The sequence below is a fragment of the Microbacterium sp. NPDC055988 genome, from assembly GCF_042269505.1.
Classification (GTDB): domain Bacteria; phylum Actinomycetota; class Actinomycetes; order Actinomycetales; family Microbacteriaceae; genus Microbacterium.
On record NZ_JBHJXY010000001.1, the window covers coordinates 1,412,357 to 1,467,404 of the forward strand.

A 55,048-nucleotide genomic window follows, 5' to 3' on the forward strand; every position below is an offset into this window, starting at 1 on the left:
CATCAGCAGCATCCGCACCACGAACGCGTCGAGCAGCACACCGAACGCCAGGCCGAACCCGATCGAGCGGATGATGGTCGACTCCGAGAAGATGAACCCGCCGAACACCGACACCATGATGAGGGCGGCGGCGGTCACGACCGAGCGCCCGGCCCGGAAGCCCTGGGCCACGGCATCGCGCGCCGAAGCTCCGTGCACGTACGCCTCGCGCATGCCGGAGGCGAGGAAGAGTTGATAATCCATCGCGAGCCCGAACAGGATGCCGACGAGGATCACCGGCAGGAAGCTCAGGATCGGCCCGGTGCTGTGCAGCCCGATGATCTCGGCGCCCCAGCCGAACTGGAACACGGCGACGATCAGGCCGTACGTCGCGAACAGCGAGAGCACGAAGCCACCGGTGGCGATGAGCGGCACGAGCAGCGAGCGGAACACCACGATCATGATCAGCAGCGAGAGCCCGACCACGACCACGAGATACAGCGGCAGGACTCCGGCCAGGGCCTCGGAGATGTCGATGTTGATCGCGGCCTGACCGGCGACGCCGAGAGCGATCCCGTCGCCGACCGCCGGCATCGACCGCAGGTCCTGCACGAGCTTCTCGGTGGAGGCGCTGTTCGGCCCCTCCTCCGGCAAGACCTGGAACGCGAGGAGGGTGTTGTCGTCGGATGCCGCGATCGGCGCGACGGCCACCACGTCGTCCTGGTCGGCGATGGCCTGGGCGATCGTCACCTGAGTGGCGAGCAGGTCGTCGTCGCTGACCGCGTCGTCGAGGGTCGCGGTGACCAGCAGCGGGCCGTTGGCCCCTTCACCGAACTGCTCGTCGACGGTCTGGAACGCGCGGTAGCTGGTCGAGTCGCTCGGCTCGCTCGATCCGTCGGGCAGGCCGAGTCGCATCGACATGGCGGGGATCGCGATGATCAGCAGCGCGACCACGCTCACGAGCGTCGTGACGACCGCGCGCAGGGTCGACATGCGCTTCACGGGCTTGCCGGCCGCGTGCTCCTGACCGACCGTGGCGCGAGCGCGACGGCTGAGCAGACGGTCGCCGACGAGGCCGAGGATGGCAGGCGCGAGGGTGATCGCGACGAGCACGGCCACCGCGACGCACACAGCGCCGACCGTGCCCATGAGCCCGAGGAACGGCACGCCCGTCACGTTGAGCGCGAGCAGCGCGACGATCACGGTGGTTCCGGCGAACACCACGGCCGTGCCGGAGGTGCCCGTGGCGAGGCCGATCGATTCGCGCACCGGGACGCCGGCGAGCAGTTGCTTGCGGTGCCGGTTGACGATGAAGAGGGAGTAGTCGATGCCGACCGCGAGGCCGAGCATCACACCCAGCACCGGGGTCACCGAGGCCATGTCGACCACGCCCGAGAAGGCGAGGGATGCCGTCACGCCGACACCGACGCCGACGATGGCGGTGACGATGGGGAGGGCCGCGGCGATGAGCGAGCCGAGCATCACGATGAGGACGATCGCGGCGAACACGAGGCCGACCGCTTCGCCGACGCCGAAGATCTCGGGAACGCCCTGCGCGATATCGGTGCCGAAATCCACCTCGGTCCCGTCGACCGGAGCGGAGGCGAAGTGGTCGATCGTGCCCTGCTTGACCTCTTCCGAGAGTTCCAGGCGCGGGTCGACGAACGAGACGTTGACGATGGCGGTCGAGCCGTCTTCGGACACCACGCCGATGCCGTCGGCCAGGTCGAGCAGGGTCGAACCCAGCTCCGCCTGATCGGCGTTCTCCTGCAGGGTGATGCGGGACTGATCGAGCTTCGCGTTCTGGGCTTCGAGTTCGGCGGCCTGGGCGTTCAGTGCCGCGACCTGGGCGTCGAGGGCGGCGAGCTGCTCGGGGCCGGCGCCGGCCTGCTCCGCCTGGGTGCGGGCGGCCGCGAGCTGCGTGAGGCCGGCTTCGATCTGAGCCCTGCCCTCGTCGAGCTGCGTCTGGGCGGCATCCAGCTGTGTGCGGCCGTCGGCGATCTGCTTCTCGCCGTCGGCCAGCTCCTGGGCCCGATCTGCCTGCTGCTGCTGTGCGTCGAACGGATCGATCACGGACGCGACGCCGTCGAGGTCCTCCGCGCCGGCAGCGAGGTCCGAGATCTCCTGCTTCTGCTCGTCGGTGAACGCCGAACCGTCGGTGGTCCGGTAGACGACCGTTCCGGTGCCGCCGGCGGAATCCGGGAGCTTCTCGGCGAGCTCGTCGGTCACCTCGCCCGAGGCGGTGCCGGGGATGTCGAAGCTGTTGCTCAGCGTGCCCCCGAGGGTGAGGAAGGCGCCGACGCCGAGACCGAGGATCAGAATCCACGACACGATCACCGTCCACGCCTTGCGCGCAGCGAACGAACCCAGACGGTACAGCAGTGATGCCACAGTGGTCTCCTTCAGACTCGAAGATCATACGGTACGTCTCGTCTAGCGATCTGTGGCTATCCTGAACGCATGGTGAACGAGCATCGGAGCGGGCCTGTGCGCAGCACTGCGGCGCGCGAGGCGATCCTCGATGCGACCTCTCGGCTTTTCCACGCGCAGGGGTACGACCGGCTCACGATCGAGGGCATCGCCAAGGAAGCCGGCGTCGGAAAGCAGACCATCTACCGCTGGTGGCCCTCGCGCGGTGCACTGATCGCCGATTGCCTCGTGGATGGCCGTCTCATTCCTGTGGACTTCGTCGTGCCCGACACCGGCGACCTGCTCGCCGACGTCGAGAGCTGGCTGCGTTCGGTGCTGTCGATCCTGGAGGCGCCCCAGGGTGATGCGCTGCTGCGGTCGCTCGTCGCCGCAGCCGCCGATGACGCCGATGTCGGAGTGCATCTCAGCGAGAGTCTCGGAGTCGAGCAGCATCTGTCGGAGCGCCTGCGCGGCGGCATCCGAGACGGGCAGCTGCCGGCCGATGCGCCGGTCGCCCAGATCGGGAGGGCCATCCTCGGGGCGATCATCGTGGAGTCCCTCGGCCGTGAAGCACGGGACTCCGGGGCGGTCGTCGAGCTGGTCGGGTACCTCCTCCGCCGCTGAGCGCCGGCAGTGGATGTCGTGTCTACGCCAGCCACTCCGTGACGAATCGGTCGTTCGCATGGATGTGCGTCGCCTCGTACGTGCCGCCGTCGAGCACCTCGAAACGGTGGGAGACGAGTGCGGGGACGACGAGGATCTGACCGCCGACGCCGACGACCTGCTCGTCGCCGACCGTGAACAGCGCGCGGCCGTGATGGATGACGAACGTCTCGGCATAAGGATGCCGGTGCAGGCGCGGTCCTCGACCGGGAGTCGTGATGAACTCGCGCATGACGCTCACGGGTGAGCCGAGCAGGTATCCCTCGATGTCTTCATCCCGGGCCACGTCTCTGGGCTGGATGGTCATGGTGCCTCCGTTCCCGCCCGAGGGTACGCGCGCGGTGCGACGGCGTCGAGAGCCAGGACTGATCCCGCGGAGAAAAGCGCCTGCCGCGGCCTTCTCGGCGCGAAGAGGCCGCGGGAACTGCATTTTGCCGACGGAGGCGACGCGCCTCGCCCGTGCGACTCCAGCCGCGCCGTCCTCGGCCAACTACGCCCGCCGCGGCGCTCAGCCCAGGATGAGCGTGATCACGGTCGCGCCGCCACCGCCGAGGATGAGCGCGATGATCACGGTCCAGGCGACGATGCGGATGCGCCGGTTGCGCTTCTCGCCGAGGTCGCCGTAGTCCTCCTCGTTCGGGTTCTGCCGGCTCACGTCGCTCATGCGCTGACCTCCGTGACCGTCGGGCCGAAGTACGAGGGGAGCGTGGCCTGCGAGCGCTCGCGCAGTTCGGCGATCGAGACGGTGAAGACGTCCTGCACCTCGAGCTTCGCGCCCTCGGTGTCGGTCACGCCGATGCGCATCACCGGGTAGTCGCGTCCCTCGCACAGGCCGCGGAACTTCACGTCGTCCTCACGCGGCACAGTCACGATCACGCGGCCGGTCGACTCGGAGAACAGGGCGGATGCGGCATCCACTCCGTTGCTCTCGATGATCTCGTTCAGCCAGACGCGCGCGCCGACACCGAAGCGCATGACACCCTCGGCGAGAGCCTGCGCGAGGCCGCCTTCGGAGACGTCGTGCGCCGACGAGATGAGCCACTCGTCACGGGCGGCGGAGAGCAGACCCGCGAGGCGCTTCTCGCCGGCGAGATCGACCTTGGGCGGCAGTCCGCCGAGGTGGTGGTGCACGACGTCGGCCCAGGCCGAACCCGAGAGCTCGGTCGAGGTGGTGCCGAGCAGGTAGATGTTCTGACCCTCGTCCTGCCATCCGGAGGGGATGCGGCGCGAGACGTCGTCGATGATGCCGAGCACGCCGACCAGCGGGGTCGGGTGGATCGGTACGTCGCCGGTCTGGTTGTAGAACGAGACGTTGCCGCCGGTGACCGGGGTGCCGAGCTCGTAGCAGCCGTCGGCCAGGCCGTCGACCGTCTGACCGAACTGCCACATGACCTCGGGGTTCTCGGGAGAACCGAAGTTCAGGCAGTCGGTGATGGCCGTGGGCACGGCGCCGGTGACGGCGACGTTGCGGTATGCCTCGGCCAGGGCGAGCTGCGCACCCGCGTACGGGTCGAGCTGGCAGTACCGGCCGTTGGCGTCGGTCGAGATCGCGAAGCCGAGACCCGACTCCTCGTCGACGCGGATCATGCCGGCATCGTCGGGGAAGCTCAGGGCCGTGTTGCCGAGCACGTAGTAGTCGTACTGGTTGGTGATCCAGCTCGTGTCGGCCAGGTTCGGGGAGGCGACGAGGGCGAGGAACTGCTCGCGCAGCGTTTCCGGGTCGTTCGCGCGGGGCAGGTTCTCGGCGGCATCCGCCTGCAGCGCGTCGATCCAGGTCGGGTAGGCGACCGGACGGTCGTAGACGGGGCCGTCGACCGCGACGGTCGAGGGGTCGACGTCGACGATGCGCTCGCCCTGCCAGTCGATGATGAGGCGCCCGTCGCCGGTGACCTCGCCGAGCACGGAGGTCTCGACCTCCCACTTGTTCACGACCTCGAGGAAGGCGTCGAGCTTCTCGGGCGCGACGATCGCCATCATGCGCTCCTGCGACTCCGACATGAGGATCTCCTCGGCCGTGAGCGTGGGGTCGCGCAGCAGCACGTTGTCGAGCGAGACCTTCATGCCGCTGTTGCCGTTGGCCGCGAGTTCGCTGGTCGCGCACGATATGCCGGCGGCACCCAGGTCCTGGATCGCCTCGACGAGCTCGCCGCGGTACAGCTCGAGGCAGCACTCGATGAGCACCTTCTCGGCGAACGGGTCACCCACCTGCACGGCGGGGCGCTTGGTCGGGCCGGTCGAGTCGAAGGAGTCGGAGGCCAGGATGCTGGCGCCGCCGATGCCGTCGCCACCCGTGCGCGCACCGAAGAGGACGACCTTGTTGCCGACGCCGGTCGCGTTGGCGAGCTTGAGGTCTTCGTGGCGCAGCACGCCCACCGCGAGCGCGTTCACGAGCGGGTTGGCTTGGTAGACCGAGTCGAAGACCGTCTCGCCACCGATGTTCGGCAGGCCCAGGCAGTTGCCGTAGAAGCTGATGCCGCTGGTCACGCCGTGCACGACGCGGGCGGTGTCGGGGTGGTCGACCGCACCGAAGCGCAGGGCGTCCATGACCGCGACCGGGCGAGCGCCCATCGAGATGATGTCGCGGACGATGCCGCCGACGCCGGTCGCCGCGCCCTGGAAGGGCTCGATGAAGGACGGGTGGTTGTGCGACTCGGCCTTGAAGGTGACGGCCCAGCCCTCGCCGACGTCGACGACGCCCGCGTTCTGGCCCATGCCCACCATGAGGCGTTCCTTCATCTCGTCGGAGACCTTCTGGCCGAAGCGGCGCAGGTAGTTCTTCGACGACTTGTACGAGCAGTGCTCCGACCACATGACGGAGTACATCGCCAGCTCGCCCGACGTGGGGCGGCGGCCGAGGATCTCCTTGATGCGCTCGTACTCGTCGGGCTTGAGTCCGAGGGCCGCGTACGGCTGCTCCTTCTCGGGCGTCGCGATCGCGTTCTCGACGGAGTCGGGGACGTGCTGGTGGGAAGGTGCAGGGGCGGTGGTCACGCGCACTCCAAAGGAAGGGGCCGGCGGGGCATGCTCAGTCTACCGGCGCGGGTGAGGCGGCTCTCCCGCGAGGCCTTCCGTTCGGAGGGCGACCGCGCTGCGCTCACGAGAGGTCAGCGAGAGGCAGCCCATGCGCGCGTGCCGCCGCCGCGAGTTCGTTGTCATAGGTGAGAACTGACGTGACCACGTCGCTCAGTTCGATCGCCGTTGCCAGGTGCAGGGCATCGAGAGTGCGCAGGCCGCTGCGGAGGCGGATGGCGCGGGCCATCGTGTCATCGTCGAGGGAGACGAGCGCGACTCGATCGAGCAGGTCATCAGCGCTCCCGTGATCGAGGGAACGTCGATCTGCCACGGCGTGCAGCTCGACGGCGAGGAGGCGGGAGGCGACGAATTCCGCTCCGGCGCCGAAGGCAGCGACGATCGCCGAGGTCTCTGCTTCATGGACGAGTGCCTTCACCGCGCCGAGGCGTCGAGGTAGATCACACGCTGTCCGCGCGGAGGTCTCGGAGGACCTCCGCGGTCGGCATCGTGTCGAGAACCGGAGCGTTGGTGAGAGGCCCGCTCTTGGTCGGGAGTGTCTGGGTTCGAAGCCGATCGAAATACGCGTGATCCACCTCGGACCCGTGGCCCGAGGTGACTCCGTCCATCACCAGCCGTCGCATCTTCTCGTCGGCTGGTTCGTCTTCCGGCAAATCCTTCGTCATCGGGCCATTCAAGCGAACGGGAAGGTGATGTGGCCACCCGATCATGGACGTTGTTCCGGGATATGGGGATACCTCCTACGAATGGGCGGTTCAGGAGGACTAGTCGCCCGCTGCCGCGAACCGCCCCGCTAGCATCCCGGCGGCCGCGCGCAGCGCCGCCGGGCCCACCACCGTGAACGGCGCATCGAACCGGGCGACCGCGGCGAGCACCCCGACCCACGACCAGGAGCCGATCGTGATCCGGCACGAACCGTCGGCGACCTCCTCCACCTCGCCGACGCCGACCCAGGGAGCGACCTCACGCGCCGGGAGTTCGACCACGACCTCGCCGACGCACGGCCAACGGTCCTCGGCCGCCGCCCCCTTCGCCCGCGCGGCGAGATAGGTCTCGGCATCCGCCGCCGGCAGCGTGCGTGGGGTGAACGTCGGTCCGGTGGGGATGCGCGGCTGCATCCGATCCAGCCGGAAGGTGCGCCAGTCCGCGGCATCCAGGTCCCACGCGAGCAGGTACCAGCGGCCTTCGCGGGCGACCACCGCGTGCGGCTCGGTGCGTCGGGCCGGGCGATCGCGGTCGGAGCCGTAGTCGAAGCGCAGCACCTGTCGATCGCGCACGGCTGCGCTCGCCGCTTCGAGCACCGCCGGATCGACGCGCACATCGGCAGCGGCACCCGTGAAGCGGATGCCGTCGACACGGTGCCGTAGCCGGGAGGGCATGACCTGCCGCACGGTGGCGAGTGCCCGCGCCGCGCCCTCCTCGATGTCGATGCCGCTGGAGGGGACGGTCTGCAGCGCCACCGCGATCGCCACCGCCTGGTCGTCGTCGAACAGCAGCGGCGGCAGCTCGGATCCGGCCGCGAGACGGTAGCCGCCGTCGGGGCCCTTGATCGCGCCGATCCGGTAGCCGAGCTCGCGCAGCCGATCGACGTCGCGGCGCACGGTGCGCGGGCTGACCTCCAAGCGTTCGGCGAGCACGTGGCCCGGCCAGTCGCGCGGTGTCTGCAGCAGCGACAGCAGCGCGAGCATGCGCGACGAGCTTCCGGTCATGGGATTCAGTCTGCCCGAGGGAGAGGACAGAAACTGACCGCTACCCCTGTGATCGTTGCACTCAGGCGGTTCGAACGGCGGGCCGCACGAGAAGGAGACATCTCATGAGCATCACCACCACGACCCACCTGAACTTCCGCGGCACAGCTCGGCAGGCGCTCGAGTTCTACCGGTCCGTCTTCGGAGGCGAGGTCACCGCCGCGACCTACGGGCAGTTCGGCATGCCGGAAGGGGTGCCCGGCTTCGACAAGATCGTGTTCGGGCAGATCGAGTCGGACGGCCTCCGCCTGATGGCGTACGACATCCCGGGACTGGACGACCCGGACCCGTCGGCGACCGCCGGCACCACACGCCGGGAGAACGGCGCGACGATCACCGACCGGACGTTCTTCCAGTCGCTGCGGGCGGACTCGCTCGACGAGATCCGCGGCTACTGGGACGGTCTGGCCGACGGTGCGACGGTCATCGAGCCGCTCGCGGCCTCGGCGTGGTCGGCGGGGTTCGGGATGCTCACCGACCGTTTCGGTGTGACCTGGGTGCTCGACGTGCAGGCCGGCTGACCCCACTGCCGAACCACCCCCTTCCGATCGACCCGGCCCCTTGCGTGCGCACGCAAGGGGCCGGGTCGGACGCAGAGGGCCGGGACGGCATCACGCACGCGGCCGCGCGCCGACCGTCACGCGGGAGGCCACGGCGGATGCCGCGCGACCGCCACCCGGGCCGCGAGATCCGCGAGCACGGGCGAGCCGGAGTCGCCCCCGACCCCGACCACCTCGGCCCACTCGAGCGCGAGCAGGGCGTGCCCCGCCGCGCTCGGGTGGAACGCGTCGTCGAGCAGGCCCCACGGCATGCCGTCGTTGCCCGGCCCCGTCCCCGCCGAGAACTCCGCGAACGCGGCGAACTGGTCCACGACCACCGCGCCGTCCCGCGCGGCCACATCCCGGATGGCCTGGGCGAACTCCCCGATGCGGGCGCGGTCGGGCGCGTGCAGCAGGTCGACGGTCGGCGGTGTCTGCAGCACCGGCACCGCACCGCCCGCCCGCACCCGCCGCACGAACTCCGCGATCGAATCCGCGAACGCCGACACCTCGATCACGGGGTCGAGCCACTCCGTCGTACAGTCGTTCGTGCCGATCATGAGCGTCACCACGTCGGGCCGCCAGTGCGCCACGCGACGGTCGAAGTCCCCGAGGATCAGGTCGGCCCGCCACCCCGTGATCGCGGTGTTGATCACGGCATCCTGCACCCGCCCGGCATCGCCGCGGATCAGCTCGTGCAGGTGATCGACGTAGTTGCGGGCACCGCGGGTGTGGATGAGGCCGTGGGTGATCGAGTCGCCCGCGAATACCCAGGTGACCGGCGCTCCGGAGGCGAGCAGCCCCCGGAGCGCCGCGCGATCATCCGTCATCCGGTGACCTTCAGCTGCACGTCGATGAACCGCGGCCGGTAGATCGAGGCGTCGTCGTACACGTCACCCACGTTGTCGAACGTGTTCACGTTGTAGGAGACGAGGACGCGGTTGCCCTGACGCAGATTCGGATGCTCGTGCGCGTTGTAGGTGAACACGTCGGGGTCTCCGTAGCTGCCGAGCGCCCCGGTCTCGGGCGTGCGGTACAGCTCGACCGGGTCGGTGAACGGACCCGTCGGCGAGCACGAGGTGCGCGCGACGATGCGGGTGCTGAACAGCTCGGACGTGTCCTGCGTCACCAGCAGGTAGCCGTCGCGGAAGGGGGCGACGCTGAACTCGTTGGCCACGTAGGGCACCACGGGCACGGCATCCGCCTCGTCCGCCACCCAGCTCGTGCCGTTCCAGTACGTCCACGTGCCCTTGAGGCCGTCTTTGCCCTGCACCTTCGCGACGTACGCCGAGCGCACGCCACCGGGGTCGGCGATGCCGTAGATGTAGGTCGTGCCGCGCTCCTCCAGCGTCCACGAACCCCAATTGATGCCGGTGGCCGAGGGCAGATCCACGATGCCCTCCAGCTGCAGCGTCTGCCCGTCGAGCGTGGCGAGCCGGTTCGCGGTCCACGCGAAGTCCCACTGCCCGGTGCCGGTGCGCGCGAACTGCAGCAGCGGCACCTGCACGGTGCCGTGTCGGCCGGGCGTCGGGTCGCCGATCCAGTACCACTTGCCGTCGGGCTCGGGCGGGATGATGCCGGCCGGATCCTCGGGGGTGCCGCCCGTGATGGTCGTGAGGTCGCCGCGGCGCTCCTGCACCACGACGGAGTTGTTCACGAAGGGCGAGTCGGTCGGGCGCGACCCGTCGGGGTTCACGGTGCCGAGGAACGTGTCCGAGAAGAACCAGCCGGTCTTCCCCTTGCCGAGCGGCATCGAGTAGGTGCTGTCGCCGCCGGTCCACTCCCCGCCGGTGTTCCCGTAGGTCGTGAAGGTCTCGGTCAGGTTCTGGTTCACGCTCGATGTCGCCGTGAGCGTCTTGTCGACCAGCGAGCACTGGCCGTCGCCGTGTCCGCCGCCATGTCCGCCCCCGGCCGGAACCGTCGCGCTCGCCGGGGCGGCGAACAGGGCTCCGGCGCAGAGGGATGCGGCGGCGAGACCCGCCGCGATCATGCGTCTTCTCATCTCGATCACTCCTTCGTGTTCGTGTGGGTACAGCGTGGTCCTGCGGTTCGTGCAGTGCTCCGGCGGTCGTGCTCAGCGCCCGGCGGTCTCGGCGATCCCTCCCGAGGCGTCGATGTCGTAGGTCTTCTCGCCCACCCGCAGCCCGCGCAGCACCGCATGCGGGTCGAGTGCGGCGACACAGCCGGCCGCGCGCACCGAGCCGTCGGTCGTGACCGAGACGCCGAAGAGGGCCTCGATCACGAGCTCGACCCAGGCGCCCGACGACGAGCACGACCAGTCGATGATGTACGGCAACTGCGGCGGGGCCTTTCGTGCGCCGCCGTTGATCCCGGGCACGGCCTCCTCGACGAAGTGCGCCTGCCCCATCGGGCCCTGGTTCGCCGTGCGCGACAACCCTTCGACCCACGACGTGAGCACCTCGGGGGCACCGAGGGCGGCCAGCGCGCGGCCGGCATCCGCGGGCCAGGCGGGGTAGGCGCCGTTCCACTGGTGGTCGGGGCGGGGACTGTAGCTGGCGTCGGGATCCCACGGCGAGAGCGCGCGCATCCAGTTGTCGGTCTGCAGCTCGCGCTGGAAGAACGAGACCATCTCGTCGCGGATGCTCGGCGCGAGGTCGTCGGCCACGGTCGTGCCGACCACGCTGAAGTCGTAGCAGTGCCGCACCGGCAGCTGCGTGCCGTCGGGTTGTCCGGCGGCGAAGATGCCCTGACCCGGGATGTAGCGCTCGATCACAGCCGGGAGCAGGGCGTCGGCCTCGGCGCGCAGCTCCGCACCGCCCGACGCGTCGCCCTGCAGGTCGGCGAGGGAGGCGGCCGTCCGCATGCTCCACACGTTCGCGGCGTTCAGGCTCGCGACCTCGTGCGTGTACGAGCTCACGCACTCGAGCAGGTTGTCGATCTCCCCGTAATCGGCCAGGGCGGTGCCTCGGCGTAAGTCCTTCCATGCCATCGCCCACTGCCGCACCGACGCGGCGACGGTCTGATCGCCGACGATCTCGTCGAGGAACGCGGTGTCGCCGGTGAAGCGCACGTAGTCGTGCACGAGCCGGGTCATGGCGTAGTCGTTCACGGAGTACCAGCGGCCGACCGGCCCGCCGGTGAGCGAGGAGGTGCCGAAGTGCGAGTGGATGTCGAGCGAGATCCAGTGCCGCACCTGGTTGCGCATCTCGGCGGGGTCGAGCAGCGCGTGGCTGACGGAGCTCAGGCTGTAGTCCCAGATGAACGTGGTGGTGCCCCAGTAGTTCGGCATGAGGGTGTCGTACGAGCGGCCGAGCACGTTCCCGGCGAAGTCGCGGCGGAACCAGATCACGCCCAGCACCGCCCACCAGTACAGGCGGCGGAGCGGCGCGGATGCCGTCTCCAGCACCGGCAGCGCGCCGGAGAACTCTCCGTCGTCGGGGTCGAAGGCGGCGTGCAGCTGCCGGTTCCAGAACTCCTCGGCCGCAGCGACGGCACCGGGCACATCCGCGGCGATGGCGTCGTACGCGCGCGCCGCATCGTCCTCGGAGATCCCGACCGCCTGCACGTAGGCCGTGCGCGCGACGCCCCCGCCCGGAACGGCGAGCGCCACCGACAGCTCGCCGCCGCGGCCGTTCCCGCCTATGCCCGTATCGAACGCCTCGGGAAGGTCGGCCACTCCGCTCAGCGCCGATGATCCGCCGGCGATCCCCTGCACGCTCCAGGCCGCGGCATCCGCCGACGAGAACACCAGGCGCTCGCCGTCGACGGTCGCGGTGTCGCGCTCCGAGGGCGACTCCGCGTCGAGCCAGGCCTCCTGCGAGCGCGTGACCCGTGCCGCGGCCGAGAGCCCGATCCGTACCTCCCGATCCTGCGATCCGGTGTTCCGCACCGCGATGTCGATCGCCACCGCCGTCTTCCCCGGCACGCACACCGTCGTGGTCTCGATCTCGAGCTCGCCGACGGTGGCGCGCCGCACCACCCGATCCGCCCGCCACTCGTGTGTCACGGGCACGCCGTACGAGGCGAACAGCCGTCCGTCGACGAACAGCACCGCGGTCTGCGTGAGTCCCTGCGACACGGGCGGGAACTGCACCGCGCTGATCGCGGTCAGGTCGTGATCGACGCGCACGGTCCCGAACATGTTCGTCAGGCCGGTGGGCGCGATCATGTCGTCGTAATGGTGGGTGACGGCGTCGGCGGCGAGGTCCTCGACGGTGGGGATGAGCGGATGCATGATGCCTTTCGAGGGGCGGGAGAGAGGGTCAGTACTGGCCGAGCGCGAGGCCCTTGGCGAAGAACCGCTGGGTGCAGAGGAACAGCACCACGGTGGGGAGCGAGACGAGCACGGCCGCGGCGAGCACGACCGACATCTGCGCGCCGCCGTAGGTGCTCTGCATGCCGGACAGGGTCGTGATGATGGGGCGGATGTCGTCGGACTGGCTGAGCGTGAGGCCGAGCAGCAGGTCGTTCCACACGAACGTGGCCTGCAGGATGAAGATCGCGACCAGCGCGCTCGACGCCATCGGCAGGTACAGCCGCACGAAGATGCGCCAGGTGGTGGCGCCGTCGAGCACCGCGGCCTCGAACACGTTGTGCGCGACGCCGGTGAAGAAGTTGCGCATCACGAAGGCCGAGAACGGGATCGAGATCACCGTGTAGATGATCACCATGCCCACGCGGGTGTCGAAGAGTCCGATGCGCGAGTAGGCGTCGAACAGCGGCAGCAGCACCATCTGCAGCGGGAACACGGTGCCGCCGAAGATCACGACGAACCACAGGAAGCCGCGCTTGAGCCGCAGGGCCACGATCGCGTACCCGGCCGCGGCCCCCACGAGCACGGCGATGGTCGGCGAGACGATCGAGTAGATCAGGGTGCTGAGGATGCTGTCGCCGAGGCCCGACAGCTCGAACGCGTCGGCGAAGTTCTGGAACAGGTGGAAGTCGGTGGGGATCCACGACTCTTTCGAGGTGAAGGTCATCGGGTCCTTCATCGCGTTCACGACGAGGAGGTACGCGGGCAGCAGCCACACGAGTCCGAGGATGACGAGCACGGCGGTGCGGATGATCTTCGACATCACATCTCCTTCTTCGGGGAGAGCTGCTGACGCAGGTACAGCACCGACGCGACCAGGGTGATGACGGTGAGGAACACCGCGATCGCCGAGCCGAGTCCGTAGTCGCTGTTCACGAACGTCTCCTTGTACATCGTCAGCGCGAGGGTCTCCGAGACGGTGCCCGGTCCGCCCTTGGTCATGCCCCAGACGATGTCGAAGGTCTTCAGGCTCGCGACGATCGAGAGTCCGACGACCACGGCCGTGAGCGGGCGGAGCATCGGCCAGAGGATGCTGGTGAACAGGCGCACGCCGCCGGCGCCGTCGATGCGGGCGGCCTCGAGCGGCTCCTTCGGGATGGCCTGCAGGCCGATGGTGAACAGCAGCGCGTTCACGCCGACGCCCTGCCACGACGAGGCGATGATCATGACGATCGTGTTGAGCGGAGCATCCAGCAGCCACCGCGGCGGGTCGGTCACGCCGAACGCGGCGAGGGCCTGGTCGAGCGCTCCGCCCGAGGAGAGGATGAACGACCACACCACGCCGACGCCGATGCCGGAGAGGGCGTAGGGGATGAGGAAGGGGAGGCGAAGCCAGATGCCGCCGCCGAGGTTCCAGGTGAGCAGCGCGATCGCCAGGCCGATGCCGACCGGGATGATCAGGGTGCCGATCACCCAGAGCACGGTGTTCATCGCCGAGCCCACGAAGTCGCCGTCGGTGAACATCTCGACGTAGTTGTCGAGCCCGATCCAGTCGGGGCTGCCGAGGCCGTTGTACTGCGTGAAGCTGAGGAAGACCGTCCACAGCAGGGGGAGGTAGAGCAGGACCGCGACCAGGATCACGCCCGGGGCGATGAAGCCCCGGGCGGACCACTGGTACGGCGACTTCTGATGCGCCATCCGGTGCTTACTCCTGCTCTGCCCAGTACTTGTCAGCCGTGGCCTGGATCTTCTCCAGGAACGGCATCGGGTCGCCGGGGTTGGCGTTGAAGGCGCCGAACTGCTCGATCGCGGTGGTCACGATCTCGGTCGGCATGGCCTCGAAGAACCGGTCGTACAGCATGTAGTCGTCGCCGGCGATCTCGGTGCCGAGCTCGGCGAGCGCGGGGTCGGACACCTTCGCCTTCGGGTTGAACGCCACGTCGCCGTGGGCGTCGTTCCAGGCGGTCTGCGCGTCGGGCGACATCCACCATTCGGCGTAGGCGAGTCCGAGGTCGCGCTGCTTCGAGTTCTCGGCCGTGCAGATCGGGCCCGACTCGACGGCGACCGGGGTGGCGTCGAGGTCGTCGCTGACGGCCGGGATCGCGAACATCCCGTAGTCGTCGGTGGTCATGCCCGCGCCTTCGAGGTTGCCCGCGAAGAACGTGCCGAAGTTGATCATTGCGTAGTCGCCCTGCTTGAGGCCGACCGCGGGGTCGGTGGTGCTGCCCGCGTCGCTGAACCAGCCGGCCTCCTGCTCTTCGAGCCACACGTTCATGACGTCGACGATCTCGGGGTCGGTGTACTTGACGTCGCCCGTGGTGAGCCCGGCGTACAGGTCGGGGTCGGTCGAGGCGACCAGGTGCTGGAACCACTGGAAGGTGAAGAGCACGCTGGTCTGGTAGTACGGGGTGACCCCGGCATCCTTCAGCGTCTCGGCGGCGTCGTTCAGCTCGTCCCAGCTGGTGGGCACCTCGATGCCGTTGTCGGCGAAGGCGGCCTTGTTGTAGAACATGATCCAGTAGGCGATGTTCATCGGCACGCAGTACTGCTTGTCGTCGAACGTGTAGCTGTCGCGCAGGTCTTCGCTCACCCAGCCCTCGTCGACGGCCTTGGTCCAGATGTCGGTGGTCTCGGCCACCAGGCCCTCGTCGACCAGCTGCTTGAGCGAGTCGCCGGTGTGCCACGTGAACAGGCCCGGCGACTTGTCGGTGCGGAACGACTGCTTGATGAAGGCGTCGTACTGGTTCGCGTCCGAGTAGCCGGTGGTCTTGAGGGTGATGTCGACGGCCTCGCCGCTGACCTCGTTGAGCGACTCGAAGTCGGGCTTCCACGCCGCCTTGTCGGTGTAGAAGTTGAGCGTGCCGGTCACCTCGCCGGCGTCTCCGGATCCGGAGTCGCCGGAGCATCCGGCCAGAGCCAGAGTGCCGAGGAGGAGACCGGCCGCGGCAGCGGCGATCGTGCGTCGCGAAATCATTCAGAACTCCCTTGTTCGTTTGGTATCGTTACCAGAAATCTGGTTTCACGCTACCAAGGTGATGAGTGCGGTGCAAGGGATTCCCTTTCGGGATCCTCGCGGGTGCTGCGTCATTGCGGGTGCTGCATTCGGGTTGCTGTGTTCAGTTGTCGCTCGTGCGCGAGCCGCGCACGTACGCCTTGACGGTCGCGAAGCGGGCGCTGCGCGAGTTCTCCGTGCGCTCGATCCGGTACGCACCCACCGCGGCCGGGACGATGAACGTCTCGGCGTAGTGGATGACGAAGGGCTCGAAGGCGCCGGTCGGGCTGACGACCTGCACCTCATCCCCCTCGACCAGGTTGAGCACGTTGACCGTGCCGTCCGTGTCGTGGTCGGCACCCTCTGCGAACCAGTGCCGGCGCACCTCGATGAACTCGAGCTCGTGCAGGCCCGTGCTCTCCTCGATCACGTCGCCGTCGGTGCGGATGGTCTCGACCTGGTCGAGGAGGTTGTCGCCCACCCAGGTCGTGTCGCGGTCCCACTGGATGTTGCGGGCGCCGTGGTCGAGGTGCACGGGGCGGGGGATGCCGTCGAGTCCGACGCGGCCCCAGTCCCAGAGCTTGAAGGTGAAGATGAACGGCGTGGCCGAGATCTCCAGCACCATCGAGTTCGCGCCCGAGCAGTGCACGGTGCCGGCCGGGATGGCGAAGTGATCGTGCTTGCGGGCCGGGAAGGAGTTGACGTACTTGTCGGCCGGGAACGGATGCTCGCCGTCCTGCGCCGTCGCCAGATCCTGCAGCATCTCGGCGCGGTCGATGCCCTCCTTGGTGCCGAGGTAGACCACCGCGTCGTCGCCGACGTCGAGCATGTAGTAGCTCTCGTCCTGCGTGTAGTGCATGCCGAACGTGTTCTGGATGTAGTCGGTCAGCGGGTGCACCTGCAGGCTGAGGTTGCCGCCGTCCATCGTGTCGAGGAAGTCGAAGCGGATCGGGAACTCGGCGCCGAAGCGCGAGAACGTCTTCGCGCCGAGCAGGTCGACCGGGCGGCGGAAGACCAGGTCGAGGGCAGGGATCTCGATCACGCCGCCCTCTCCCTCCAGCAGCAGCGAGTTCTCCTCGGGCACGCAGTCGAAGCACCACGCGTAGTTGTCCTTCGAGGGGTCGAGGCCGATGAGGTTCTTCATCCACTGCCCGCCCCAGACTCCGGGGTCGAAGAACGGCACGACGCGGAACGGCCGGTGCGCGGCATCCTTCAGCGCCTGGCGGAAAGCGGTGCCGGTGATCATGCCGGCTTCGGGGGAGTCCGGATGCTGTTCGGCCGGGGCGATCGCGTTGCCGTCGAGCACGAAGTCGACCGTGTCGAACAGGCTGCGCTTGTGGCGGTCGGCGACGCGCCATTCGACGAAGAAGCCGCGCTTGTACTTGCGCAGATTGTCTTCCGCGGCGTTGTCGGCGCGCCAGTTCGTGGCGCCCTTGCGCTGGCGGAGCTGGATCTCCCAGCGGGCCATGTCGACGAGCACGGTCGCTGCGGCACCGTCGAGTCGGGGGCGGAGGAGCTCGGAGCCCCAGCCGATCACGACGGTCGGGTTCTGCGCGATGCTGCCTGCGAGGGCGTCGAGCTTCGCGGCGTCGTAGAAGTCGGTCAGGGTGAAGTGGCTCATCACGCCGAAGACGCGGTCGTCGGTGAGATTCGGGGCGATCAGCTGCTCGACCTCGGCGACCGGGCGTGCGGCGGTCTCGACGTCGACGACGGTCCAGTCCGGCAGGGCCGCGCGCACGGCGGTCGTGAGAGCGGGGACGTCGACTCCCGGGTAGGCGTCCACCAGCAGCACCGGGGCGGTGCCGGTCACGCGGGCGCAGGCCTCGGCGAGTTCGGCGGCGGCGGTCCAGCCCTCGGCGCCGCGGAGGATGCGCTCGCCCGCGGGGAGCGCCACGGTGGGCTGGGTGTCGTAGCGACCTCGGGTGGTGTGCCCTTCGTGCATGTCGCTGATCGGGGTGGTCACTGTTCCTCCTGCGGTGTGGCGGTGTCTGCCGGTTGACGTGTGTGGTGCCGGCTCGAGGGCGGTGAAGTCGCGGCGCGGGCGAGGATGCTGAGTCCGCGGGCGACGGAGAGTTCGGGCTCGGGCGGGACGACGAAGCGCGGCGGCGTCATCGAGGGCCAGAGGTGTGCGCGGACGTGGGCTTCGATCGGGGTGCGCACAGCGTCGCCCGCGCGCAGGATCCCGCCGGACAGGATCACCACCGCCGGGTCGTACGAGTGCACGAGTGAGGTGACCACGGCGCCCCACACGTGCAGGAAGCGGTCGCGGATGCCGGGGCGTGCGTCGGTCGTGAAGACCTCGGCCATGGTGATGCCGTCGGGGAGCGCCCACGTGCTCGCAAGGGCCTCGCCGCATCCGATGTTCCCGCACGGGCAGACCGGCCCGTCGAGGTCGACCGTGAGATGCCCGCCGAGGATGCCGGCGTGCCCGGAGCGTCCGCGCAGGGGCGTGCCGTCGATCAGGGCCGCGGTGCCGATTCCGGTGCCGAGGGTGACGAGCACCGCGTTGCGCTCGCCGGCCGCGCTGCCGGTCGAGGTCTCGCCGATCAGGGCCGCCCTGGCGTCGTTCTCGACCACGGCGGGGAGGCCGAACTCGGCGAGCGCCCAGGCGGTCAGGTCGAGGCCTTCGAGGAAGTCGTACTTGGCGTTGGCGTGCAGCATCCGCCCGGTGCCCGGGTCGACGACTCCGGGGACGGCGATGGCGACGGCATCCGCGGTTCGGCCGGTCTCGGCGAGGCCGGTCTCGGCGAGGTTGGTCTCGGCCAGGAGCCGGCGCGCTTCGGCGGCGGCGGCGGACAGGTCAGCCGGGCTGCCGACGACCGGGATGCTGCTCGACGCGACGACACGGCTGCCGTCGATCACGGCGAGCTTGATCTCGGTGCCCCCGAAATCGATGCACAGCTCCATCCGGCCTCCTCGTCGCCTCATCGACTGCCTCGTCGATGATTGGTAACGTTATCAACGAGGGGTGGGGGTGTCAACACCGGACGGATATCGGGAGTTCTGCCGAGTGCACGGCCTTCTTGCGGTGATTCTCCCGACAGGTGTCCGAACTCCCGACAGGTGGACGTGATCCTGACAGGTGTCCGAACTCCCGACCGATGTCCCGCGTCCCGGTCGACCCGACCACGCCGCGAGTCGTCACCCCACCCGCACCCGGGCGGCGGGTCAGCGCACGCTGCGGAGCGACACCGGCAGCTCGACCTCGCGCGGCGCGGTGTCCCGGTCCCCTCCGTCGAGGCGGTCGAGCAGCAGGCGCGTGGCGGTGCGGCCGAGCTCGCGGGGGTCGTGGTCGATCACGCTGATCGGCACTGGCGAGAGTTCGGCCAGCTCGAAGTCGTCGAAGCTCATGATCTCCGGGAAGCCGGCGGGCGTCCGCAGTCCGGCGTCGAGCTGCGTGCTGATCTCCTTGAGCGCGCCGATGGCGTTGCGGTTGTTGGCGCAGAAGATGGCGGTGGGCGGATGCTCGGCACCGAGCAGTGCGCGCGTGGCTTCGCGGGCCTGATCGACGGTCTGCTGGTTGGCAGCGACGATGTGCGGGTCGACGGCGAGCCCGCGTTCCTCGAGTGCACGCACGTAGCCGGCGAATCGGCGTTCACCGGTGAAGATCGACAGGGCGTTGCCGAGGTAGCCGATGCGGGTGTGGCCGTGGTCGATGAGCGCGATCGTGCCGCGGTAGGCGCCGTCGTCGTCGGCGAGCACGACGCTGTCGACCGCGAGTCCGTCGATGCGGCGCGAGGCGAGCACGACGGGCACGCCCTGGTTCTGCGAGTGTGCGAGGTGGGCCGAGGTGGGGCCGGCCGGGACCACGATGAGTCCGTCGACGCGGCGGCCGAGGAAGTCGCCGACCAGGTCGGCCTCGCGCACGGCATCCTCCGATGTGTTGCCGAGCAGGATGCGGCGGCCGGTGAGCGCGGCTTCCTCTTCAACGCCGAGCGCGAAGGTGCTGTAGTACGGGTTGGCGATGTTGGTGATCGCGACGCCGATGAGTCCGCTGCTGTGGCCGGGGCGGATGCTGCGGGCGTTCTCGTTGCGGTGGTAGCCGAGTTCGGCGACGGCTTCCATGACGCGCTGCTGCACGTCGGGTTTGACGTTGAGTCCGCCCGAGAGCGTGCGCGAGACGGTCATGGGGCTGACGCCTGCTCGGATCGCGACCTCTTTGACGGTCGGGCGGCGCGTGCGTTCGCTCATCCTGCCCTCCGGAGTGTCGTGCCTGCGATTCTAGGGAACGTTACCAGCGGGTCGTCCTTCCGGGGTGCTGCCCGGGGCGTCCGCCGCGGTGCGCGCACAACTCAGGAAGAACCTGCCGGCGAGGCCGCTTTGTTGAGGGTTCGGGCCGGAGTCGGCACGAACTTCCTGAGTTATGAACCGTGTCGGCGGCGCTCACCCCGGCGGCGCGTGCATAACTCCTCCGAATCTCGGCCGGAACGGGCTGCCGGCGCTGATTTCGGGCGCAACCCGACCGTTGCTGAGGAGTTGTGCACGCGGGCCGAGCAATGCCAACCCGTCACGCACGGAAACGCGAGGTGCGACCGCGCCGGACCGTCCGTAGATTGGATGGACCCCGCTGTGAATTGGAGTCTCCCGTGCCCGGAATCCGCGCCCTGCGCCCGTCCTGTACGAACGCCGTCGGCTGAGCCGCCGGAAACCACGACGATGACCGCGCACACCTCACCGCATCCGTTCGACGAACGCACCCGCCTCTTCCTCGACAGGCCGCAGAGCCGGAAGTGGAGTCTGCACCCCGGTCGCATCGGAGCGTGGGTGGCGGAGATGGACTTCGGGGTCGCGCCCGAGATCGCCGAGGCGCTGCACCGGGCGGTCGACGACGAGAACCTCGGATACCTCTCTCCGCCGCAGGCCGCAGAGCTGGGTGAGGCCACCGCCGAGTGGATGCAGGGGGAGTACGGCTGGGCGGTCGACCCGGAGCGTGTGCATCCGGTCTCCGATGTGATGGCGGCTCTCGGGGTCGCGGTGCAGGAGTATGCACCCGCAGGATCGCCGGTGATCGTGCCGACTCCGGCCTATATGCCGTTTCTGACATATCTGCCGGCGATCGGGCATCCGGTGATCGAGGTTCCGGGTGTGGAGGTCGACGGACGCTGGCAGCACGACCTGCAGCGCATCGATGAGGCGTTCGCCGCCGGTGCCAGGACGCTCGTGCTGTGCAACCCGCATAACCCGACCGGAACGATCGTCGGCCGCTTGGAGCTCGAGGCCATCGCCGAGATCGTCGAGCGGCACGGCGGCCGGGTGTTCGCCGACGAGATCCACGCGCCGCTGCGCTACGACGGCGCGCCGTTCGTGCCGTATGCGTCGGTGTCGGAGGCGACGGCCGCGCACACGGTGACCGGCACGAGCGCGTCGAAGGCGTGGAACATCCCCGGGCTGAAGACCGCACAGCTCATCACCTCGAACGAGACGGATCAGCAGCTGTACAAGCGGTTCGGGTTCGCGGTGCAGCACGGGGCTTCGACCCTCGGAGTCGTCGCCTCGACGGCCGCGTATCGTGCGGGCAAGCCCTGGCTGTCGGACGTGATCGACTACCTCGACGGGTCGCGGCGGGAGCTCTCGACTCTGGTCGCGGAGCATCTCCCCGGCGCTGCGTACCGGGTGCCCGAGGCGACCTACATCGGCTGGATCGACACCCGTGCGCTCGATATCCCAGGGCCGCCGGCGGAGTTCTTCCGCGAGCAGGCCGGGGTCGTGCTCACCGAGGGTCGGCTGCTCGGGCGGGGTGCCGAGGGCTTCGTCCGGATCGTGTTCGCGACTCCGCGCCCGATCCTCGAAGAGGCGTTCGCGGCGATGGGCGATGCCGTGCGGCGCGCCGGCCACGGCGGCTGAGCGGCCCGGGTCGGACACCTCCGCGGAGGGTGTCAAGGGGCTCTGCCGTGTCGGTCGTCTGTCGTAGAAAGGGAGGCGAGAGAAGGGATCCCGCATGGCCGCAGGTGATATCGAGACGTTCCATCGCAATGGCATCTGGTTCAACCGCATCGAGGGTGAATCGCAGACGCTGGGCGCGAGCTTCGAGACCGAGGCCGAGGCGGCGAAAGCCGGTCGTGGTGCGGCGATGGCGCGGCAGGTAGCCCACACGGTGCGCACCGAAGAGGGGCCGTCGAAGGATGAGAGCGCGTACGAGCGGCACCCGCGAGACCTGATCGGATGAGCGTGCCGCTCGAATCCACACCCGTAGCCGGATCCGAGCGGCGGATGCTGTTGCAGGCATGTGTCAACGGCGCCAGGGATCCGGCGGAGCATCCGTGGCTGAGCCTGGATGAGGGCGTGGTCGCCGACGACGCCGCCCGGGCCGTGGCCGCCGGTGCCCGCGAGGTGCACGTGCATCCGAAGGATGCGGCCGGGCGCGACAGCCTGGCGGCCGACGATGTCGCGCGATGGGTCGCGGCGGTGCGTCAAGCGGCGCCGGGTGTTCCGGTCGGGGTGACGACCGGCGAGTGGGCCGAGCCCGATGTCGAGCGTCGCCTGGCCGCGATCGAGTCGTGGACCGAGTTGCCCGACCACGCATCCGTCAACTGGCATGAATCCGGTGCCGACGAGGTGGCGGCCCTGCTGCTGCGGCGAGGTGTCGTGGTCGAAGCGGGGCTGTGGGATGCGGCGGGCTTCGAGGTGTGGAAGCGCTCGCCCGTGCGTGCACAGTGCCTGCGCGTTCTGATCGAGCTGCCGGATGAGCCCGCCGAGACCGTTCGCGAGCACGCCGAGGGGATGATCGCGCACGTGTCGCTCGAGGAGCCTGAGCTGCCGGTGCTGTTGCACGGCGAGGAGGGGTCGACGTGGCCGTTGTTCGACCTCGCGGTCGAGCTCGGCTTGGATGCGCGCATCGGCCTGGAAGACACGCTGCTGCTTCCCGATGGGAGCACGGCGCCGGGGAATGCGGCCCTGGTGCGCGCGGCAGTGGAGCGGATGCGGGGAGTCTGACGCGAGGTGCCGTGGGTCTGCGGCATCCTGAAGCCATGTTCGGCGACAGCATCCTCCTCATCATCCTGTTCTGGTCGGCCGTGATCCTCATCGGCGTCCTCATCACGTGGCTGGTGATCTACTCGGCCGTGCGTGCGGCTCTCACGTCGCACCGGCAGGCGATGGCGAGGGATGGGCGTCCCGGTCAAGTCTGAGCAGCGGGCGGAGCGACGGACGGCGGGGGTCGTCGTCTGCTCGTGAATTCGGTCGCGCCTGCCCTGAGCGGCGGGTTCCATCTGGCAGGGTCTCCCCATGACCGAAATATCGCCCGCTGCCGATCAGCCCGCGCGCGCTCGCGCCCTGCCCTTCGCGATCGGGGTCGGCGGGGGTGTGCTGGGGATCCTGCCCTGGCTGATCGGCGGCGGGATGCTTCCGCTGCAGAACCTGTGGGCGGCGGCGACGATGCCCGAGGACATGCCGTTCGTGCTGCTGCCGCTGAGCCAGTACTTCGCCACGTTGCTCTTCTCGGTGCTGCTGCTGGGCGGAGTCTTCGCCGGGTTCGCGCTGCATTTCGTGGCGCGCCGTCGCGCGGTCGCGCTGTGGCCGGCGGCGCTCGGGGTGCTGCTCGTGCACGTGATCGCGGTGGTGCAGAGCTTCGCCGTCCTGGCCGGAGGGCTCGGGCTCGGTCGCGGCGGAGACAGTCGGGTGATGCTCTACTTCGCCGGGCTCCTCGGCGGTGTGATCGCGGCGATTCTCCTCGCGCAGCTGGGGTTCTGGATGACGTCGAGGCGTTCGGTCGGCGTGGTCGCGCTCGGTGTCGTGCTCGCGGCGGTGCCTTTCGGCAACTGGATCAGCCGGTTCTTCGTGGCCGTCACGGGCGAGGTATCCCCGCCGTTGTTCCTCCCGGACTTGCTGCGCTGGCTGCCCGCGGTCGTCGTGGGTGCGGCGCTGGTGTGGTGCGGGGTGCGGCCGGCGTGGCGGATCGTGGTCTGGGTCGTCGGGCTGCTCGCGCTGTGGATTCTGCCCGCGCTGTTCACGGCGATCCAGTACGGGCTCGGCATGCGGGTGCTCGACGGCAACCTGCCCGAGATGGCGCAGGCGGCGGTGCAGGTGTTCCCGATGGTGCTCGCCGAGGTGTGGCTCCCGGTGGTCGTCGCGCTCGTGATCGGCGTCGTCGGCACGGTGGTGCGGATGCTGGTTGAGCGGGATCGGACGCCGGCGGTCGTGGACCAGGGCGCGCCCGACGCTGCGGTCTGAACGCACCCCGACCGAGGTACTCCCCGGGGGTCTGCTAGCGTCACAGACGTCGCTCGACTCCCTCCCCAGAAAGAAGCCATGAACGCTGCTGCCGCCAAGACCGTGTCCGCCCTCGCCCTCCTCGCGCTGTTGGGTGTGGGAGCTGTCGGGTGTGCCGGCGAGCCGGCGTCGAACGGAACCAAGGAAGACACGCAGTCATCGTCGGAGCAGAAGGAAGAGGCGCCCCAGCCGGTCGACCTGACCGGTGAGTGGAAGCAGAGCAATTCCAACGACCCGGAGAGCTTCCAGACGGCAACGATCACGGCCGACACCATCGAGGTCTTCTGGAACGCGCCCGACACCAAGTCGCTGTACTGGGCCGGCACCGTCGAGGTTCCGGAAGACGGTTCGACCTCTTTCACCTGGGACTCCGTCAATGACAAGACCAAGACCGACTCGGCGATGCTCGCATCGGGCGACGACACGAAGACGTTCACTTTCGAGAACGGTGAACTGTCCTACGACGTCACGGCCATGGGCACGACGATGACGGTGCGCCTGACGCAGGAGTGATGTCGGGGCGCGTCGCGGCGGTCACTCCTCGCCCGCGCGCTCCCATCCCGACCAGTCGGGGCGGTCGACGATGCAGAACCGGTTGCCCTCGGGGTCTTCCATGATCACGTAGTCCGCGTCGGCCGGTCGGTTGTCCCAGTGCACCTCGCGGGCACCCAGCTCGGCGAGTCGGCGCACTTCGGCGGCCTGGTCTTCGGCGTAGATGTCGAGGTGGATGCGCGGCGGCAGCACGCGTTTGGAGTGGTGCGCGTCGAGGGAGATGCAGGGGACCTCGGCGTCGCGGGGTTTCAGCACGACCCAGTCGTCTTCGGCCGGGTCGCGTTCGACGTAGTCGAGCGCCGCCTTCCAGAAGTGTGCCTGGGCGGGGAGATCGTTCACGCGGATCACGATCGATGCGAGCTTCAGCATGCGGTCGAGTGTAAGGCGGGGTGGGGACGGTGAATAGCGAACGCCGAGATACCTAAACCCGGGGAACTGGCTTCGAACTCGATTATTCGTCGTGCTCTACGGTTTGATCATGAACATCCATCTGCCGACTGATCTCCCACTCTGGCTGGGTTGGATCTTGTTCGCGGCCTCCGGGATCATGTGGTTGCTCCTGGGCGTCTCGCGCCTGCGAGCAGATTCCGCGCAAACCGTGAAGCACAAGCGGGAGACGTTGAAGATTGAACTAGACATGCTTGCGGATCAAGCCGCGCAGTACACGAACCAGCTTGCGGCTATCCGTGAGGCATTGCAGGCTGACGCGGATATTGCACCTACAGATTCGCAGATCGACACACTCGCCTCCATCGGGGAAGCGGGAAGTCTTGGCTACGCGAGCGTTGCCCGTCATCTCCGCGCGCGCGCTCGGGCGCGGCTGGAACTGCCCGCGGTGATCGCGCGTGTCTCGGCCGTTCAGCTGAGACAGGTTGAGATGTCGAAGAGCCTCGGACTCGGAGTCGGGATTCCGCCTGGCGATCTGTCGCAGATCCGAACCGACCTGGCATCGGTCGGTTCAGATTTGGCGGCCCTTATCAAGGAGATCGCAGAGTCCCCCCGGATCTTCGTCGGCACCGCGCTGCCCGGCGACCCAGGAAATGAGGGGGACATCTTCTTGCAGATCCCGGGACCTGAAGGGTCATCATAAACGCGGCATCATTCGCCGCTAGGAACGCGAAACGCCCCCGCCGTTCGGGTCGGCGGGGGCGTTGGTTTCGCGGGTGCGGGTTACTGCACCGACCAACCGCCGTCCGAGGCGAGGATGGCGCCCTTGATGTTCACGGCGTCGTCCGACAACAGGAACGTGATGGATGCCGCCAGGTGCTCGGCCGTGGCGACAGTCGGGATCGCCTGCTGGAACGGGGCGAGGCGGCCGGAGCCGTACTCCGACATGTTCGGGGGCATCGGGATGCCGGTGGCGACGCCGCCCGGGGCGACGGAGTTCACGCGGATGCCCTTCGGTCCGTACATGAAGGCGGCCGACTTCGTGACGCCGATGATGCCGTGCTTGCTGGCCGTGTAGGCGTTGCCCGAGGCGTTGCCGCGCAGGCCGGCTTCGCTCGAGACGTTGAGGATCGCGCCGCGACCGGCTGCTTCCATGACGGGGATGACCGCGCGCATGAGCTTGAACGGAGCGGTGAGGTTGATCGCGATGACGCGGTCCCAGACGGCATCCGGGGTCTCGCCCGCGGGGGAGAAGTCGTCGTTGATGCCGGCGACGTTCGCGAGGCCGTCGATGCGGTCGCCTGCGGCGGCGATGACGGCGTCGATCGCGTCCTGCTTGGTGAGGTCGCCGGCGACCGTGACGATGTCGGCATCCGGCAGCTCGGCCTTGAGGGCGTCGAGCTTCTCGGCGGCGATGTCGCTGGCGATCACGCGTCCGCCTTCGCGAGCGATGCGCGAGGCGGTGGCCTTGCCGATGCCGGAGGCGGCGCCCGTGACGATCACGGTCTTGCCGGCGAAGCGGCCAGCGGTGACCTTCTCGGTCCAGCCCTCGGAGGCGTCGTCTTCGGGGATCTCGCCGCCGTTGGCCGCGCGCACCAGGTCGTCGACGACCGACTGCGGGAGCTGGCCCTGGCTCATCGCGACGAGCTGCTGCAGGGGCAGGCCCAGCACGGGGGTGAGGAGTTCGGGGTCGGCGCCGGTCTGCTCGAAGAGTGCGCGGATGAGGGGCCCGCCGGTCGGGTCGTTCATCCAGTCGCCGATGGTGGAGTGTGCGGTGAGGGCCATGCTCTTTCTCCTTGTTCGAGTTTCGCAACGGTGCGTCTATTTCGCAACGGTGCGTCTACTTATATTCCAGTGTACGCCTGGGTACGCTCGAAAGGTGCCCCGTCCTCGTAGTGAAAAAGCCCGCCAAGCCGTGCTGGAGGCGATGCGGCGCGCGCTCGCCGCAGACGGGTACGAGGCCGTGACGATCGAGGGCCTCGCCGAGTCGGCCGAGGTGTCGAAGCAGACGATCTACCGGTGGTGGCCGTCGAAGGCCGCGATCCTCGGAGAGGCGCTGCTCGAGGGGACGCTGCCGGGAGCCGAGGTGTCGGTGCCGATGACGGCCGACCTCGGGGCGGATCTGCGGGCGTGGTTCTCGGCGATGTCCGACGGGCTGGCTCGGCCCGAGGGTGTGGCGCTGGCACGGGCGTTGATCGAGGTGATGGCGGCTGATCCCGAGCTCGGGTTGGTGTTGAACGAGCGGCTGGCCGCGCCGATCCGCGAGTGGGTCGCCGAGCGGGTGTCGCGCGGGCGGGCCGACGGGGATGTGCGGGCGGATGTGGATGCTGCCGCGATCGCGGATCAGTTCATCGCGATGGCGTCGTACTCCGCGCTGATCGGGCAGCCGTTGAGTGCGGAGCGGGTGGAGGAGACAGTGGTGCGGTTGCTGCGGGGGATTGCGACGGGTTAGGTCCACTGAGCGCGCGGATCGGTGCGAAGCCGTGGGTCGCTCGATGGATAGGATCGGCGCATGAGTGCCAACTCCGACCAGCCGCTGGCCGCTTTGGGGCGCCGCGGCGCGACGACCCTCCATCCCTGGGCTCGGGCGGCACTCGCTGTCCTCGGTGTCGCTGCTGTCGGAGCGGCAGTCATCCTGCTGTTCTTCCCGCCCGCGCGGGAAACCGGCGGAACAGCACTGCTGATCATCGGGGCCGTGTTCTTGCTGCTGGCCGTCGTCGGTCGTCTGCCGAAGTCGATGGAGGTCACAGGGCTCGCGCTCGAGTACGAACAGGACGAGATGGCGGACTTCATCTCGACCATTCGCGGCACGGACTTGGACGAGGACACGGTCGATGAGCTTCTGAAGCAACTCCAGCAGATGAGCGCCAACGGTCGGGTGTTCAAGGCGGCGAAGAAGCAAGCCGGCGAGACGTCGGAGACAGAGCCATCGGGCGCGAATGACGTACCTGAGCTCACGGATTCGGCACCAAGCGCAGTTCGATCCGTCACTGATGATGATCCGGCGTGGTTGTCGATGATCCAGGTCAAGGGTGATGTCGTGCGGGAACAGGTCGTCGCGCAGCAGAGCGGTCGAGGGCGTCCTCCCCGGGTCGACTTCTACATCCCAACGGACGATGGTGTCGTCGTCGCCGAGCGGCTCCAGGCGTGGAACCGGACCACTCTCGGTCTTGTGTCGCAGCGGCTGAGGAGGGTCTTCGACAACGACCAGGACGTCCGTCTCGCGATCGTCACGGTGCCGAGCGCTGGTCGTGAAGCGCTCGAGGAGTGGCATCGCGCCCTGGGGACCGACCTTCGGTCCCGTGTCGTGGCCGCGACGGACGACAAGGCGGGTGCCGCGGAGATCGTCCGACAGATGAAGACGCTGAGCAAGTAGCACTGGTGAGCGTGGGGCGCCGATGCGAGGCGTCCTTCGTTCGATATCAGAAGTCGCCGACGCGACCTGGATGCGTAAGCGTAGAGCTTGTCGACCGATGACCAGTACTGCACGACGTACGGTCCGCCCGAGCCGAAGAGCAGGTGGTAGCCGAGCATGCCCGAGTCGGGGTCGGTGCTGAGTTCGCGCAGCATCCCCGACATGGCGAAGTGTGCGGGCCGACGTGGATGCCGCGAGTTGCTGCGGGAATTGCGGAGCAGGCGAGTGGCGAACCGCCTCGCCATTGACTGAGTAGCGGGGCGGTTCGGTGGCGGGGCTCAGGATTCGCTGGAGTCGCGTTCGCGCCAGATGATGCGCAGCACCAGAACCAACGCGCTCACGATGAGCGCGAAGGCCGCGAGCCAGAAGACCCAGACAACGTCCTGGAAGAGAGGCAGGTTGGCAACGATCGGAAGTGCGCAGCCGGCGAACACCGTTATTGAGATGATCGAGCGCTCACGCGCCGTGCCGCGAACACGCTGAGCCATCACGAGATCATCGCCTTCGCCACGCACTCCCCAGCCGTAGACCCGATGACGCCTCCCGCTGCTGCGACGCACGCTACGCATCCGATCCCGGCTGTCCCTACACACACGAGGCTGCACGCTATGCCGATAGCGACAATAGCCCACTGTGCAATGCCTGCACTGGAGAGACACTTGCTCATGGTGTTCCAGTTGAAGGCCGACTGCGCAGTCCCAGTCGTGGCGGGCTCAGCACCGTCCGACACGACCTGGTCGAGCTTCAATTGGCCGTCCTGCCACAGGGCGACCCTTCCGGAGTGCTCCGTCTGCGCCTGATAGACGACCTCCGCGCGTGAGGCGATGCTCCCATCGGGGTTGAACATGACCGAGTACCCCGAGATGTCGAGCAGGTTCAGCGTGGCGACATACGGTACGCGAAGAATGCGTGATCCGTTCTCTGTCTCCCTCGTGAAAGCCTGCGACGTGTCGAGCTCCAGCCCGCTCTGCGTAACCGTGCGGGCGTTGATTCCAGCATCCTTGAGAAGACGATTGGTCATCGACGGCGACGCCTGCTCCGTGTTTTGTGCGTACTCGACGAGTTTGTCTCCCACGTTTACGGTGGACGACGCGATCGGCGACTCGAACGAAGCCGTCTGGGCTTGACTCGAAGCCGTCGTCTGAGACGGCACCGCTGCGATTCCTGGGCCCATGCGTCCGCTCATGGCGACCGTCAGCGCAATTACCGCTGCGACAAGGCAGGCAACTGCCGCCAGCAAGGTATGTGTCAGGCGGCGTTCCGTTCCCTCGCTCGTCAACGATCGACTGCTGGTTCCTGCGATTTTCATCATTGCTCCTTCGCTGATCAACCCCGCCCTAACGTGTAAAACGTTACTCAGTTCGAAGGGGCCTGTCTGTCCACCGTTAGGGGGACGCGGGAGCATTAACGCCGACTCGGTCAACAACCGGCCGACGCTCAGGCGACTAGAAGTCCCCGTCGGCGACCTGGAAGCAAACCAATCCGCGCGACCGCCACATCTCCACGACGCTGCGACGGTCGTCGACCACGCCGATGACCGTGAAGTACGGCTCGATGTGGGAGTCGTAGATCTCGGCCTTGACGATGTTGTCGGCGCGCTGGTCGCCGGTGCGTCGGAGGAGCAATCGGTCGAACGGGATCTCGTTGAAGGTCAGCCACGCTTCGGTCGCGCGGCGGGCGGTCTCATCGCGGCCCGAGACGACGATGAGCGCGTCGGCATCCGGGTGCGCGACGAGAGCCTGCGCGACCATGACGACCGGGTGGTGCGGGGTGTCGATCGCCACGTTGCGCATGTCGTACGGTGAGCGATCGCCGATGAGGGCGAGGGTGCCGTCGACGTCGAAGATCCAGACGCGGGGGCGATCGGTGGGCATGGTGCGAGGGTACTGGGTCGCGGTGGTCGCTCAGCGCGAAGCGGCGGGTTCACGGAAGCCCCGCATGCCGCCGGGTCATCATGTCCCAGTTGCCCGACACGCGTGTGCTTTGATCGGTGGGTATGCCGCCGGTCATCGTGGTCTCAACCGCCTCGTTCGGCCTTTCCTGAGGAGCGCGAAGTATGACCGGGTCCATGTTCAGCTGGTGGGGTCTGATCATCAGCGTGGTCGTTGTCGTCGTGATCCCGGCGATCGTGTTCTTCGTCGTGCGGGGGATCGTTCGGTTCTTGCTGCGACGCAGGCCGGAGCGGCCGGGGCCGCCCCGTTCCTCGCCGGAGTGAGGCGGCGCCGGCCGTCGTTCGCTCGGTCGTTACTGTTCGACGCTGGCTGAAGGCTGCGCCTCCGTCCGCCCCTCCGCGAACCGTGCCTGCGCCCGGTCCTGGCGCCTCCCGACCTCGACGAGCTCCGTCGCCTTCGGCAGCCCCATCGGCTTCGTCGAGACGTAGACGCTCTCGGCGGTGTCGACGCGGAAGGTCTCGTGCCAGACGCCGACCGCTCCTGGTGCCTTGCGGGCTGCGCGGTTGAAGGCGGTCCAGGCGGGGCGGTGTTCCTGGTTCGGGCTGGATGCGTAGGCGTAGAGCTTGTCGACGGATGACCAGTACTGCACGACGTAGGGTCCGCCCGAGCCGAAGAGCAGGTGGTAGCCGAGCATGCCCGAGTCGGGGTCGGTGCTGAGTTCGCGCAGCATCCCCGGCATGGCGAAGAAGGCCGGCATCCACAGGTCGGGGCGCCACCAGCGGTTGATCTGCATCCCGATGTGGAACACGACGAGCTCGCCCTCGTGGCGGTGGGTCATGCGGCCCGTGATGACTTTCGACATGATGACTCCTTGGTTGGATAGTTTCACTATCCATAATGGATAGCGCTACTATCGAAGTCAAGAGGTGGCCATGAGAATTTCCGAACTGTCAGCCCAGACCGGCGTGACCGTGCCGACGATCAAGTACTACCTGCGCGAGGGGCTGCTGCCCGAGGGTGAGCGCAGTGCGCCGACTCAGGCCGCGTACGGCGAGAAGCACGTGGAGCGCCTGCGGGTGATCCGGGCGCTGCTCGACGCCGGGGTGAGCATCGCCGAGACGCGGCGCGTGCTGGCTGCGCTCGATGAGCCGCCGGAGAACGCGCACAACCTGCTCGGGATGGCGCATGCGGCGATCACTCCGCCGGTGGATGAGTCTCTGGATCTGACGGACGCTGAGGCTCTTGTCGCGGGGCTCGGGTGGAAGCCGGGGATGTGCGACGAGGCAGTGCTGCACGCGGTCGCGCGGGCGCTGCAGGGGTTGGAGCGTGTCGGGTTCACCGTTCCGGATGCGGCGATGAAGGAGTACCTCGCGAGCATGCGGCGGATTGCGGATGCGGAAATCGCGGGGGTGCCGGAGGAGTCCGCGGAAGCGGCGGTGCGGTATGTGGTCTTAGGGTCGGTGCTGGTGGAGCCGTTGTTGCTGGCGTTGCGGCGAGTGGCGCAACAGGTGAGTTCGGGGGAGCGGTTTGGGGGAGGCTGAGGAACTGGGCGCCCATCCTTCGCTTCGCGGGACCAGGGCTTCACCCAACGCGAACGCGGAGTGAAGCCCCGGGCGGAGTCGCGCGGTCCTTCTCTGCAACGCCGGTGTGTGGCCCGCAAGCGCGGGCTGCTACCGCTGGGCGCATCTATCAATATACGTCGCCACCGCGCTTGCGCTGCAACGAGTCGTAGTAGTCGTCGACCTCCCATTGGAAGAAGCGAGTCCACGGTGTCGAGCTACCCGGCCGGAAGTTTGAGGGGAGCCGAAGTTTGCGCGCCAGGTCACGCTTTCGCTGCCGTAACAAGAAGGGCGAGTCCAGAAGGGCGCAAGCAAGAAGGGTAGCCCCGGTCTCGGGCGTCCCATCCTCCGTGGCACAACTAGCCGACTCAATGGCTAGATCTTCGAGTTCAGCGCGAAGGTCGTCGAGATCCGGTCGTCGTCGACAATAGCGAAGCGTCGTCAGAAGCGCGATCGCGTCTGGCGAGCTCTCCTTCAAGTTGAGCAACTTCCGTAGCTCCGGCGCTGAAACACCACCGTCTTCGTGCATGGACGCGAGGGCATCGAGGAGAATGAGAGAGTGCATCGGTGCGCCTGAAGTGGCGGGCGGTCGATGTATCTGACGAGAGAGCTCCTCGGCGATCTTAGATTCCACGACCGCACGCATCGCCCTCGGCATTCCGGCGACAGACATGAAGCGGAGCGCTGTGTGGGCGATGCGAGCCAGCTTGACGCTGTGAGACGCAGCAACGCCCCCGGCGAACAGCGAGACCGCAACATCGATCGTGTTGGTGAGAAAGCGTGCGACGCCGATCCAGTCCGCCTGCCGGGGTCGGTGTTCTGGGGCGTCTTCGTCCATTGCTATCGACTGCCAGCGGCGCAGCGCGCGTTCGAATGCGAACTCGACCTGTACAAGGGCATAGTTTGCTAGATCGCCGTGGCTCAGTCCCGTGCTGAGGAGGGCATCCTTATACTCCAGCAGTAGTGCCTCGGTGGACGTGACGAGGATGGGGAGGTTTCCCGGATCGCCATCTTCGACCTCCGCCGTGATGAGTCGACGAATCGACAATTTGAACTTGTACTTTGCTATCGAGCGTTCGGACACCAGGGGTGTTAATTGGTCCTTTCGCTTGGCGTCATTAAGGTAAAGTCTGAACTTCCGCAGCTCCTCGCTTAGAACGTTCACTATTCGAGCTGCGTCTTCATCTGAGGCGCAGAATATGAAGAAATCGTCTACGAATCTACGGATCTCGTAGTCGCGACGATGAAGCAAAGGATCGTTACTTAAACGAAGGGATCGTTCGGCGCGCACGTCGACCTCTTGCAGCATGACTTCTGCAAAAATCCGGGAGACTTCCGGGCCGATGAGAATGCCGTGAGTTTCCAAGTCATTGGCGCTCTGCATCAGTTTGTCAAAGCGTCCGCCAAATGTCGAGGTGGTGCTGTTCGTCCGTGTCTTGCTGTCCTCGAGGCCATTCGTCACCCAAGATATGGCGTGGGTGTAAATACTGTCAAAACATCTCGTCACGTCCACATGAACGAGGCGCGCGTATTTCCGCTCGAGAGTTCTCATTTCCGGCGATTCGTGGAACTTATAGATATGTGAATATCCCCCATATGTGAAGAAGGAACGGAGTCTCTCATATTCCCTATCGTCTTCCTCGACGCCGGTGGGCTCGTGATCCAAATTGCTCGAAAAGACGGCATCCCTGAATACTGAGAATCTCGCAACATCGGAGGCGTGCCGGATCGAGAAGGGACTTCTCTTTGTATAGTGCAGAATCGAGTCGGCGTGTCGCTCATAAAAATCGGCGACCGCGAGCTGGGATCGCGGGTGCATCATCGACACTGAACGTATGCCGCTCGCATTTTTGCCAATGTTGAAGGAAAGCGACTTTGTTCGCGGGAACTCTTGCTCACGACCGAGGCGCGGATCGTAAAATGTAACGGACGTTCCCTGAGCGGGGCGGGATACGGATACAACTCCCCCAAAGATCAATGAGAGGACTGAGGACGTCGACTCACCGATCCACTGAGCAGTAACAGTTCTGCCGCTGATTCGAATCTTCAGCTCGGAAAGTAGGGCAACGAAACCTGCGTTGTCGAACGAGACTGGAAGTTCGTAAGGCAGCACGTCTGAAAGCAGAGCCCTTTCAACCCGCGAAGAGACCTTGTTCTTGTTGGTCCTAACCACGCCACACCGCCACTAGTCGCTTCAATTGATGCTGATTGTATCGATTAAAGATCTTCTCATTGAATCCACTCACGAAAGACATCCGGCGCAACCGGTCGTGGACGCGCGCCGGGAGCATGGATCGATATGTATCGACCAGCTGATTCAGCGCGGTATCGAGGTCCGCAAGCGAGACAGAGTCCGGTGATAGGTGCGGGTAGTTGAAGTAGATGCCGGTAACTGCCCGACCTTTACTGTTCGCAAGCTTGGTGTTGCTGGTGAGGAAACGGACGCGATCCGTCAGGAGTCCCTCATGTCCAGCGTTAGCGAAAGAAGTCGAACCCCACCTCTTGAAAGATGCGTCCAATCGGTGCAGGTATCGATCTATCGCTCGCTGCGACATCTCCGTGCGAACGGCGCCTCCATTCTTGGTCAACGCATAGCCGAGAAAATCAATTGGAGTCGAAATATCGAAGGGATCCTTCTTCGGAACTGCATGGGGCACTGGGTCGATCCGCTGGGTCTTTGAACTGCTCAAGGACAGGCCGAGTTGCGCGATCGACTCGTTAATCAGTATTTCAACTCTGTCTCTGTCCTGGCTGTTCCGTGCGACAATGACAATGTCGTCGACATAGCGACCGTAGAAATGCACTCCGTGGTCGCCAATAATTGAGGCATCAAGTTGGCGCGCGTAGATCTCTGCAAGGTACGCAGAGACCCCCACCCCCGTAGGGATACCGACTGTTCGTGATGTGAGATTGGACCACTCTCTGAGGAGCTGTTCGATGAGGTCGATGGACGTTCTGGACAGCCCGCGTTTCTCACGAAGGTGACTCATCAGTCGGGTGTGGTCGATCGACTCGTAGAACGCTTGAATATCGACTCGTAGAATATGGCGTGGCAGCTTGCCTGATAGCGCGTCTTTGAGCTGCGCTATCAATCGATTTCGATTCGGGGCTGAGAGGCCGTGCGCGGTCCTTAGATTCGACTCCAATTGTTTCATGGCAAAGTAGCGCAATGGGTCTGAGGTCGTGGCGTAAGTCTGGCGAGTGCCGACAACCGCGCCCGCACTTAGCTGCCAACTAAAGCTTGATTCATCCAAAATGGCCGACAGCTCGTCGCTCAGGACAGAGAGCTCCGCCTGGAGAGCGTCACGCTTGGCCTTTTGCTTCTCGGCGATCGCTGGCCTGAAACTTGCGTATTCGGTTAGAGCAAGTTCCGGATTGGACTTCCATAGCGGAGCGCATGTCTTCTTCCGAATCGAATGAAGTGTGCGTAGCTCGTTGATGATCTTGCTGACTGAGGCGAACATGCGACCGGGGTCCGAGTGCCCACGCCGTGCCTCCAGCGTCGCAATTCTGAAGAAGCTGGCCGCGGTATATTCAAGGTGACGTGCCATGTGCCTTCTCTTCATCCTCAGTCTGACTCGTGTCTCGCGCCATTCGACTGGCAACCTCAGTCTCGTGGTTCTTCAATTGCCCTCATCGGCCAGAGCCGAAGCCAGTCGAGCTCGAAGAGCTGGATCACACACATAGACGTACGTTCCGCGCATCCCACGCGTCATCAGCACCCCATAGATGTTCCGGATGAACGTCAATAGATCGTCGTCCCCAAACGCATCCTTCAAGTGCCCGGTGTTCTCCTTGCCCTTCTTGTCGCGATAGCTCTCACGATCAGCGACGATCCGACCCGTTACCGGATCGAGGCGGAGGTCCGGTCCGATGATGACGCCTGCGTAGTTCAGGTCGTACCCCTGAACCGTGTGGATCGAGCCGACCTCTTCGAGCGACCCTTTCGAGTTGATCCAGTCCTTATCTGTGCCGTTCCACCGCATACGCTCACCGTCAAGCTCGATGTCGTACGCGTCGGGGTTCCTCTTCGACAGCCAATCCCACGCGTAGCCTGCGACGAGGCGGGATAGTCCGACCGCAGCATCCTTCTTCCGGATGGCATCTCGCATCTCTCCGAGGTCGTCGAAGAGGCGGAGCTCATACTCACCGAGGTCGGGGAGCGATGGCGCTTCATCCCGCAGGAGGGCGCGGACGAACTCGACATAATCCGCGCCAGCCTGCACGCGCATCTGGGTCGTCAGACGGAAAAAGCGATGCGCGTCCTTGGACCCGCTGATTTCCGCGCTGAGTGCCGCCGGAGAAAGGTCGTGAGGCCGCACGCTCTGCTCCCCGTCGACGAGCAGGAGCTGATGCTTGCTACGAGCCTTGATCCAGTCGAGCTGGGTGTAGCGAGGGTCATCGCTCCCGAACAGAGCCTCGTTGATCTCGCGGAACTTCTTGTTCTGCACCCCCGACGCCTGATTGGCTCGCTGCCCGAGTCGGTGGGTCTCGTCGACGAGGACGAGGTCGTAAGTCTCGTCCGATTCACCGAGCTGGAACGCCGACATCACCATCGCAGCATCGAGCTTGGGCGTCTTCTTGAAGACCTTCTTCACCGACATCCGCAGAGACTGCTGCGGGATCACGAGCACCATACGGAGTGACTTGAGCAGCTCGCGATTCTCGGGGACGAAGAACTCCGAGAACATCGAGTCCGGCTCAACCCCGTCGCGGTCGTCGTAATCGCGGATATCGGCGAGCAACTTCATCAGGAAGATCGCGATGATCGTCTTCCCTGTTCCCGGGTTGCCCTGGACTACGAGCGTGGACTGAGCGCCGGGGTCCTGGAGGTCTTCGAGCAACCCCTCCAGGATGTCCATGATCGCGATGCCTTGGTCGTCGGTCAGGGCTTTGAAGGGCGACAGCTTGAAGAGGTCGGAATTCTCGATCTGCGGGATGCTTCGCAAGAAGAGCCCTTCTGCTCGCAGCGCTTCAAATACATCGCGGAACGACTCGCGGTAGAGGGCGCGGTCGTAGTACTGAGCATCTGTCAGACCGTCATTGCCATTGAGGATGCGGTACTGGCCGTCGCCCGAGAACCAGCGAATGAGATGTGATTCAAGGTCGAGACAGACTGACTTGTTGAACGTGTGATCCACGACGACGCGGATCGATTCGAGGGACTCGTTTTTCTTCGAGCCCGCGAGGTGCTGACGCATCCGTGTAGCGGCGCTCACCGTCTCACCTACGTAGAGCCCGGGCGAACTGCGCTGGGCGTCGCCTTCGATCACATAGACAACAGGCCAGTTTGTGTGCCGGGTGTCGTCGCGCGCCCACATATCAACAGCGTCACGACGGAAAGGAAGGCGCTGGATGCTGAAATCTGTCACTCCGGCGCCTCGGAAAGCTTCGTGTACTTCGTCATGCGGCCCTTGGCCAGCTCCACCGGGTACTTTGCCTTCGTCGACTCCAACTTCTTCATGACGATCTCGTCGAGGTCAACGCCGATCTTGTTCGCGAGGTGGATGCAGTAGGTGACAACATCCGCGAGCTCCGCCTCTACCTGTTCCTGGTCGAACTCCGGGGACCACTGGAAGCATTCAAGGAGCTCGCCAGCCTCGATCGAGATGCTTTTGGCGAGGTTATCCGGCGAGTGGAACTGGTCCCAGTCCCGTTCGGCTACGAAGGCGCGAAGGGCGGCGAGAGTCTGCGGCGACGGCATGATGCGACGCTAGCAGTGTCGGGGTAGGGGCCCGGAGGACACTCCCTGTTAGCTTGCTCTCGGAGGCATAGTGAGCGAGAGCCGTGTTATCGAGGTCGTTGCAGCCGTCATCGAGCATGAAGGCAAGATCCTTGCGTGCCGCCGTCGACCTGAGAAGGCAGCTGGAGGGAAATGGGAGTTCCCCGGCGGCAAACTCGAAAAGGGTGAGACGCACAGTGAGGCTCTGGTGCGAGAGATACGCGAAGAGCTCAGCACCTCCATCGAGGTCAGCGCCCCGCTTCGAACGGATGACACCGTGGTCGGCGAAAGCACCATCCGCCTCATTTGTCTTCGCGCCAGGTTGCTCGGAGAGCCACCGACCCAGAGCCTCGATCATGATGAACTGCGCTGGGTTCGTCGCAGCGATCTGCCGGATCTCGATTGGGCCGCCCCGGACCTGCCAGCTGTCACGGAACTTGCGGCCGGATCGCCTACTCGATGACCAAGAAACCCTCGTCGTCGCGGACGATCAGAAGGATTCCCAACTCGGACAACAAGGCTTCGAGATGTGCGATCGGTCGACTGGGAAGCAAGACGACGGGAACTGCGGGCCTGCCGGATTCCCGAGCGAGTAGCGAGTAGTCGAGGACCTGCCCAATCGCGGTGCGGACATATTCGCGAGCGGGCGATTTCTTCGCTTCGACGATCCAGCCAGACTCCGAAACATAGAGATCCGGCTCGATCGTGGCACCTGCGGAGCTCAGGCGTAGGCGCTGAGGAGTCTCGCCACGGGACTTGATCCACTGCCCGAAGTCCTTCTGCAACTCGAACTCGATTCGGGAGACGACCCGCTCACCAGGGGTCAGCGGTGCTCCGACGACGTACGACGACGACTCGGGAGGCGTCCATGACGAGGCCTGTGCACTTTCCATAAGGGGCGTGGATGGCGCACCGAGTGCTTCCACATCGGCGTCAACTGGCACGAGTTTGAAGATGATTCCTTCTCGAAGGTCCCCGTCGGAGTCCGGGATCGTCTCGATGCTGAACGCTGGCTCGCCTGTCGTGAACTCCCCTACATAGGTGACGTAGGTGCCTTGTTTCGTGAGGAGGCGGATAGGACGCCCATTCTCGGCCGCGTCGCGAAGCGCTGTGTTTCCACGCGCGAACACTTGAGGGCCACGCTGGCCTTCGCCCGTGTAGAGAAAAGAGCCATCCTCCTGCAGCCCTTCAAACGCGTCGTACCCGTGTCTTGCTCCGCTTTCTGGGCTGGTGATGACGAGGATGTCGGGAATCGACCTGGGCGTGATGATTCCACCCTGTTCCTGGCCTCCGTAAGCGGCGTGGATCTCTCGTCGCAGCACGGTGTCGCCGATCTCGAGGGTCCAGAGGGCCGGATCGGTGGGTCGGAGCTGCCGGGCGAACCGAGTCCGCACGGCGTCGGCCTGACTATCCTCGAGCTCCCATCGGTCAACGCCTTCGGGCAGCCTGCCGTACTGCTCCCGGAGGAAGCCGCGGATGCGCTTCTGGTTGACGTTCAGTTCGAGCGAGAGTCGGGCCGGCGTCGTAATGCTCACGCGACGCAGCATATCGATATGCTGCGTCGCCCATACTCCGCTCCAAGGTCTGTAATTGTCGGGGTCAAAGCGTGGCCGCTGCGCAGACCCATGCGCCAGAAACACGGATAGGCACCGGCGCCCATCGTGGGAGGTCGCGGGCTTTTGACCGTCGAGCGATCAGAGGTGGCGGCGAAGGTGGGCGAGCACCTCGGAGCGCGCGGCGAGGACCTTGGCGGGGTTGGTGGAGATGACGGTGGCCTCGATCGGTTCCCCCGCGTCCAGGAGCTTGGCGAGACCCGGGGCCATTCCCTTGTTGTAGTAGCCGATCATGTGACCATCGACGTGGATCGCGACGGCGTTGGGATCGTGGGGATTGTCCGGCTCCCGGATAAGGTCGGCGGGGCCGAGGCGTTGTGCGCCGTCGTAGAGACTCCTCCCGCGCACCTTGACTCCCCAGATGCCGAGGCGTCGGAGACCACGGGCGTCCAGATTGATGAGCTTGCCGGTCGTGTCTTCAGCGAGCCACAACGCGTCGCCACGCCGGATGAAGTGGACGGGAGCCAGGCCGTCGGCGTTGGGCTTGAGGAGGCGTGTGAGGTCGTCCTGGCCGAGATAGGACCTCTCGTGTGGCTCAGTGACGACCTCGGCGCTGAAGGTGAACTGCGCCTTTGGCGTCGATGGGGCGGGCGACATCGGTGCACTGCGCTGGGCCGGCGGCGGCGGTGTGCCGCCGAGTAGCGCGCGGATCGAGTTGAGCAAGCCCATGCGGTCATCCTAGGAGCGTGGTGGCCCCCGGCGCCTCCGCTGCCGTTGCATTCGGCGCGAACCAACTTGGTTGCGCCCCAGAGGCCGTTTCGGGCGGCCCACGCGCCGTTGCCCGGGACGCGGCGAGGCGGCGCGAAGGACCGACCACGGCGCAGCCACCCGTGCCACCGAACAGCCGAGCGCCGGCGGTCGCCACATCGCTAGAATGCGGGAGGATTCGAGGGGGAAGCATGGCACGTCGTAGAGGGTTCTTCGCTGAGATGCAGCACCAGGCAAAATTGTCAGAGCAGCGTCAGCGGGCGGCACAACGTCAGCATGATCAAGCCGTGCGGCAGGCAGCCGCTGCGCAACGCGCGGCCGAGCGCGCGCAGCTCGCTGCAGAGCGTGCTTCAGAGCAAGACCGGAAGCGTCTTGAGCGCGAGGCTGCGCAGGCCTACGTAGCGGCCCGCGTGGCCGAGGCAGAAGATATGACGGCTGACCTCCATGCAAGGCTGGCGGAGTTGGATGGATTGCTCGCCGCCACCCTCGCGGTCGATGACTTCGTTGACCTCGAGTCGCTGCGTGTCATCGCGCAGCATCCGCCGTTCCATCGCCCGGAGCTTCAGTATCCACTTCCGCCGCCAGCCCCGCTTGCTCAACCGCCCCTCCCCGTAAAACGCGAGCCCGAGGCCGCGAAGGGACTGTTTGGCCGCAAGCAAAAGCAAGAGCAGGCCGCGGCGGCTGCAGAGGCGCAGTACGCCGCCGACTACTGGGCGTGGAAGGCGATCTCCGATGCACTCCCGGCGCAGCGTGCTGCCGCACAGGCGCAATATGAAGAAGCGGAGAGGAAGCGTCAGGCGGAGCTGGCGGCGGCTGTCGAGCGCTACAAGCAAGAGTCTGCCGAGCGAGAGCGTGAGGCCGCGGAGCAGAACGAGGCGCTTGATCAATTAATCGCGGGGTTGGCCTACGGAACCGTCGATGCGGTCCAGGAGTACATCTCGGTCGTCCTCGCGAACTCGGTGTACCCCGAATGGCTCACCGTCTCCCACAGCGCTGACTTCGAGCCGAGCGACGCCGAACTTAAACTGCGGGTTATCGTTCCGGGACCGGAGATCGTGCCCGGCGCGAAGCACTACAAATACGTCAAAGCTTCGGATGAGATCGCGCCGGTTGCGGCGACACAGAAGGAGACGAAGGACCGATACGCGTTGTTGGTGAACAACATCGCGCTGAGATCGATCCATGAGGTCTTCGAAGCAGACCGTCGATCGCTAATCCAGTCGATCAGTCTCGAGCTCGGCACGGAGACGATTAGTCCAGCAACAGGGCAGCCCATCTACGTCCCATTTGTCGCGGTTGCGGCGAGCCGCGAAGAGTTCGAGAAGCTCGACCTGTCTGCGGTCGTCCCGCTCGCAACGCTCGAGCACCTCGGCGCCGCGGTATCGAAGAACCCGCATGGCTTGACGCCGATAACGGCTGGCGGGGTACGGCGCGCGCGATGACTGAGCGCGGCCCAGTCTTCAATCCGCCGCCGGGGTGGCCGAAACCGCCTGCTGGCTGGATTCCCCCCGCAGGGTGGACTCCGGATCCGTCCTGGCCAGAACCGCCGGCGGACTGGCAGCTTTGGCTATCGGACAACCTCGTAGAGCCGGCACCCACCGCACCTGCGGTCCACGCGCCCGATTACGCCGGAGTCGCGCCTGCTCAGACTCGTGCTGAAGCGAGAGCAAGCGCCCCTCGATCCACGCCAAATGGCTCCAGTCTCCCAGCGGCTCCGATGGCTACAGAGGCGAGTCGGATTGCGTACCTAGAAGCGGAGAATGCTTCCCTTCGGTCCCAGATCAATGCGTCGACGTCTGATGAGTATGTGGAGCTTGACGATGCTCGGGTTCTTCAGGACGTCGGCATCTACCGCTATCATCACCCGCTCGAGTCCGCCGCCGCCTACCAAGACGAACTTCGCGATCTTGAGCGCGCTGTGGCCGAGGTCATCAGCTCGGGGCGCGCGATTGTGCGTTCCGAACTCTTCACGCTGAACAACTCGCTCTCGCAGGGACGCCGAATGACGGATGATCTCGCGAAGCTCATGCTCAGGGCATACAACGCTGAGGCCGACAACGCCATCCGCACTCTACGTGCGGGCAACGTCGTGACTGCAAAGAAACGGCTGGACGCCTCGAAGAAGGCCATCGCGAAACTCGGGTCACTGATGGAGATGCACATCAGTGACGAGTTTCATGAGTTACGAGTGCGAGAGATCGAACTAACCGCCGACTGGCTGATCAAGAAACAGCAGGAACGCGAAGCTGAGCGCGAGGAGCGCGCGCGGCTACGCGAAGAGAAGCGGGTCGAACGTGAACTCGCAGAGGAACGCGCGCGCCTGGACAAGGAACGCCTGCACCTCGTCAACACGCTCGCGGCGCTGCAACAGACCGGAGACGTTGACGAGGCTCTAGTCGAGCGCCTGGCGGCAATTGATGAAGCGATCGTTCAGAACGACTTCCGCGCGGCCAATATCCGTGCGGGATACGTATACGTCATCTCCAACCAAGGTGCGTTCGGAAAGAACGTAGTGAAGATCGGGCTGACTCGACGGCTCGAGCCGCGCGAGCGGATCTTCGAACTGGGCGGAGCGTCCGTTCCTTTCCGGTTCGACACGCATGCGTTGTTCTTCTCTGAGGATGCCGTCACGCTTGAGGCCGACCTGCATCGGCACTTCGCTGACCGAGCGGTCAACCGAGCGAATGCGCGCAAGGAGTTCTTCTTTGCGACGCCGGCTGAGGTGCGTGACGTTCTAATCAACAAGGTTGGCAACATTCTTGAGTTCACCGATGAAGTCGAGGCAACGGAGTACCGTCAGTCGGTGTCGCTTTGGCCCGTTCAGTGAGCGTCCCGCCAGTGGCAACAGGCAACGAAAAGTAGACGACTAGTGGCATTGACGCTCGGACCAATCCTGCTCGACGCAGAAATCGAGTTATCCCATGCCTTGGTCATCCGTCATGCACACGTGCGCGAGCACGAAGACACCGGCTTCCGCGGCATCCACGCCGACTCGACTGATGCCGAAATCCTCGCGTATACGCGAAACCAATCCGCAAATACGCAGCGTTTCCCGGCCGTTCCGCCTCGCTTCTGGGCTGTCTTCATCCGCGAGGGCGGCGACCAGGCGCGACTCTGGTCGGTCGTGGAGAACCGGGGCGAGATATCGAACGACGGGGAGCGCAGAGTCTTTGACGTCGTGGTCTCCGAGCATATGGAGGATCTTCGTAACCGATTGGTTATCGGTTGGAGATCGCCGCGCACATGGTGGATGCGGGCGAGTACGGCAGCGGGCTACCCCGTCGTCGGAATCGCAGATGCTGAGCCAGTTCCATTCCCGGGCTTCGATCGTTTGGTCCTCGACCACTCTCAGCTTCAGGCAGTCATGCGTGAGCATCGTTACGCTTCTTGGCGGACGGCGCTCTCGTCTGTGGCAGGCATCTACTTGATCACCGACACCCGTGATGGACGTCACTACGTTGGAAAGGCAGATGGCGCTGAGAGCATCCGACAAAGGTGGAGCGCGTACGCCACCAACGGGCATGGCGGCAACGTTGAGCTGCGAGGTTTGGACCCGACAAACTTCCGCTTTTCGCTGCTCCGCGTCTTCGACCCTGCAACGCCCACGGCAGCGGTCGACGGGGCAGAAAATCATTTCAAGGTTGCGCTGGATACGCGCAGACACGGGCTTAACCGGAACTAGGTCGAACTCCGCCGTCGCATCAGAGGAATGCTTCGCATAGCAATATGGCGCTCTACTCGAACCCACCCGTCAACCGCCCGCGCATCCGCGAACTGCTCTCATTCATCCCGACGATCTCCACGGTCTTCCCCAACGCCTGATACTTCGTCTCGATCGCATCCAACGCAGCGACGGTCGACGCGTCCCACACATGCGACCCCGACAAATCAATCACGACCCGCTCCGGATCGTCCGAGTACGAGAACAACGTCGTCAGGTCATTGCTCGACGCGAAGAACAGCTCCCCCTCCACGACGTACGTCACCACGTCTCCCGCCTCACCGAGAACCCGAGTCACCGACACGAAGTGCGCCACCCGCCGCACGAACAGCACCGACGCGACCAGCACCCCACCGACCACGCCGACTGCCAGGTTGTGCGTCAGCAAGACAAGAACAACCGTCGCGACCATCACGAAGGTCTCGCTCTTCGGCATCCGCTTCAACGTCGACGGACGCACGCTGTGCCAGTCGAACGCTCCGATCGCGACCATGATCATCACGGCCACGAGCGCTGCCATCGGGATCGTCCCGACGAAGTCGCCGAACACGACGACGAGCAGGAACAGGAAGATGCCGGCGCAGAACGTCGAGATGCGGGTCCGCGCGCCCGACGCCTTCACGTTGATCATGGTCTGACCGATCACGGCGCAGCCGCCCATGCCGCCGAAGATCCCCGACAGCACGTTCGAGACGCCCTGCCCCCACGCCTCACGGCTCTTGCGTGAGTGGGTGTCGGTGATCTCGTCGACGAGCTTCGCGGTGAGCAGCGACTCCATCAGCCCGACCAGTGCGACCCCGAGCGCGAACGGCGCGATGATCGTGAACGTCTCCCACGTGAGCGGAACGTTCGGGATGAACAGCTCCGGCAGGCTCTTCGGCAGCTCGCCCTGGTCGCCGACGGTGGGCACGGTGATGCCGAACGCGAGCACGACCCCCGTCACGATGACGACCGACACGAGCGGCGCCGGCACGATCTTGGTGATCTTCGGCATCAGGATCATGACGACGATCCCGAGCGCGACCAGCGGATACACCAGCCACGGCACGTCGATCAGCTGCGGGAACTGCGAGCTGAACACGAAGATCGCCAGCGCGTTCACGAACCCGACCATGACGCTGCGGGGGATGAAGCGCATGAGCTTCGCGACGCCGATCACCCCGAGGACCACCTGGAAGATGCCGGCGAGGATGACCGTCGCGATGAAGTAGTCGAGCCCGTATGTCGGCGCGACGGGTGCGATCACGAGCGCCACGGCCCCGGTCGCTGCGGTCACCATCGCCGGACGCCCGCCGAGGAACGCGATCGACACCGCCATGATGAACGACGAGAACAGCCCCACCTTCGGGTCGACGCCCGCGATCACCGAGAAAGCGATCGCCTCGGGGATCAGCGCGAGCCCCACGACGAGTCCGGCCAGCACCTCGCGGGTCAGCATCCGCGGGTTCTTCAGCGCGGTCAGCACCGAGGGGTTCGCCCGGTACCGGGCACGATCGTCGATCGTCGTTGCAGACATGGATGCTCCAGGGGATGGCGCCTCGAATTGAGGCAGACGTTCCAGCGTAGATCCGTCATGGAGCGGCGCGTCACCTCCACTAGTCTCAGAATCGATCGGGCGCGGGGCTCGGTGACGCGGCAGAGGGAGATCCGTGGAAGAGACGAACGCACCGGATCGACGCACCTTGCTGCGAGCGGCCGTATGGGCCGCGCCCGTCATCGCCGTCACCGCCGCGACCCCGCTCGCCGCAGCGAGCACGCAGGCCCTGACGTGGACATGGACGGCCCAGATGGCCACGACCCGACAGGCGGAGACCTACTTCACCGCGACGAACTCCAGCGACGACCCCATCGACGTCGTCTTCGTCGCCCCCAGGAGGCAAGGGGCGGTGGAACTCTACGGATACGGGTTCGGCCCCTGGGAGGTCTCGCTCACGTCGACCACCGTCGTATGCACGGCGACCATCCCCGCGCAGGGATCGCTGACCACCCCGTTCCTCGGCTACTTCACGCGCACGCCGCCCACGACCGAGGTGCTCGTCGCTTCGCTGACGCCCAGCGCGTCATTCGTGCCGACCCTCACCCTCACCTTCACCTGAGAGCCGCTCTGCGCCCTCGGCTCCTCCGCCCTTCCGCCCCGCGAGCTCCTCCGACATGATGAAGAGGACCGACCTCGAAGGAGTCCGCCGTGTCACTCACCCCGCCTCCGGCCCAGGCACCGTCGGTCGACACCGCCGTCTCCGGGCTCCCCTTCGCCGCGGTGATCGTGGGCATCCGCCGAACGCTCATCTGGACGATCGTCGCGGGACTCGTCTACGCCACCTTCATGACCGGCAGCAAGGGCCTCTGCCCAGGCGGCGTCGACGCCAACGGTGGGTTCATCGACGCAGACGGCCGGTCGGTCGATCAGGCTCCGCTCTGCGTCACGCTGACGCTCCGCCCCAGCGTGTTCGTCTACGCAGGCATCGCGCTGATCGTCCTGATCGCGCTCGGCCGCGTCGCCAGGGCGTCCGACGAGCGCGCAGCCCTTCGCACGCTGGAACGCGCGATTCAGGGAGCCGGCCTGCTCGTCGCCATCGCCCTCGTCGTGTCGCACGTGTGGTTCCAGCTGATCCCGCTCGATCAGTTCAACTCCGGCTCCTGGTCGGTCTTCAGCCCCTTCCCGCTCGGGGTCATCGACGTCGTGACCGAGCCGATGACGGGGTCCTGACGGCCCACTCGCAGGTGCAGCGGCAGCCGATCAACCTGGGTTGATCGCCCTCACACCTACCGCCCCGCCCGCACCCGCAGCCCGAACGCAACCCCCGCCAGCGCGATCACCACGACCCCGTATCCGACGCACACGGCCTCGAGTCCGACCACCCCGACCAGTGCTCCGGCGATCACGGCCGGCACCCCGAACGCCAGGTATGCCAGCAGGTAGATCACGGCGAAGGTGTCGGCGCGCTGCGTCGCCGGGATCCGCGGTGCGAGCGAGGCGACCACTCCCGAGAACGCGGTGCCGAAGCCCATCCCGGTGACCGCGGCCGCGACGAGGTAGAACGGCAGCGAATCGACGCCGAGCGCGATCAACGACAGCAGAGTTCCGACCGCGAGCGCCGACGTGCCGAACAGCACCATCGACCGCGCGGCGATCTTCCGCAGCACGAACGCCGTCACGGCGCCGACCCCGGCGAGCAGCACGACCCCGAGCCCCTGCCACACATGCGCCTCGCCGCCGAGCTCGCCGCGCACGATGTTCGCGCCCAGCGACAGGAACAGCCCACCGGTCGCCCACCCGGCGATCACGGCCGGAGCCCCGCGCCAGAAGTCCGCGCGGATCGCCGGCGGGATCGACAGGCGGAAGCTCAGCGACGCCCACACCCCGGGCTTGCGAGGCGCCGTCTCGGGCACGAGGAAGAACAGCGCCGCGAGCAGGATGTACGCCGAGCTCAAGGGCGCGAACACATCGAGCAGCGCCTCGCCGCCGACGTCGAGCACCACAGCCGACACGAGCGCCCCGAGCGCGAGTCCGATCCCCGGGCTCAGCGCGTTCCACAGCGCCGCGACCCCCGCGCGCCCGCCCGGCGCGAAGTCGAGCACCGTCGCCGACAGCGCCGAGATCAGCAGGCCACTCGCGACCCCTTGCAGGATGCGCGCGAGGAACAGCATCGCGACGGCATCCGCATGCCAGAACAGGAACATGCTCCCGGCCAGCAGCAGGAACCCCGCGATCACGACCGGACGACGGCCGACGTGATCCGAGAGCGACCCGGCGGTGAGGAGGGTGAGCAGCAGCGCCACCGCGTAGACCGCGAACACGGCGCTGATCACGACCGCCGGGAACCCGATGTCGTGCGCGAGCACCGGATAGAACGGCGACGGCGCACTCGCCCCGACCATCATCAGGATCTGCGCCACGATCGCGAGCACGAATCCGAACCGCGTGCGGGGGACGGCACCCGACGAGGCGCTGCCCGCGATCGACGGGCGGATGATCGGCGCGGTGCTGGTCATGGCAACTCCTCCTAAGGTTCGAGAATCATCGAACTATCGGAGCGTACTCGCCATCCATCGATTGTTCAACTATTCTCGAACCATGCCTGGCGATCTTCCACACCCGGAGCGCTCCGAGATCCAACTCACCGACGTGCTCTTCGCGCTCAGCGACCCCGAGCGCCTCGCCATCACGCGCCAGCTCGCCGACGGTCCCCTCGACATGGCGTCCTGTCACGCGACTGACCCGAACCTCCCGAAGTCGACCAAGTCGCACTTCATGAAGGTGCTGCGCGAGTCCGGCGTCATCCGCAACGAGCCGAACGGGCGCCGACGGATGCTGACGCTGCGGCGCGACGACCTCGACGCGCTCTTCCCCGGGCTCCTGGACTCCGTGCTGTAGGTCGCCTCGGCGCGCCTCCGTAGCATGCGGGAGCAATACGACGCGCATATGCAATCTATAGTGACGTTAAGGACAACCGTATTGCCCAGCTGAGTTGTCAGTTTGCTCCCAGATTTGGAGTGGATGCCGCGATGGGCGGATACTTCTGGCATCCGGACCGCCCCCACTCGGCCGGGGAATCGACATGCAGACCCCCACCTCACTTGCGCCAGGAACGACCATCGCCATCGTCGGCGCCGGTCGTCTCGGACGTGTACTCGCGCGTTCGCTGCGCTCCGCCGGACTCGAGGTCCTCGGCCCCCTTCGCCGCGATCAGTCGATGCCGAAGGCCGACATCGCGCTGCTCTGCGTCCCCGACGCCGCGATCCCGGCGGTCGCGTTCGTCGCTCGGCCGCATGTGCGGCTTGTCGGACACGTCTCCGGTGCCACCTCGCTCGACGATGTCGACTTCAGCCTCCACCCGCTGCAGACCTTCACCGGCTCGGAGCTGCCCGACGTGTTCCACGGCATCGGCGCCGCGGTCGCCGGCCGCACCGACGACGCCCGCGCGGTGGCCGAACAGCTGGCCCGCGCACTCGGTGCCCGACCCTTCACGGTCGACGACCGCGCGAGCTATCACGCGGCCGCATCCTTCGCCTCGAACTTCGTGCTGACGGTGCTCGATGCGGCGGAGCAGCTCGCCGCGGCCGCCGGCATCCCGAGCGACGACGCTCGCGAGCTCCTCGCCCCGCTCGTCGGGCAGACGGTCGAGAACTGGAAGAGCCTCGGCGCGCAGAGCGCCCTCACCGGACCGATCGCCCGTGGCGACGCGGAGACGGTCGCCCGCCAGAGGTCGGCTGCCGAAGAGCTCGCCCTGCAGGAACTGTTCGACGCCCTCGCCGCCGCCACCCGGACGATCGCCTCTCGCGCCGAAGAACCCGTACAGATGTCGGGAGAAGGTACGGATGCAGGAGGAAACAGGGCCGTTCCGACCGACATCCGTCCGTTCTCCCGACAAGTGAACGGCGAAGTGACCGGCGAGATGTCCGGCGAAACGACCGGCGAAACCTCCTGCGAAATGACCGCCGCCCCGAAGGAGCCTTCCGCATGAGAATCCTCCGCACGATCCCCGAGGTGCGCGCGGCCGTCCGCGAGGCGCGGCTCGCCGACCGCACGGTCGGCCTCGTCCCGACGATGGGCGCGTTCCACGACGGACACCTCTCGCTCATGCGGGCCGCGCGTGCGGCATCCGACCTCGTCGTCGTCTCGCTGTTCGTCAATCCGACCCAGTTCGCCGCAAACGAAGACCTCAGCACCTACCCGCGCGATGAGGCCCGCGACGCCGCGCTCGCCGAGGCCGAGGGCGTCGACATCCTCTTCGCACCCGCAGCATCCGAGATCTACCCCGACGGGTTCGCGACGAACATCCACGTCGCGGGCCTCACCGATGTGCTCGACGGCGCGAGCCGCGGAGCGCACCACTTCGACGGCGTCGCCACGGTCGTCACGAAGCTGTTCGGGATCGTTCGCCCGGATGCGGCGTACTTCGGGCAGAAGGATGCGCAGCAGGTGCTGATCGTCCGCCGCGTCGTGCGCGACCTCGACCTCGACGTGCGGATCGTCGCATGCCCGATCGTTCGGGAGGCCGACGGCCTCGCCATGAGCTCGCGCAACGTCTACCTCGACGATGCTTACCGCTTGCAGGCGACCGCACTGAACCGGGCGCTGGATGCGGCGGCATCGGTGTTCGCGGCGGGTGAGCGCAGGGCCGACGGCATCCTGTCGGCGGCACATCGGGTGCTCGAGGAGGCCGGGATCGCCCCGGAGTATCTGGAGCTTCGCGATGCCGAGACCCTGGAGCCGGTCACCCGCTTCGAGCGGGATGCGCTGCTCGCGGTCGCCGCACGCGTCGGCGCCGCCCGACTGATCGACAACCATGTGCTGTCCGCTGTCGAACCGAATGCTGATGATTCGGATGCTGCCGATTCGGATGCTGCCGATTCGGATGCTGTCGGCCTGCACGGCGCCGATCCGGATGCCGCTGTCCCGGATGCCGCCGATTCCGCGACCACCGACCCAGTCGCTGCCGACCTGCAGACCACCGACCCGAAGGGCGACGCCTGATGCGACGCACGATGCTGAAGTCGAAGATCCACCGCGCGACCATCACCGCCAGCGATCTGCACTACGTGGGCTCTATCACGATCGACCCCATCCTGCTCGAGGCCGCCGACATCCTGCCGCATGAGCAGGTGCACGTGGTCGACGTCGACAACGGCGCCCGCTTCGAGACGTACACGCTGGTGGGGGAGCGCGGATCCGGGGTCATCCAGGTCAACGGCGCCGCGGCCCGCCTCGTGCACGCCGGCGACACGATCATCGTCATCTCCTATGCCGACTATTCGCGCGAAGACCTCGAAGGGTACGAGCCAGTTGTCGTGCATGTCGACCGGGACAACGCGATCATCCAGGTCGACGACGTCGTCGACCGTCTACTGGCGGAGGCCCGCGCATGAGCGCGCACGCCGCCCCGCGAAAGCGCGTCACGCTCGCCGCCCTGGCTGCGAAGAGGGATGCCTCCGAGCCGATCGTCATGGTCACCGCCTACGATCACCCGAGCGCGCAGATCGTCGAAGCCGCCGGTGTCGACGTCGTGCTCGTCGGGGATTCCGCGGCGATGACCGTGCTCGGCTACGACAGCACCGTTCCGGTCACGGTCGACGAGATGCTGATGCTCACCAAGGCGGTGCGCCGCGGGCTGACCGTTCCGCTGCTGGTCGGCGACCTGCCGTTCGGTTCGTACGAGGCCTCGGACGAACTCGCCATCGCGACCGCACAGCGCTTCGTCAAGGAAGCCGGCTGCGACCTGGTGAAGATCGAGCGCGGTGGCACGACCGTCGACCGTGCACGGGCGCTCGTGCAGGCCGGTATCCCCGTGGTCGGTCACGTCGGGCTCACTCCGCAGACGGCCACGGCCCTCGGCGGCTACCGCGCACAGGGTCGCACCGCCGAAGCCGCGCTCGCCGTGATCGACGACGCCCTCGCGCTGCAGACCGCGGGCTGCTCGATGCTCGTGATCGAGGCGGTGCCGTCCGAGGTGACCGCCGCGCTCGTGCCGCTGCTCGACATCCCCGTGATCGGCATCGGTGCCGGAGCGGATGCCGACGGGCAGGTGCTCGTTTTCCACGACCTGCTCGGACTGTACGACGGTGCGGCGGCCAAGTTCGTCAAACGGTACGCCGACCTGCGCACGGCCTCGATCGCCGGGGTGGAGGCGTATGCAGCGGAGGTGCGCGGGGGCGTGTATCCGGCGATCGAGCACGGGTATGCGATGCCGGAGGGCGAAGCTGCGCGGCTCGGGGAGTTGCTCGCCGGGCGTTGACTGTATTCGTGGATAAGTACGTATCTGGGATGCTTGTGGAGGAGTGCCCTTGGGTGTGCTGTGGCGTGTTTGTGTGGAATTCTGGGATGTGATGCGGAGATAGCTTCGAAGGTAGCGTGTTACCGGGTTAGGATGGAGTATGTCCACTTTGACCGGGTTGCGCGAGGCGATGCGTCGTCTCGATGCGGCGTGGTCGGGTGCCGGGGAGGCGGGGGATCTGTCCCGGGTGCAGCTGGTGGCGGTCACTGACGCGGTCGGGGTGCTGCAGCGGCGGTTGGATGCGGTGCAGGTCGAGGTCGCCGCGCGGATCGCGTATGAGTCGCGGCCGGAGCTCGGGGCGGAGAGTCTGGCGAAGCAGCAGGGGTTCCGCACTCCGGCGACGTTGATCGCCGCGACCACCGGAGTTTCCACGGGTGATGCGGCACGGTTGGTGAAAGTCGGGGAGGCGACGGCGCCGCGCGCGGACCTGTTGGGGGCGCCGCTTCCGGCGAGGTATCCGTTGGTGCGAGACGCGCTGGGCTCGGGTGCTCTCAGTGCGCCGGCCGCGGCGATGATCATCACTGTCCTGGATCGGTGCCGGGTGACGGCCGGGCCGGAACGGGTCTCCGAGGGGGAGCGGGTGCTGGTCGAGAAGGCGCAGGGTCTGGCGCTCGACGATGTGCGAAAGCTCGTGGTGCGGGCAGAAGCCTGGCTGGATCCCGATGGGGTGGAGCCGAAAGAAGAGGAGCGGCGGGGGAAGCGGGCGTTGACCCTGTTCGAGCGGGACGGGATGGTGCACCTGAACGCGGTCCTCGATGCCGAGACCGCCGCCCCGATCGTGACCGCGATCCGCGGGTTCGTGAGCGCCGCGTTCGCCGCCCGGAATGACGCCCCCGACCCCGACGCCCCGGATGCGGACCGGCGCACGGTCCCCATGATCCAGGCCGACGCGCTCGCGGTGTTCTGCGCGCACGTCCTCGGCTGCCAGACGCGGGTCCCGGTCGCCGGGGCCACCGTGATCGTCCGGATGAACCTCTCGGACCTGGAATCGGGGGCAGGGTCGGCGACCGTGGATGGTATGGATCAGCCGGTCAGTGTCGGGGCGGTGCGGCGGATGGCCGCCGGCGGCGGGATCATCCCCTGTGTCTTCGGCGGGAACAGCGAAGTGTTGGACTGGGGGCGGGAGAAACGCCTGTTCACCCGCGCGCAACGCCTTGCCCTGGCCGAACGCGATGGCGGGTGCGCGATGTGCGGGCTCCCACCCGAGATGACCAAAGCGCACCACGTCCGGTGGTGGAAGCGGGACCACGGACCCACCGACCTCAGCAACGGAGTCCTGCTGTGTGAGACGTGTCGCCACCGCATCCACGACAACGGATGGGACATCCACATCGACCACCCCCGATACGGGACCGGGACCGGGGGACGAGTGTGGTTCCTCCCACCCCCGCACGTCGACCCCACCCGCACCCCACGACTCGGCGGACGCGCCCGCTTCGACATCGCCGCATGACCATGCATCCGGCGAGTGGCCGCCGCGTGACGGCCCGTGTGACCTGGCTCCGGCGCGAGGTCGTCGACTGGCCAGCACGCCGCGCTCCGGCGAGCGTTCGCGGTGTGGCGGGTCGACGTTGGCGGGACGGCGGAACAGCACCGTGATCTTGTATTCACTTCTTTATCCCTCGTTCCGAGCAGCGACCGCAAAGTTGTTTACCTAACGTTCCCGGTTCCGCCGTTCCCCGGCCGCAACGGCTCCCTAGCGTCGTCTCTGCGCCGGTCCGGTGCGTCGTAGATACACACGTGGAAGAGGATGAAGTGAAGAGACAGATCGCAGGAGTGTGCACGCTCGCGGCGGTGGCCGCCGCCGTCGCATTCCCCCTCACAGCGGCGAACGCCGTCGAGGAGCTCGCGGCACCGACATTCAGCCAGGACGGCGGCCGATTCGCCGAGTCGACGACCGTCACGCTCACCGCGCCGCAGGGCGCCCAGATCAGGTACACGCTCGACGGATCGACGCCGACCGCGAAGAGCCCGCTCTACAAGAAGCCACTGGTCATCGACGAGACGACGAACCTCGCCGCGGTCTCGGTCAAGGGCGGCGCAACCTCGCCCGCTGAGATCGAGGGCTACATCATCAAGACCGATGAGAAGCCGCTCACCTCGTTCTTCGTGATGAGCGACGTGCATACGTCGGCGCTCACCGAGAAGAACCGGGGCATCTGGAAGAGCCACTTCGACACCCTCGCGTCGATCAACCCCGACCCGGATCTGATCATCTCCAACGGCGACCAGATCAACGACAACAACAACAACACCGCGCCCGATCACCAGGTCGTGAAGACGATCTTCGACGAGAACATCGACCGCCTCGGACTCGATGACACCCCGATCCTCATGTCGCACGGCAACCACGACGTGGGCAACGCCGACATGGCGAAGTACTACGGCGACTGGTTCCCGAACGCGACCGGCGGCTACTACGAGAAGTCGATCGACGGCCAGACGTTCCTCGTGATCGACACCGAACGCTACTCGGGCGCGCAGCGCACCTGGCTCCAGGGTCGCCTCGCCGCGCTCTCCGCCGAGCCGGATGCCCTCAACACGCCGATCTTCGTCGTCGGCCACCGCCCGACCGCCAACACGGTCTATGACGGAGCCCAGGCCTCCAACGCCGCCCTCACCGCCGACCTCTCCGGATACCCGCAGGCGGTCTACTTCTCGGGCCACTCGCACCTGCACCTGAACGACGAGCGCTCCATCTGGCAGGGCGGCTTCACGGCCGTGAACGACGGATCCATGTCGTACACCGAGACCCCGCACGACGCGTATCAGATCTACGGCAACGCCCTCTGGGACGAGTTCACGATCCCCACGGCGCAGGCCCTGTACGTCGAGGTATACGCCGACCGCACCGAGATCGACCGCATCAACTTCGCCGCCGACGAGGATCGCACCTACACGAACGGCGCCTGGGGTGCGTACCAGGCCGGTTACCCCTTCGCCAGCGCCGGCACGCTCGCAGGTCCGACCTGGACGGTCCGCCTCGACGGCACGACGCCCGAGGAGGTGCGCGCCAACTTCGACTACACCTCGGCCGCGCGTGACAACGTCGCACCGGTCCAGCAGGGTGCGCCCGAGCACGCCGTGACCGCATCCGGCGCCGACCTCCTCCGGGTGCCCGCTGCCACCGACGATGAATCCGTCTACGGCTATGACGTGCGGGTCCGCGACGCGGCCACCGGCGTCGAGGCGCTGCCGATCCGCGCCGGCGCGAAGGTGCTCGCCGACTTCCAGATCGCGCCGCGTCCGAGCATCCTCGAGATCCCGCTCGCGATCCGCAACGGACGCCAGGCCGACGCCCCGCTCATCACCCTCACCAAGGGGACGAGCTACATCGCCGAGGTCACCGCCGTCGACATGTACGGCAACCGCTCCGAGAAGACGACGGTCTCGTTCGTCGCCGGACAGGTGCCCGACACCACCCGCCCGCAGGTGACGCTCGTCAGCCCGGTCACGGCCGGTCCGTCGAAGGCCGTCGACATCCGCGTCGACGCGTCCGATGAGGTGGGGCTCGCCCGCATCGTCGCGAACATCTACCAGGGAGGCACGCTCGTCAAGAGCACGCAGTCCAAGGCCACCGGCACCACCGGCTCGCACGTCGCGACCGTGACGCTCCCCGACGGGGCGTACACGATCAAGTACAACGCGCAGGATGCCGCAGGCAACATCTCGAAGACCTCGACGTTCGACCTCACCGTCGACGCCACGGCCCCCACCGTGACCGTCAAGACCGGCGACTCGTTCACCGTCGGCGATGCGGCGGGCTACGACAAGGTCAGCATCAAGCTCCACGACGCCGGCAAGATCGACCGGCTCGAGCTCAACGGCGTCGGGAAGGACCTCTCGAACAACGCCTGGTCCGACCTCAACTTCGTGAAGCCGGGAACGTTCGGAGGCGTCAAGGGCGAGAACACCCTCCTCGT

The 55,048-nt window shown here is 66.7% G+C and carries 56 protein-coding genes and 1 pseudogene (2 of these 57 cut by a window edge); 26 read left to right on the forward strand and 31 right to left on the reverse strand.

What is annotated here, in order from left to right; genetic code table 11:
* On the reverse strand, window positions 1-2,370 hold the 5' portion of the coding sequence (locus ACFC14_RS06900; RefSeq protein ID WP_376102158.1) for an MMPL family transporter. Its footprint begins 177 nt before the window's first position; only the first 2,370 of its 2,547 coding nucleotides appear in the window; the start codon lies at window positions 2,368-2,370; its stop codon lies off the left edge, out of view.
* Between the two features lie 69 nt (window positions 2,371-2,439).
* Between ACFC14_RS06900 and ACFC14_RS06905 the strand changes: the two genes are divergently transcribed.
* A complete protein-coding gene (locus tag ACFC14_RS06905) occupies window positions 2,440-3,012 on the forward strand; it encodes a TetR/AcrR family transcriptional regulator (protein ID WP_376102160.1) in 573 nt (190 codons plus the stop codon).
* Window positions 3,013-3,034: 22 nt separating this feature from the next.
* Here ACFC14_RS06905 and ACFC14_RS06910 read toward each other — a convergent pair whose 3' ends face one another.
* From ACFC14_RS06910 to ACFC14_RS06935, 6 genes are all read right to left on the reverse strand, one after another.
* A complete protein-coding gene (locus ACFC14_RS06910; protein ID WP_376102163.1) occupies window positions 3,035-3,358 on the reverse strand; it encodes a cupin domain-containing protein in 324 nt (107 codons plus the stop codon).
* 201 nt (window positions 3,359-3,559) lie between these two features.
* On the reverse strand, window positions 3,560-3,715 hold the full coding sequence (locus ACFC14_RS06915; RefSeq protein ID WP_167381597.1) for a hypothetical protein: 156 nt from the start codon (window positions 3,713-3,715) through the stop codon (window positions 3,560-3,562).
* On the reverse strand, window positions 3,712-6,042 hold the full coding sequence (gene purL, locus ACFC14_RS06920; protein ID WP_376102165.1) for a phosphoribosylformylglycinamidine synthase subunit PurL: 2,331 nt from the start codon (window positions 6,040-6,042) through the stop codon (window positions 3,712-3,714). The genes ACFC14_RS06915 and purL overlap by 4 nt, the downstream gene beginning before the upstream one ends.
* A 103-nt stretch (window positions 6,043-6,145) precedes the next feature.
* A complete protein-coding gene (locus ACFC14_RS06925) occupies window positions 6,146-6,499 on the reverse strand; it encodes a type II toxin-antitoxin system VapC family toxin (protein ID WP_376102168.1) in 354 nt (117 codons plus the stop codon).
* A gap of 22 nt (window positions 6,500-6,521) precedes the next feature.
* Window positions 6,522-6,746 carry a hypothetical protein gene (locus ACFC14_RS06930; protein WP_376102171.1) on the reverse strand — a complete coding sequence of 75 codons (225 nt, stop codon included), beginning with the start codon at window positions 6,744-6,746 and terminating at the stop codon, window positions 6,522-6,524.
* Window positions 6,747-6,845: 99 nt separating this feature from the next.
* Window positions 6,846-7,790 (reverse strand): helix-turn-helix transcriptional regulator, encoded by a 945-nt coding sequence (locus ACFC14_RS06935; RefSeq protein WP_376102174.1) that lies wholly within the window; start codon window positions 7,788-7,790, stop codon window positions 6,846-6,848.
* Between the two features lie 104 nt (window positions 7,791-7,894).
* Between ACFC14_RS06935 and ACFC14_RS06940 the strand changes: the two genes are divergently transcribed.
* Window positions 7,895-8,350, forward strand: a complete 456-nt coding sequence (locus tag ACFC14_RS06940) for a VOC family protein (RefSeq protein ID WP_376102177.1) — start codon at window positions 7,895-7,897, stop codon at window positions 8,348-8,350.
* Between the two features lie 116 nt (window positions 8,351-8,466).
* Here the strand turns inward: ACFC14_RS06940 and ACFC14_RS06945 are convergent, their stop codons facing one another.
* The 9 genes from ACFC14_RS06945 to ACFC14_RS06985 all read right to left on the reverse strand — a co-directional run bounded on the left by ACFC14_RS06945 (window position 8,467) and on the right by ACFC14_RS06985 (window position 19,764).
* Window positions 8,467-9,198 carry an SGNH/GDSL hydrolase family protein gene (locus ACFC14_RS06945; RefSeq protein WP_376102180.1) on the reverse strand — a complete coding sequence of 244 codons (732 nt, stop codon included), beginning with the start codon at window positions 9,196-9,198 and terminating at the stop codon, window positions 8,467-8,469.
* Complete coding sequence (locus tag ACFC14_RS06950; protein WP_376102183.1) at window positions 9,195-10,370, reverse strand: DUF4185 domain-containing protein; 1,176 nt, start codon at window positions 10,368-10,370, stop codon at window positions 9,195-9,197. The genes ACFC14_RS06945 and ACFC14_RS06950 overlap by 4 nt, the downstream gene beginning before the upstream one ends.
* Window positions 10,371-10,442: 72 nt before the next feature.
* Window positions 10,443-12,563 (reverse strand): hypothetical protein, encoded by a 2,121-nt coding sequence (locus ACFC14_RS06955; protein WP_376102185.1) that lies wholly within the window; start codon window positions 12,561-12,563, stop codon window positions 10,443-10,445.
* A gap of 28 nt (window positions 12,564-12,591) precedes the next feature.
* Entirely contained in the window at window positions 12,592-13,404 is an 813-nt protein-coding gene (locus ACFC14_RS06960; RefSeq protein ID WP_136041817.1) for a carbohydrate ABC transporter permease, read from the reverse strand.
* A complete protein-coding gene (locus tag ACFC14_RS06965) occupies window positions 13,404-14,279 on the reverse strand; it encodes a carbohydrate ABC transporter permease (protein ID WP_376102188.1) in 876 nt (291 codons plus the stop codon). Before ACFC14_RS06965 ends, ACFC14_RS06960 begins: the two co-directional genes overlap by 1 nt.
* Before the next feature lie 7 nt (window positions 14,280-14,286).
* Window positions 14,287-15,555, reverse strand: coding sequence for an ABC transporter substrate-binding protein (locus tag ACFC14_RS06970; protein ID WP_376102191.1), 1,269 nt, complete (start codon window positions 15,553-15,555; stop codon window positions 14,287-14,289).
* Between the two features lie 142 nt (window positions 15,556-15,697).
* On the reverse strand, window positions 15,698-17,536 hold the full coding sequence (locus ACFC14_RS06975; RefSeq protein WP_376102194.1) for a class I mannose-6-phosphate isomerase: 1,839 nt from the start codon (window positions 17,534-17,536) through the stop codon (window positions 15,698-15,700).
* Window positions 17,533-18,480 (reverse strand): ROK family protein, encoded by a 948-nt coding sequence (locus ACFC14_RS06980; protein ID WP_376102196.1) that lies wholly within the window; start codon window positions 18,478-18,480, stop codon window positions 17,533-17,535. Before ACFC14_RS06980 ends, ACFC14_RS06975 begins: the two co-directional genes overlap by 4 nt.
* 261 nt (window positions 18,481-18,741) lie before the next feature.
* The gene (locus tag ACFC14_RS06985; RefSeq protein WP_376102198.1) at window positions 18,742-19,764 is read right to left on the reverse strand and encodes a LacI family DNA-binding transcriptional regulator; all 1,023 of its coding nucleotides are present in this window, start codon (window positions 19,762-19,764) and stop codon (window positions 18,742-18,744) included.
* Between the two features lie 465 nt (window positions 19,765-20,229).
* Between ACFC14_RS06985 and ACFC14_RS06990 the strand changes: the two genes are divergently transcribed.
* The 6 genes from ACFC14_RS06990 to ACFC14_RS07015 all read left to right on the forward strand — a co-directional run bounded on the left by ACFC14_RS06990 (window position 20,230) and on the right by ACFC14_RS07015 (window position 24,294).
* Window positions 20,230-21,417 (forward strand): MalY/PatB family protein, encoded by a 1,188-nt coding sequence (locus ACFC14_RS06990; RefSeq protein WP_376102201.1) that lies wholly within the window; start codon window positions 20,230-20,232, stop codon window positions 21,415-21,417.
* A gap of 94 nt (window positions 21,418-21,511) precedes the next feature.
* The gene (locus tag ACFC14_RS06995; protein WP_376102204.1) at window positions 21,512-21,739 is read left to right on the forward strand and encodes a hypothetical protein; all 228 of its coding nucleotides are present in this window, start codon (window positions 21,512-21,514) and stop codon (window positions 21,737-21,739) included.
* Window positions 21,736-22,506 (forward strand): 3-keto-5-aminohexanoate cleavage protein, encoded by a 771-nt coding sequence (locus tag ACFC14_RS07000; RefSeq protein ID WP_376102207.1) that lies wholly within the window; start codon window positions 21,736-21,738, stop codon window positions 22,504-22,506. Before ACFC14_RS06995 ends, ACFC14_RS07000 begins: the two co-directional genes overlap by 4 nt.
* A 35-nt stretch (window positions 22,507-22,541) precedes the next feature.
* Window positions 22,542-22,700, forward strand: a complete 159-nt coding sequence (locus tag ACFC14_RS07005; RefSeq protein WP_156027153.1) for a hypothetical protein — start codon at window positions 22,542-22,544, stop codon at window positions 22,698-22,700.
* Between the two features lie 97 nt (window positions 22,701-22,797).
* A complete protein-coding gene (locus tag ACFC14_RS07010) occupies window positions 22,798-23,742 on the forward strand; it encodes a hypothetical protein (protein ID WP_376102210.1) in 945 nt (314 codons plus the stop codon).
* Between the two features lie 78 nt (window positions 23,743-23,820).
* Window positions 23,821-24,294 carry a hypothetical protein gene (locus tag ACFC14_RS07015; protein WP_136041825.1) on the forward strand — a complete coding sequence of 158 codons (474 nt, stop codon included), beginning with the start codon at window positions 23,821-23,823 and terminating at the stop codon, window positions 24,292-24,294.
* A gap of 21 nt (window positions 24,295-24,315) precedes the next feature.
* Here the strand turns inward: ACFC14_RS07015 and ACFC14_RS07020 are convergent, their stop codons facing one another.
* The gene (locus tag ACFC14_RS07020; RefSeq protein WP_376102213.1) at window positions 24,316-24,702 is read right to left on the reverse strand and encodes a VOC family protein; all 387 of its coding nucleotides are present in this window, start codon (window positions 24,700-24,702) and stop codon (window positions 24,316-24,318) included.
* 109 nt (window positions 24,703-24,811) lie between these two features.
* Here ACFC14_RS07020 and ACFC14_RS07025 point away from each other — a divergent pair, with 109 nt between their 5' ends.
* The gene (locus tag ACFC14_RS07025) at window positions 24,812-25,423 is read left to right on the forward strand and encodes a hypothetical protein (RefSeq protein ID WP_376102216.1); all 612 of its coding nucleotides are present in this window, start codon (window positions 24,812-24,814) and stop codon (window positions 25,421-25,423) included.
* Window positions 25,424-25,503: 80 nt separating this feature from the next.
* Here the strand turns inward: ACFC14_RS07025 and ACFC14_RS07030 are convergent, their stop codons facing one another.
* Complete coding sequence (locus tag ACFC14_RS07030) at window positions 25,504-26,505, reverse strand: SDR family NAD(P)-dependent oxidoreductase (protein ID WP_376102218.1); 1,002 nt, start codon at window positions 26,503-26,505, stop codon at window positions 25,504-25,506.
* Between the two features lie 94 nt (window positions 26,506-26,599).
* Here ACFC14_RS07030 and ACFC14_RS07035 point away from each other — a divergent pair, with 94 nt between their 5' ends.
* Both ACFC14_RS07035 and ACFC14_RS07040 read left to right on the forward strand, forming a co-directional pair.
* Complete coding sequence (locus tag ACFC14_RS07035; RefSeq protein WP_376102221.1) at window positions 26,600-27,172, forward strand: TetR/AcrR family transcriptional regulator; 573 nt, start codon at window positions 26,600-26,602, stop codon at window positions 27,170-27,172.
* A gap of 60 nt (window positions 27,173-27,232) precedes the next feature.
* Window positions 27,233-28,096 (forward strand): hypothetical protein, encoded by an 864-nt coding sequence (locus ACFC14_RS07040; RefSeq protein ID WP_376107251.1) that lies wholly within the window; start codon window positions 27,233-27,235, stop codon window positions 28,094-28,096.
* A 74-nt stretch (window positions 28,097-28,170) separates the two neighbouring features.
* Here the strand turns inward: ACFC14_RS07040 and ACFC14_RS07045 are convergent.
* The 4 genes and pseudogenes from ACFC14_RS07045 to ACFC14_RS07060 all read right to left on the reverse strand — a co-directional run.
* Window positions 28,171-28,380, reverse strand: a pseudogene (locus ACFC14_RS07045) (monooxygenase family protein); the annotation flags it as partial.
* Window positions 28,381-28,413: 33 nt separating this feature from the next.
* Window positions 28,414-28,623 carry a hypothetical protein gene (locus ACFC14_RS07050; protein ID WP_376102224.1) on the reverse strand — a complete coding sequence of 70 codons (210 nt, stop codon included), beginning with the start codon at window positions 28,621-28,623 and terminating at the stop codon, window positions 28,414-28,416.
* Window positions 28,623-29,447, reverse strand: coding sequence for a hypothetical protein (locus ACFC14_RS07055; protein WP_376102227.1), 825 nt, complete (start codon window positions 29,445-29,447; stop codon window positions 28,623-28,625). Before ACFC14_RS07055 ends, ACFC14_RS07050 begins: the two co-directional genes overlap by 1 nt.
* Before the next feature lie 133 nt (window positions 29,448-29,580).
* A complete protein-coding gene (locus tag ACFC14_RS07060) occupies window positions 29,581-30,009 on the reverse strand; it encodes a polynucleotide kinase (protein ID WP_376102230.1) in 429 nt (142 codons plus the stop codon).
* Between the two features lie 182 nt (window positions 30,010-30,191).
* On the opposite strand from ACFC14_RS07060, the gene ACFC14_RS07065 reads away from it, so the two are divergent.
* Window positions 30,192-30,350: a hypothetical protein gene (locus ACFC14_RS07065; RefSeq protein ID WP_376102233.1), complete on the forward strand. Its 159-nt coding sequence runs from the start codon at window positions 30,192-30,194 to the stop codon at window positions 30,348-30,350.
* A 29-nt stretch (window positions 30,351-30,379) separates the two neighbouring features.
* Here the strand turns inward: ACFC14_RS07065 and ACFC14_RS07070 are convergent, their stop codons facing one another.
* Window positions 30,380-30,889 (reverse strand): DUF4188 domain-containing protein, encoded by a 510-nt coding sequence (locus tag ACFC14_RS07070; RefSeq protein WP_376102235.1) that lies wholly within the window; start codon window positions 30,887-30,889, stop codon window positions 30,380-30,382.
* A gap of 70 nt (window positions 30,890-30,959) precedes the next feature.
* Between ACFC14_RS07070 and ACFC14_RS07075 the strand changes: the two genes are divergently transcribed.
* Window positions 30,960-31,568 (forward strand): MerR family transcriptional regulator, encoded by a 609-nt coding sequence (locus ACFC14_RS07075; RefSeq protein WP_376102238.1) that lies wholly within the window; start codon window positions 30,960-30,962, stop codon window positions 31,566-31,568.
* A 148-nt stretch (window positions 31,569-31,716) separates the two neighbouring features.
* Here ACFC14_RS07075 and drt3b read toward each other — a convergent pair whose 3' ends face one another.
* The 4 genes from drt3b to ACFC14_RS07095 form a co-directional block, all read right to left on the reverse strand.
* A complete protein-coding gene (drt3b, locus tag ACFC14_RS07080; protein WP_376102240.1) occupies window positions 31,717-33,759 on the reverse strand; it encodes an antiviral reverse transcriptase Drt3b in 2,043 nt (680 codons plus the stop codon).
* Window positions 33,752-35,137: an antiviral reverse transcriptase Drt3a gene (gene drt3a, locus ACFC14_RS07085; RefSeq protein ID WP_376102243.1), complete on the reverse strand. Its 1,386-nt coding sequence runs from the start codon at window positions 35,135-35,137 to the stop codon at window positions 33,752-33,754. The genes drt3b and drt3a overlap by 8 nt, the downstream gene beginning before the upstream one ends.
* 72 nt (window positions 35,138-35,209) lie before the next feature.
* Window positions 35,210-36,958 carry a DNA/RNA helicase domain-containing protein gene (locus tag ACFC14_RS07090; protein WP_376102246.1) on the reverse strand — a complete coding sequence of 583 codons (1,749 nt, stop codon included), beginning with the start codon at window positions 36,956-36,958 and terminating at the stop codon, window positions 35,210-35,212.
* The gene (locus tag ACFC14_RS07095) at window positions 36,955-37,290 is read right to left on the reverse strand and encodes a nucleotide pyrophosphohydrolase (protein WP_376102249.1); all 336 of its coding nucleotides are present in this window, start codon (window positions 37,288-37,290) and stop codon (window positions 36,955-36,957) included. The genes ACFC14_RS07090 and ACFC14_RS07095 overlap by 4 nt, the downstream gene beginning before the upstream one ends.
* 70 nt (window positions 37,291-37,360) lie before the next feature.
* Between ACFC14_RS07095 and ACFC14_RS07100 the strand changes: the two genes are divergently transcribed.
* Complete coding sequence (locus ACFC14_RS07100) at window positions 37,361-37,771, forward strand: (deoxy)nucleoside triphosphate pyrophosphohydrolase (protein WP_376102252.1); 411 nt, start codon at window positions 37,361-37,363, stop codon at window positions 37,769-37,771.
* On the opposite strand, the gene ACFC14_RS07105 is transcribed toward ACFC14_RS07100, so the two are convergent.
* Window positions 37,761-38,843, reverse strand: coding sequence for a hypothetical protein (locus ACFC14_RS07105; RefSeq protein WP_376102254.1), 1,083 nt, complete (start codon window positions 38,841-38,843; stop codon window positions 37,761-37,763). The genes ACFC14_RS07100 and ACFC14_RS07105 overlap by 11 nt on opposite strands.
* Before the next feature lie 159 nt (window positions 38,844-39,002).
* A complete protein-coding gene (locus ACFC14_RS07110; RefSeq protein ID WP_376102257.1) occupies window positions 39,003-39,590 on the reverse strand; it encodes an HIRAN domain-containing protein in 588 nt (195 codons plus the stop codon).
* Between the two features lie 230 nt (window positions 39,591-39,820).
* Between ACFC14_RS07110 and ACFC14_RS07115 the strand changes: the two genes are divergently transcribed.
* The 3 genes from ACFC14_RS07115 to ACFC14_RS07125 all read left to right on the forward strand — a co-directional run bounded on the left by ACFC14_RS07115 (window position 39,821) and on the right by ACFC14_RS07125 (window position 43,311).
* On the forward strand, window positions 39,821-41,071 hold the full coding sequence (locus ACFC14_RS07115) for a hypothetical protein (RefSeq protein WP_376102260.1): 1,251 nt from the start codon (window positions 39,821-39,823) through the stop codon (window positions 41,069-41,071).
* Between the two features lie 365 nt (window positions 41,072-41,436).
* Window positions 41,437-42,456: a DUF4041 domain-containing protein gene (locus ACFC14_RS07120; RefSeq protein WP_376102263.1), complete on the forward strand. Its 1,020-nt coding sequence runs from the start codon at window positions 41,437-41,439 to the stop codon at window positions 42,454-42,456.
* 42 nt (window positions 42,457-42,498) lie between these two features.
* Window positions 42,499-43,311 carry a GIY-YIG nuclease family protein gene (locus ACFC14_RS07125; protein ID WP_376102265.1) on the forward strand — a complete coding sequence of 271 codons (813 nt, stop codon included), beginning with the start codon at window positions 42,499-42,501 and terminating at the stop codon, window positions 43,309-43,311.
* Between the two features lie 52 nt (window positions 43,312-43,363).
* Here the strand turns inward: ACFC14_RS07125 and ACFC14_RS07130 are convergent, their stop codons facing one another.
* Window positions 43,364-44,866, reverse strand: coding sequence for a SulP family inorganic anion transporter (locus ACFC14_RS07130; RefSeq protein WP_376102268.1), 1,503 nt, complete (start codon window positions 44,864-44,866; stop codon window positions 43,364-43,366).
* A 133-nt stretch (window positions 44,867-44,999) separates the two neighbouring features.
* Here ACFC14_RS07130 and ACFC14_RS07135 point away from each other — a divergent pair, with 133 nt between their 5' ends.
* Window positions 45,000-45,446, forward strand: a complete 447-nt coding sequence (locus ACFC14_RS07135; RefSeq protein WP_376102271.1) for a hypothetical protein — start codon at window positions 45,000-45,002, stop codon at window positions 45,444-45,446.
* Window positions 45,447-45,535: 89 nt separating this feature from the next.
* The gene (locus ACFC14_RS07140; protein ID WP_376102274.1) at window positions 45,536-46,057 is read left to right on the forward strand and encodes a hypothetical protein; all 522 of its coding nucleotides are present in this window, start codon (window positions 45,536-45,538) and stop codon (window positions 46,055-46,057) included.
* A gap of 56 nt (window positions 46,058-46,113) precedes the next feature.
* Here the strand turns inward: ACFC14_RS07140 and ACFC14_RS07145 are convergent, their stop codons facing one another.
* On the reverse strand, window positions 46,114-47,343 hold the full coding sequence (locus tag ACFC14_RS07145; protein WP_376102277.1) for an MFS transporter: 1,230 nt from the start codon (window positions 47,341-47,343) through the stop codon (window positions 46,114-46,116).
* Between the two features lie 82 nt (window positions 47,344-47,425).
* Here ACFC14_RS07145 and ACFC14_RS07150 point away from each other — a divergent pair, with 82 nt between their 5' ends.
* From ACFC14_RS07150 to ACFC14_RS07180, 7 genes are all read left to right on the forward strand, one after another.
* Window positions 47,426-47,725, forward strand: a complete 300-nt coding sequence (locus ACFC14_RS07150) for an ArsR/SmtB family transcription factor (protein ID WP_376102280.1) — start codon at window positions 47,426-47,428, stop codon at window positions 47,723-47,725.
* 184 nt (window positions 47,726-47,909) lie between these two features.
* The gene (locus tag ACFC14_RS07155) at window positions 47,910-48,815 is read left to right on the forward strand and encodes a DUF2520 domain-containing protein (RefSeq protein ID WP_376102282.1); all 906 of its coding nucleotides are present in this window, start codon (window positions 47,910-47,912) and stop codon (window positions 48,813-48,815) included.
* Window positions 48,812-49,828 carry a pantoate--beta-alanine ligase gene (panC, locus tag ACFC14_RS07160; protein ID WP_376102285.1) on the forward strand — a complete coding sequence of 339 codons (1,017 nt, stop codon included), beginning with the start codon at window positions 48,812-48,814 and terminating at the stop codon, window positions 49,826-49,828. The genes ACFC14_RS07155 and panC overlap by 4 nt, the downstream gene beginning before the upstream one ends.
* Complete coding sequence (gene panD, locus ACFC14_RS07165; protein ID WP_376102288.1) at window positions 49,828-50,220, forward strand: aspartate 1-decarboxylase; 393 nt, start codon at window positions 49,828-49,830, stop codon at window positions 50,218-50,220. The genes panC and panD overlap by 1 nt, the downstream gene beginning before the upstream one ends.
* Window positions 50,217-51,086: a 3-methyl-2-oxobutanoate hydroxymethyltransferase gene (gene panB / locus ACFC14_RS07170; RefSeq protein WP_376102291.1), complete on the forward strand. Its 870-nt coding sequence runs from the start codon at window positions 50,217-50,219 to the stop codon at window positions 51,084-51,086. The genes panD and panB overlap by 4 nt, the downstream gene beginning before the upstream one ends.
* Window positions 51,087-51,225: 139 nt before the next feature.
* The gene (locus ACFC14_RS07175) at window positions 51,226-52,578 is read left to right on the forward strand and encodes a DUF222 domain-containing protein (RefSeq protein ID WP_376102294.1); all 1,353 of its coding nucleotides are present in this window, start codon (window positions 51,226-51,228) and stop codon (window positions 52,576-52,578) included.
* A gap of 302 nt (window positions 52,579-52,880) precedes the next feature.
* Window positions 52,881-55,048, forward strand: partial view of a chitobiase/beta-hexosaminidase C-terminal domain-containing protein gene (locus tag ACFC14_RS07180; RefSeq protein WP_376102297.1) — the 5' portion only. Its footprint extends 49 nt past the window's final position; only the first 2,168 of its 2,217 coding nucleotides appear in the window; the start codon lies at window positions 52,881-52,883; the stop codon falls past the right edge of the window.

Bases quoted from the DNA above. Each gene is read 5' to 3' on its own strand.
- ACFC14_RS06905 (WP_376102160.1), top strand. From the start codon at position 2,440: ATGGTGAACGAGCATCGGAGCGGGCCTGTGCGCAGCACTGCGGCGCGC.
- ACFC14_RS06910 (WP_376102163.1), bottom strand. From the start codon at position 3,358: ATGACCATCCAGCCCAGAGACGTGGCCCGGGATGAAGACATCGAGGGA.
- ACFC14_RS06915 (WP_167381597.1), bottom strand. From the start codon at position 3,715: ATGAGCGACGTGAGCCGGCAGAACCCGAACGAGGAGGACTACGGCGAC.
- ACFC14_RS06930 (WP_376102171.1), bottom strand. From the start codon at position 6,746: ATGACGAAGGATTTGCCGGAAGACGAACCAGCCGACGAGAAGATGCGA.
- ACFC14_RS06935 (WP_376102174.1), bottom strand. From the start codon at position 7,790: ATGACCGGAAGCTCGTCGCGCATGCTCGCGCTGCTGTCGCTGCTGCAG.
- ACFC14_RS06940 (WP_376102177.1), top strand. From the start codon at position 7,895: ATGAGCATCACCACCACGACCCACCTGAACTTCCGCGGCACAGCTCGG.
- ACFC14_RS06945 (WP_376102180.1), bottom strand. From the start codon at position 9,198: ATGACGGATGATCGCGCGGCGCTCCGGGGGCTGCTCGCCTCCGGAGCG.
- ACFC14_RS06950 (WP_376102183.1), bottom strand. From the start codon at position 10,370: ATGAGAAGACGCATGATCGCGGCGGGTCTCGCCGCCGCATCCCTCTGC.
- ACFC14_RS06955 (WP_376102185.1), bottom strand. From the start codon at position 12,563: ATGCATCCGCTCATCCCCACCGTCGAGGACCTCGCCGCCGACGCCGTC.
- ACFC14_RS06960 (WP_136041817.1), bottom strand. From the start codon at position 13,404: ATGTCGAAGATCATCCGCACCGCCGTGCTCGTCATCCTCGGACTCGTG.
- ACFC14_RS06965 (WP_376102188.1), bottom strand. From the start codon at position 14,279: ATGGCGCATCAGAAGTCGCCGTACCAGTGGTCCGCCCGGGGCTTCATC.
- ACFC14_RS06970 (WP_376102191.1), bottom strand. From the start codon at position 15,555: ATGATTTCGCGACGCACGATCGCCGCTGCCGCGGCCGGTCTCCTCCTC.
- ACFC14_RS06980 (WP_376102196.1), bottom strand. From the start codon at position 18,480: ATGGAGCTGTGCATCGATTTCGGGGGCACCGAGATCAAGCTCGCCGTG.
- ACFC14_RS06985 (WP_376102198.1), bottom strand. From the start codon at position 19,764: ATGAGCGAACGCACGCGCCGCCCGACCGTCAAAGAGGTCGCGATCCGA.
- ACFC14_RS06990 (WP_376102201.1), top strand. From the start codon at position 20,230: ATGACCGCGCACACCTCACCGCATCCGTTCGACGAACGCACCCGCCTC.
- ACFC14_RS06995 (WP_376102204.1), top strand. From the start codon at position 21,512: ATGGCCGCAGGTGATATCGAGACGTTCCATCGCAATGGCATCTGGTTC.
- ACFC14_RS07000 (WP_376102207.1), top strand. From the start codon at position 21,736: ATGAGCGTGCCGCTCGAATCCACACCCGTAGCCGGATCCGAGCGGCGG.
- ACFC14_RS07005 (WP_156027153.1), top strand. From the start codon at position 22,542: ATGTTCGGCGACAGCATCCTCCTCATCATCCTGTTCTGGTCGGCCGTG.
- ACFC14_RS07010 (WP_376102210.1), top strand. From the start codon at position 22,798: ATGACCGAAATATCGCCCGCTGCCGATCAGCCCGCGCGCGCTCGCGCC.
- ACFC14_RS07015 (WP_136041825.1), top strand. From the start codon at position 23,821: ATGAACGCTGCTGCCGCCAAGACCGTGTCCGCCCTCGCCCTCCTCGCG.
- ACFC14_RS07020 (WP_376102213.1), bottom strand. From the start codon at position 24,702: ATGCTGAAGCTCGCATCGATCGTGATCCGCGTGAACGATCTCCCCGCC.
- ACFC14_RS07025 (WP_376102216.1), top strand. From the start codon at position 24,812: ATGAACATCCATCTGCCGACTGATCTCCCACTCTGGCTGGGTTGGATC.
- ACFC14_RS07030 (WP_376102218.1), bottom strand. From the start codon at position 26,505: ATGGCCCTCACCGCACACTCCACCATCGGCGACTGGATGAACGACCCG.
- ACFC14_RS07040 (WP_376107251.1), top strand. From the start codon at position 27,233: ATGAGTGCCAACTCCGACCAGCCGCTGGCCGCTTTGGGGCGCCGCGGC.
- ACFC14_RS07050 (WP_376102224.1), bottom strand. From the start codon at position 28,623: ATGGCTCAGCGTGTTCGCGGCACGGCGCGTGAGCGCTCGATCATCTCA.
- ACFC14_RS07055 (WP_376102227.1), bottom strand. From the start codon at position 29,447: ATGATGAAAATCGCAGGAACCAGCAGTCGATCGTTGACGAGCGAGGGA.
- ACFC14_RS07060 (WP_376102230.1), bottom strand. From the start codon at position 30,009: ATGCCCACCGATCGCCCCCGCGTCTGGATCTTCGACGTCGACGGCACC.
- ACFC14_RS07065 (WP_376102233.1), top strand. From the start codon at position 30,192: ATGACCGGGTCCATGTTCAGCTGGTGGGGTCTGATCATCAGCGTGGTC.
- ACFC14_RS07070 (WP_376102235.1), bottom strand. From the start codon at position 30,889: ATGTCGAAAGTCATCACGGGCCGCATGACCCACCGCCACGAGGGCGAG.
- ACFC14_RS07075 (WP_376102238.1), top strand. From the start codon at position 30,960: ATGAGAATTTCCGAACTGTCAGCCCAGACCGGCGTGACCGTGCCGACG.
- drt3a (WP_376102243.1), bottom strand. From the start codon at position 35,137: ATGGCACGTCACCTTGAATATACCGCGGCCAGCTTCTTCAGAATTGCG.
- ACFC14_RS07095 (WP_376102249.1), bottom strand. From the start codon at position 37,290: ATGCCGTCGCCGCAGACTCTCGCCGCCCTTCGCGCCTTCGTAGCCGAA.
- ACFC14_RS07110 (WP_376102257.1), bottom strand. From the start codon at position 39,590: ATGGGCTTGCTCAACTCGATCCGCGCGCTACTCGGCGGCACACCGCCG.
- ACFC14_RS07115 (WP_376102260.1), top strand. From the start codon at position 39,821: ATGGCACGTCGTAGAGGGTTCTTCGCTGAGATGCAGCACCAGGCAAAA.
- ACFC14_RS07130 (WP_376102268.1), bottom strand. From the start codon at position 44,866: ATGTCTGCAACGACGATCGACGATCGTGCCCGGTACCGGGCGAACCCC.
- ACFC14_RS07145 (WP_376102277.1), bottom strand. From the start codon at position 47,343: ATGACCAGCACCGCGCCGATCATCCGCCCGTCGATCGCGGGCAGCGCC.
- ACFC14_RS07150 (WP_376102280.1), top strand. From the start codon at position 47,426: ATGCCTGGCGATCTTCCACACCCGGAGCGCTCCGAGATCCAACTCACC.
- ACFC14_RS07155 (WP_376102282.1), top strand. From the start codon at position 47,910: ATGCAGACCCCCACCTCACTTGCGCCAGGAACGACCATCGCCATCGTC.
- panC (WP_376102285.1), top strand. From the start codon at position 48,812: ATGAGAATCCTCCGCACGATCCCCGAGGTGCGCGCGGCCGTCCGCGAG.
- panD (WP_376102288.1), top strand. From the start codon at position 49,828: ATGCGACGCACGATGCTGAAGTCGAAGATCCACCGCGCGACCATCACC.
- panB (WP_376102291.1), top strand. From the start codon at position 50,217: ATGAGCGCGCACGCCGCCCCGCGAAAGCGCGTCACGCTCGCCGCCCTG.
- ACFC14_RS07175 (WP_376102294.1), top strand. From the start codon at position 51,226: ATGTCCACTTTGACCGGGTTGCGCGAGGCGATGCGTCGTCTCGATGCG.